General features: G+C 71.7%; 49 protein-coding genes (1 of these 49 only partly in view). 21 read left to right on the forward strand and 28 right to left on the reverse strand.

Translation table 11 applies throughout. The annotated features are described in order from the left end of the window. The 5 genes from ACIQJT_RS34360 to ACIQJT_RS34380 form a co-directional block, all read right to left on the reverse strand. A partial coding sequence (locus tag ACIQJT_RS34360; RefSeq protein WP_402649701.1) for a Gfo/Idh/MocA family protein occupies positions 1 to 1121 on the reverse strand: 1121 nt, incomplete at its 3' end. A 209-nt stretch (positions 1122 to 1330) separates the two neighbouring features. Further along, the gene (locus ACIQJT_RS34365; protein ID WP_402649702.1) at positions 1331 to 2371 is read right to left on the reverse strand and encodes a substrate-binding domain-containing protein; all 1041 of its coding nucleotides are present in this window, start codon (positions 2369 to 2371) and stop codon (positions 1331 to 1333) included. Between the two features lie 17 nt (positions 2372 to 2388). Then, positions 2389 to 3408 (reverse strand): ABC transporter permease, encoded by a 1020-nt coding sequence (locus ACIQJT_RS34370; RefSeq protein ID WP_053851281.1) that lies wholly within the window; start codon positions 3406 to 3408, stop codon positions 2389 to 2391. Further along, complete coding sequence (locus tag ACIQJT_RS34375) at positions 3405 to 4928, reverse strand: sugar ABC transporter ATP-binding protein (RefSeq protein WP_365458786.1); 1524 nt, start codon at positions 4926 to 4928, stop codon at positions 3405 to 3407. The genes ACIQJT_RS34370 and ACIQJT_RS34375 overlap by 4 nt, the downstream gene beginning before the upstream one ends. 84 nt (positions 4929 to 5012) lie before the next feature. Further along, on the reverse strand, positions 5013 to 6194 hold the full coding sequence (locus ACIQJT_RS34380; RefSeq protein ID WP_053851279.1) for an ROK family transcriptional regulator: 1182 nt from the start codon (positions 6192 to 6194) through the stop codon (positions 5013 to 5015). A gap of 197 nt (positions 6195 to 6391) precedes the next feature. Here ACIQJT_RS34380 and ACIQJT_RS34385 point away from each other — a divergent pair, with 197 nt between their 5' ends. Beyond that, positions 6392 to 7225 (forward strand): NAD(P)H-binding protein, encoded by an 834-nt coding sequence (locus tag ACIQJT_RS34385; RefSeq protein WP_402649703.1) that lies wholly within the window; start codon positions 6392 to 6394, stop codon positions 7223 to 7225. Between the two features lie 108 nt (positions 7226 to 7333). Here ACIQJT_RS34385 and ACIQJT_RS34390 read toward each other — a convergent pair whose 3' ends face one another. The 4 genes from ACIQJT_RS34390 to ACIQJT_RS34405 form a co-directional block, all read right to left on the reverse strand. Then, positions 7334 to 8011 (reverse strand): GntR family transcriptional regulator, encoded by a 678-nt coding sequence (locus ACIQJT_RS34390; RefSeq protein ID WP_402649704.1) that lies wholly within the window; start codon positions 8009 to 8011, stop codon positions 7334 to 7336. 160 nt (positions 8012 to 8171) lie between these two features. Beyond that, positions 8172 to 9110, reverse strand: coding sequence for a beta-ketoacyl-ACP synthase III (locus tag ACIQJT_RS34395; RefSeq protein ID WP_053852366.1), 939 nt, complete (start codon positions 9108 to 9110; stop codon positions 8172 to 8174). 148 nt (positions 9111 to 9258) lie between these two features. Further along, entirely contained in the window at positions 9259 to 9396 is a 138-nt protein-coding gene (locus tag ACIQJT_RS34400) for a hypothetical protein (protein ID WP_167364525.1), read from the reverse strand. Beyond that, positions 9362 to 10696, reverse strand: coding sequence for an OFA family MFS transporter (locus tag ACIQJT_RS34405; RefSeq protein WP_365458776.1), 1335 nt, complete (start codon positions 10694 to 10696; stop codon positions 9362 to 9364). The genes ACIQJT_RS34400 and ACIQJT_RS34405 overlap by 35 nt, the downstream gene beginning before the upstream one ends. A 177-nt stretch (positions 10697 to 10873) precedes the next feature. On the opposite strand from ACIQJT_RS34405, the gene ACIQJT_RS34410 reads away from it, so the two are divergent. Genes ACIQJT_RS34410 through fdhD form a run of 4 tightly spaced genes read left to right on the forward strand, consistent with a single transcriptional unit; the run spans position 10874 to position 16270 of the window. Next, complete coding sequence (locus tag ACIQJT_RS34410; protein ID WP_402649705.1) at positions 10874 to 12715, forward strand: molybdopterin oxidoreductase family protein; 1842 nt, start codon at positions 10874 to 10876, stop codon at positions 12713 to 12715. 33 nt (positions 12716 to 12748) lie between these two features. Further along, on the forward strand, positions 12749 to 14557 hold the full coding sequence (locus ACIQJT_RS34415) for an NADH-ubiquinone oxidoreductase-F iron-sulfur binding region domain-containing protein (protein WP_402649706.1): 1809 nt from the start codon (positions 12749 to 12751) through the stop codon (positions 14555 to 14557). Continuing rightward, on the forward strand, positions 14554 to 15414 hold the full coding sequence (locus ACIQJT_RS34420) for a 2Fe-2S iron-sulfur cluster-binding protein (protein ID WP_402649707.1): 861 nt from the start codon (positions 14554 to 14556) through the stop codon (positions 15412 to 15414). The genes ACIQJT_RS34415 and ACIQJT_RS34420 overlap by 4 nt, the downstream gene beginning before the upstream one ends. A gap of 7 nt (positions 15415 to 15421) precedes the next feature. After that, positions 15422 to 16270: a formate dehydrogenase accessory sulfurtransferase FdhD gene (gene fdhD / locus ACIQJT_RS34425; protein WP_365458764.1), complete on the forward strand. Its 849-nt coding sequence runs from the start codon at positions 15422 to 15424 to the stop codon at positions 16268 to 16270. A 168-nt stretch (positions 16271 to 16438) separates the two neighbouring features. On the opposite strand, the gene ACIQJT_RS34430 is transcribed toward fdhD, so the two are convergent. Next, positions 16439 to 16966: an isochorismatase family protein gene (locus ACIQJT_RS34430; RefSeq protein ID WP_402649708.1), complete on the reverse strand. Its 528-nt coding sequence runs from the start codon at positions 16964 to 16966 to the stop codon at positions 16439 to 16441. 19 nt (positions 16967 to 16985) lie between these two features. After that, positions 16986 to 17423, reverse strand: a complete 438-nt coding sequence (locus ACIQJT_RS34435; RefSeq protein ID WP_365458758.1) for a MarR family transcriptional regulator — start codon at positions 17421 to 17423, stop codon at positions 16986 to 16988. An 88-nt stretch (positions 17424 to 17511) separates the two neighbouring features. Here ACIQJT_RS34435 and ACIQJT_RS34440 point away from each other — a divergent pair, with 88 nt between their 5' ends. The 3 genes from ACIQJT_RS34440 to ACIQJT_RS34450 all read left to right on the forward strand — a co-directional run bounded on the left by ACIQJT_RS34440 (position 17512) and on the right by ACIQJT_RS34450 (position 21634). Beyond that, entirely contained in the window at positions 17512 to 18429 is a 918-nt protein-coding gene (locus ACIQJT_RS34440) for a zinc-binding alcohol dehydrogenase family protein (RefSeq protein WP_402649709.1), read from the forward strand. A 98-nt stretch (positions 18430 to 18527) separates the two neighbouring features. Next, positions 18528 to 20399, forward strand: a complete 1872-nt coding sequence (locus ACIQJT_RS34445; protein ID WP_402649911.1) for an exo-alpha-sialidase — start codon at positions 18528 to 18530, stop codon at positions 20397 to 20399. Between the two features lie 11 nt (positions 20400 to 20410). Next, a complete protein-coding gene (locus ACIQJT_RS34450; protein WP_402649710.1) occupies positions 20411 to 21634 on the forward strand; it encodes a DUF4185 domain-containing protein in 1224 nt (407 codons plus the stop codon). Here the strand turns inward: ACIQJT_RS34450 and ACIQJT_RS34455 are convergent. Continuing rightward, positions 21570 to 22595 carry a bile acid:sodium symporter family protein gene (locus ACIQJT_RS34455; RefSeq protein WP_402649912.1) on the reverse strand — a complete coding sequence of 342 codons (1026 nt, stop codon included), beginning with the start codon at positions 22593 to 22595 and terminating at the stop codon, positions 21570 to 21572. The genes ACIQJT_RS34450 and ACIQJT_RS34455 overlap by 65 nt on opposite strands. A 182-nt stretch (positions 22596 to 22777) precedes the next feature. Here ACIQJT_RS34455 and ACIQJT_RS34460 point away from each other — a divergent pair, with 182 nt between their 5' ends. Both ACIQJT_RS34460 and ACIQJT_RS34465 read left to right on the forward strand, forming a co-directional pair. Then, positions 22778 to 23641, forward strand: a complete 864-nt coding sequence (locus ACIQJT_RS34460) for a LysR substrate-binding domain-containing protein (RefSeq protein ID WP_365458749.1) — start codon at positions 22778 to 22780, stop codon at positions 23639 to 23641. A gap of 321 nt (positions 23642 to 23962) precedes the next feature. Next, positions 23963 to 25789: an AMP-dependent synthetase/ligase gene (locus ACIQJT_RS34465; RefSeq protein WP_365458746.1), complete on the forward strand. Its 1827-nt coding sequence runs from the start codon at positions 23963 to 23965 to the stop codon at positions 25787 to 25789. 6 nt (positions 25790 to 25795) lie between these two features. Here the strand turns inward: ACIQJT_RS34465 and ACIQJT_RS34470 are convergent, their stop codons facing one another. After that, positions 25796 to 26584 carry a heparin lyase I family protein gene (locus ACIQJT_RS34470; protein ID WP_402649711.1) on the reverse strand — a complete coding sequence of 263 codons (789 nt, stop codon included), beginning with the start codon at positions 26582 to 26584 and terminating at the stop codon, positions 25796 to 25798. Between the two features lie 203 nt (positions 26585 to 26787). Here ACIQJT_RS34470 and ACIQJT_RS34475 point away from each other — a divergent pair, with 203 nt between their 5' ends. After that, positions 26788 to 27624 carry an aldo/keto reductase gene (locus tag ACIQJT_RS34475; RefSeq protein ID WP_365458740.1) on the forward strand — a complete coding sequence of 279 codons (837 nt, stop codon included), beginning with the start codon at positions 26788 to 26790 and terminating at the stop codon, positions 27622 to 27624. A gap of 79 nt (positions 27625 to 27703) precedes the next feature. Here the strand turns inward: ACIQJT_RS34475 and ACIQJT_RS34480 are convergent, their stop codons facing one another. Together ACIQJT_RS34480 and ACIQJT_RS34485 are read right to left on the reverse strand one after the other, a co-directional pair. Continuing rightward, positions 27704 to 28405, reverse strand: a complete 702-nt coding sequence (locus ACIQJT_RS34480; protein ID WP_365458737.1) for an SDR family NAD(P)-dependent oxidoreductase — start codon at positions 28403 to 28405, stop codon at positions 27704 to 27706. Positions 28406 to 28521: 116 nt separating this feature from the next. Further along, positions 28522 to 29436 (reverse strand): class I SAM-dependent methyltransferase, encoded by a 915-nt coding sequence (locus tag ACIQJT_RS34485; protein ID WP_402649712.1) that lies wholly within the window; start codon positions 29434 to 29436, stop codon positions 28522 to 28524. A gap of 112 nt (positions 29437 to 29548) precedes the next feature. Here ACIQJT_RS34485 and ACIQJT_RS34490 point away from each other — a divergent pair, with 112 nt between their 5' ends. Continuing rightward, on the forward strand, positions 29549 to 30361 hold the full coding sequence (locus tag ACIQJT_RS34490) for a phytanoyl-CoA dioxygenase family protein (RefSeq protein WP_402649713.1): 813 nt from the start codon (positions 29549 to 29551) through the stop codon (positions 30359 to 30361). 40 nt (positions 30362 to 30401) lie between these two features. Here the strand turns inward: ACIQJT_RS34490 and ACIQJT_RS34495 are convergent, their stop codons facing one another. Beyond that, positions 30402 to 32117 (reverse strand): glycoside hydrolase family 6 protein, encoded by a 1716-nt coding sequence (locus ACIQJT_RS34495; RefSeq protein ID WP_402649714.1) that lies wholly within the window; start codon positions 32115 to 32117, stop codon positions 30402 to 30404. A gap of 103 nt (positions 32118 to 32220) precedes the next feature. Beyond that, the gene (locus tag ACIQJT_RS34500) at positions 32221 to 32376 is read right to left on the reverse strand and encodes a hypothetical protein (RefSeq protein WP_402649715.1); all 156 of its coding nucleotides are present in this window, start codon (positions 32374 to 32376) and stop codon (positions 32221 to 32223) included. A 666-nt stretch (positions 32377 to 33042) separates the two neighbouring features. Here ACIQJT_RS34500 and ACIQJT_RS34505 point away from each other — a divergent pair. Further along, entirely contained in the window at positions 33043 to 35958 is a 2916-nt protein-coding gene (locus tag ACIQJT_RS34505) for a glycoside hydrolase family 48 protein (RefSeq protein ID WP_402649716.1), read from the forward strand. Positions 35959 to 36229: 271 nt separating this feature from the next. Continuing rightward, a complete protein-coding gene (locus tag ACIQJT_RS34510) occupies positions 36230 to 38896 on the forward strand; it encodes a cellulose binding domain-containing protein (protein WP_402649717.1) in 2667 nt (888 codons plus the stop codon). Positions 38897 to 38957: 61 nt separating this feature from the next. Here the strand turns inward: ACIQJT_RS34510 and ACIQJT_RS34515 are convergent, their stop codons facing one another. Both ACIQJT_RS34515 and ACIQJT_RS34520 read right to left on the reverse strand, forming a co-directional pair. Next, positions 38958 to 40829, reverse strand: coding sequence for a rhamnogalacturonan lyase (locus ACIQJT_RS34515; RefSeq protein WP_402649718.1), 1872 nt, complete (start codon positions 40827 to 40829; stop codon positions 38958 to 38960). Between the two features lie 43 nt (positions 40830 to 40872). Then, positions 40873 to 41823: a YafY family protein gene (locus ACIQJT_RS34520; protein WP_365458722.1), complete on the reverse strand. Its 951-nt coding sequence runs from the start codon at positions 41821 to 41823 to the stop codon at positions 40873 to 40875. A 40-nt stretch (positions 41824 to 41863) separates the two neighbouring features. Between ACIQJT_RS34520 and ACIQJT_RS34525 the strand changes: the two genes are divergently transcribed. After that, positions 41864 to 42343 carry a hypothetical protein gene (locus tag ACIQJT_RS34525; protein ID WP_402649719.1) on the forward strand — a complete coding sequence of 160 codons (480 nt, stop codon included), beginning with the start codon at positions 41864 to 41866 and terminating at the stop codon, positions 42341 to 42343. After that, positions 42340 to 42816, forward strand: a complete 477-nt coding sequence (locus ACIQJT_RS34530) for a hypothetical protein (RefSeq protein ID WP_402649720.1) — start codon at positions 42340 to 42342, stop codon at positions 42814 to 42816. Before ACIQJT_RS34525 ends, ACIQJT_RS34530 begins: the two co-directional genes overlap by 4 nt. Here ACIQJT_RS34530 and ACIQJT_RS34535 read toward each other — a convergent pair. After that, positions 42785 to 43528 (reverse strand): class I SAM-dependent methyltransferase, encoded by a 744-nt coding sequence (locus ACIQJT_RS34535; RefSeq protein WP_402649721.1) that lies wholly within the window; start codon positions 43526 to 43528, stop codon positions 42785 to 42787. The two genes, ACIQJT_RS34530 and ACIQJT_RS34535, sit on opposite strands and share 32 nt — an antisense overlap. A gap of 4 nt (positions 43529 to 43532) precedes the next feature. Next, the gene (locus ACIQJT_RS34540) at positions 43533 to 43838 is read right to left on the reverse strand and encodes a 4a-hydroxytetrahydrobiopterin dehydratase (protein WP_365458710.1); all 306 of its coding nucleotides are present in this window, start codon (positions 43836 to 43838) and stop codon (positions 43533 to 43535) included. Positions 43839 to 44037: 199 nt separating this feature from the next. Between ACIQJT_RS34540 and ACIQJT_RS34545 the strand changes: the two genes are divergently transcribed. The 5 genes from ACIQJT_RS34545 (at position 44038) to narJ (ending at position 47567) form a co-directional block, all read left to right on the forward strand. Further along, on the forward strand, positions 44038 to 44862 hold the full coding sequence (locus ACIQJT_RS34545; RefSeq protein ID WP_365458707.1) for a helix-turn-helix transcriptional regulator: 825 nt from the start codon (positions 44038 to 44040) through the stop codon (positions 44860 to 44862). Positions 44863 to 44974: 112 nt separating this feature from the next. Further along, positions 44975 to 45838 carry a helix-turn-helix transcriptional regulator gene (locus tag ACIQJT_RS34550; protein ID WP_365458704.1) on the forward strand — a complete coding sequence of 288 codons (864 nt, stop codon included), beginning with the start codon at positions 44975 to 44977 and terminating at the stop codon, positions 45836 to 45838. A gap of 60 nt (positions 45839 to 45898) precedes the next feature. Next, positions 45899 to 46699 carry an SAM-dependent methyltransferase gene (locus ACIQJT_RS34555; protein ID WP_402649722.1) on the forward strand — a complete coding sequence of 267 codons (801 nt, stop codon included), beginning with the start codon at positions 45899 to 45901 and terminating at the stop codon, positions 46697 to 46699. Positions 46700 to 46781: 82 nt separating this feature from the next. Continuing rightward, entirely contained in the window at positions 46782 to 47000 is a 219-nt protein-coding gene (locus ACIQJT_RS34560; protein WP_402649723.1) for a hypothetical protein, read from the forward strand. Between the two features lie 81 nt (positions 47001 to 47081). Then, complete coding sequence (narJ, locus tag ACIQJT_RS34565) at positions 47082 to 47567, forward strand: nitrate reductase molybdenum cofactor assembly chaperone (RefSeq protein WP_402649724.1); 486 nt, start codon at positions 47082 to 47084, stop codon at positions 47565 to 47567. A 38-nt stretch (positions 47568 to 47605) separates the two neighbouring features. Here the strand turns inward: narJ and dnaK are convergent, their stop codons facing one another. The 7 genes from dnaK to ACIQJT_RS34600 form a co-directional block, all read right to left on the reverse strand. Continuing rightward, positions 47606 to 49465 carry a molecular chaperone DnaK gene (gene dnaK, locus ACIQJT_RS34570; RefSeq protein WP_402649725.1) on the reverse strand — a complete coding sequence of 620 codons (1860 nt, stop codon included), beginning with the start codon at positions 49463 to 49465 and terminating at the stop codon, positions 47606 to 47608. 97 nt (positions 49466 to 49562) lie between these two features. Further along, positions 49563 to 50321, reverse strand: a complete 759-nt coding sequence (locus tag ACIQJT_RS34575) for a glycerophosphodiester phosphodiesterase family protein (RefSeq protein ID WP_365458692.1) — start codon at positions 50319 to 50321, stop codon at positions 49563 to 49565. Between the two features lie 7 nt (positions 50322 to 50328). Then, positions 50329 to 51672: a hypothetical protein gene (locus tag ACIQJT_RS34580; RefSeq protein ID WP_402649726.1), complete on the reverse strand. Its 1344-nt coding sequence runs from the start codon at positions 51670 to 51672 to the stop codon at positions 50329 to 50331. An 87-nt stretch (positions 51673 to 51759) separates the two neighbouring features. Continuing rightward, positions 51760 to 52188 (reverse strand): OsmC family protein, encoded by a 429-nt coding sequence (locus tag ACIQJT_RS34585; RefSeq protein WP_365458686.1) that lies wholly within the window; start codon positions 52186 to 52188, stop codon positions 51760 to 51762. Positions 52189 to 52252: 64 nt separating this feature from the next. Beyond that, positions 52253 to 53983 (reverse strand): hypothetical protein, encoded by a 1731-nt coding sequence (locus ACIQJT_RS34590; protein ID WP_402649913.1) that lies wholly within the window; start codon positions 53981 to 53983, stop codon positions 52253 to 52255. Between the two features lie 56 nt (positions 53984 to 54039). Beyond that, positions 54040 to 55101 (reverse strand): ATP-binding protein, encoded by a 1062-nt coding sequence (locus ACIQJT_RS34595; RefSeq protein WP_402649727.1) that lies wholly within the window; start codon positions 55099 to 55101, stop codon positions 54040 to 54042. 151 nt (positions 55102 to 55252) lie between these two features. After that, on the reverse strand, positions 55253 to 57168 hold the 3' portion of the coding sequence (locus tag ACIQJT_RS34600) for a phage holin family protein (protein ID WP_402649728.1). It continues 169 nt past the right edge of the window; only the last 1916 of its 2085 coding nucleotides appear in the window; its start codon lies beyond the right edge, outside the window; the stop codon is at positions 55253 to 55255.

The following is a 57168-nucleotide window of genomic DNA, read 5'->3' on the forward strand; positions in this document are numbered from 1 at the left end:
TCGGCGAACGACGGCCTGGGAGCGGTGCCCGACGCGATCGCCTCGACCAGATCACGGGCCTGATGCACAAACGTGTGCTCGTAGCCCAGACCATGACCCGGCGGCCACCAGGCGTCCAGGTAGGGATGATCCGGCTCGGTGACCAGGATGCGGCGGAAGCCTGCGTGCGTTCCGGGTTCCGTGGCGTCGTGGTAGAAGAGTTCGTTCAGGCGCTCCAGGTCGAAGGCCAACGAGCCGCGGTCGCCGTTGAGTTCGATGCGCAGGGCGTTCTTCCGGCCGGTGGCGTACCGGGTGGCCTCGAAGGAGGCGAGGGCGCCGGAGGTGAAGCGGCCGGTGAACAGGGCCGCGTCGTCGACGGTGACCTGGCCGGTGCCGGCGGCGGTCTCGGCGGACAGGCCCTTGGCGGCGGTCCCGGCCAGCGGCCTTTCCCGTACGAAGGTCTCCGTCAGGGCGGACACCCCGGACAGCGGTTCTCCCGCCAGGTGCTGCGCGAGGTCGATGATGTGCGCCCCGAGGTCGCCGAGGGAGCCGGAGCCGGCCTGTTCCCGGCGCAGCCGCCAGGTCAGCGGGGCCTGCGGATCCACGAGCCAGTCCTGGAGGTAGGTCACCCGCACGTGCCGCAGTCTGCCGAGCCGGCCCTCGGCCACCATCCGGCGGGCCAGCGCGGTGGCGGGCACCCTGCGGTAGTTGAAGCCGACCATCGACAACTGGCCCCGCTGGAAAGCCTCTTCCGCGGCCCGGTTCATGGCCTGGGCCTCCTCGACGGTGTTGGCGAGGGGCTTCTCGCACAGCACGTGCTTGCCCGCGGCGAGCGCTGCCAGGGCGATCGCGGCGTGGCTGTCGCCCGGTGTGCAGATGTCGACGAGGTCCACGTCGTCCCGCTCGACCAGGGCCCGCCAGTCGGTCTCGGCGGCCGCCCAGCCGTGCCGGTGGGCGGCCCGGCGCACGGCGTCCGCGTCCCGTCCACAGATCGCGGCGAGCACCGGGCGGCGGGGCAGGTCGAAGACGCGCCCGACGGTCCGCCAGCCCTGGGAGTGGGCGGCGCCCATGAAGGCGTATCCGACCATGCCGATCCGGAGCGGCGGCGCCTCGGCCTCTTCTGACTGCTGCGGCTGTGCCATGCGCGATGTCCTCCTCGTCGTCGTGGCGCGGTGGGGGGTGCAGCCCGGTCCGTCGACGAACCGGGCTTCTGGGGCCCGCCCCTCGGACCGGCCCGGCCGGGGCCCACCGCCGCTCGCGGTCGGTCCGGCCCGCCGGTCGGACCGCGGGCCGGCCGATGGGGCGGGCGGCCCCGGACGGGGCCGTAAGGCAGGCCCCGGATCGGTACGCCTCACTTGAAGCCGGTGGACATGTACTGGTCGACGTTGGTCTTGTCGACGACGGCCGAGTAGAGGGTGAGCGAGGCCGGGATCTCGAACTCGGAGAGGCCGCCGATGCCCTTGGACTGGCCGAGGGCGCGGGCGAGGTCGATGGCCGAGGCGGCCATGGTGGGCGGGTAGAGGACGGTCGCCTTGAGGACTCCGTTGTCCTGCTTGATGGCCTGGAACGCGGACAGGGCGCCCGCGCCGCCGACCATGAGGAAGTCGTCGCGGCCGGCCTGGTCGATGGCGCGCAGCGCGCCTACGCCCTGGTCGTCGTCGTGGTTCCACAGCGCGTCGAAGTCCGACTGGGCCTGGAGGAGCTGGGCCATCTTGGCCTGCCCGGACTCGACCGTGAACTCGGCGGCCTGGCGGGCCACCTTGCGGATGTTGGGGTAGTTCTTCAGGGCGTCGTCGAAGCCCTTGGTGCGCTGCTGGGTGAGTTCCAGGTTGTCGAGTCCGGCCAGTTCGATGACCTTGGCGTTCGACTTCCCCTTGAGCTTCTCTCCGATGTAGTGCCCGGCGTTGAGGCCCATGCCGTAGTTGTCGCCGCCGATCCAGCAGCGGTACGCCTGCGGGGTGTTGAAGATGCGGTCCAGGTTGACGACCGGGATTCCGGCGCGCATCGCCTTGAGGCCGACCTGGGTGAGGGCCTTGCCGTCCGCGGGCAGGACGACCAGCACGTCGACCTTCTTGTTGATGAGGGTCTCGATCTGGCCGATCTGCTGGGCGGTGTCGTTGGAGCCCTCGGTGATCTCCAGGGTGACGTCCGAGTACTTCTTGGCCCGGTTCTTGGCGTTGTCGTTGATGGCGTTGAGCCAGCCGTGGTCGGCCTGCGGTCCGGCGAAGCCGATGGTGACCGGCTTGCCGGGCGAGTCGGCGGCGGCCGGCTGGTCGTTCGCGGCCGGTTCCTCGTCCTTGGGATCGTTGCTGGTGCAACCTGCGAGGAGGGCACCGGCGCCGACGGCGGCGGTTCCGAAGAGCAGTCCTCTGCGGCTCGTGAGCTCAGGCATATCCGTGGACCCTTTCCTCAGGTCGTGCTTGCGGTACGGCGCTGGACCAGCACGGCGGCGACGATGATCGCGCCCTTGGCGATCTGCTGGACGTCGCTCTGCAGGTTGTTCAGGGCGAAGATGTTGGTGATCGTGGTGAAGATCAGGACACCCAGGACGGAGCCGGTGATGGTGCCGCGGCCTCCGCTGAGCAGGGTGCCGCCGATGATCGCGGCGGCGATGGCGTCGAGCTCGTAGAGGTTGCCGTTGGTGTTCTGGCCGGAGCCGGACAGGATGATCAGCAGGAAGGCGGCGATGCCGCAGCACAGCCCGGACAGCAGGTACAGGTAGAGGCGCTGGCGGCGGACGTCGATGCCGGCCAGCCGGGCGGCCTCGGCGTTGCCGCCGACGGCGACGGTTCGGCGGCCGAAGGTGGTGCGGTTCAGCACCAGCCAGCCGATGATCGTCACGACCGCGAAGACCATGACGAGCGGCGGGACGCCGAGGACGTAGGCGTCGCGCTCCCCCAGGTCGAGGACGGAGGGCACGGTGACGATCTGCGTCCTGCCGTCGGTGATCTGGAGGGCGAGTCCGCGGGCCGAGGCGAGCATGGCGAGGGTGGCGATGAAGGGGACCATGGCGCCGTACGCGACGAGCAGCCCGTTGACCAGGCCGCAGCCGACCCCGACGAGCACCGCGGTGAAGAGGATGCCCGCGAAGCCGTACTCCTGGGTGGCGACGGTGGTGGCCCACACCGAGGCGAGGGCGACGATCGCGCCGACGGACAGGTCGATGCCGCCGGAGGTGATGACGAAGGTCATGCCGACGGTGACGACACCGATCACCGAGGCCTGGGTGAGGACGAGTTGGAGGTTGCGGGTGTCGAGGAACTCGTCGGGCTTGGTGATCCCGCCGATGAGGACCAGGACGGCGAGAACGCCGAGGAGGGAGAGGGTGCGGACGTCGGCGCGGGCGAACACCCCTCGCCAGGCGGACGATTCGCTCACCGAAGGCACTTTGTCGGCGCTTCCCCGGGGCGGGGACACATGCTGCGTCATGACGCCGGGCTTCCTTCCATGACGAGGTCGAGTACACGGTGTTCGTCGAGCTCGCGGGCGGGCGCCCGGTGCACGACACGGCCCTCGCGGAGCACCAGGACACGGTCGGCGAGGCCGAGCACCTCGGGGACCTCGCTGGAGACCAGCAGCACGGCCAGTCCTTCGTCGGCGAGGCGCCGGACGACCGCGTACAGCTCGGCGCGGGCGCCGACGTCGACGCCCCGGGTGGGTTCGTCGAGCAGCAGGACCCGGCAGCCGCGCAGCAGCCAGCGGGCCAGGACGGCCTTCTGCTGGTTGCCGCCGGACAGGGTGCGGATGGGCACGGAGGGGTTGTCGGGCCGCAGCGACAGTTCACGGGTGGCCGCCCGGGCGGCGGCGAGTTCGGCGCCCCGGTCGAGCCAGCCGGCCCGGGAGAAGCGGGACATGGAGGAGACGGACACATTGCGGGTGACCGACTCCAGCATCAGCAGGGCCTGCGCCTTGCGTTCCTCGGGGGCCAGTCCGATGCCGGCGCGGACGGCCGCACGGACACTGCCGGGCCGCAACGCCCGTCCGTCCACGCGGACTTGTCCGGCGGCGGGCTTGCGGGCGCCGTAGATCGTCTCCAGGATCTCGGAGCGTCCCGAGCCGACGAGTCCGGCGAGGCCGACGATCTCCCCGGGGTGGACCACCAGGTCCAGGGGCTCGAACTCACCGTGCCGGGTGAGCCCTTGGACCTCCAGCAGCGGCTTGCCCGCGCTCCTTGCTTCGGCGGGGGGCCGCTCCGGGAAGACGTACTCGACGTTGCGGCCCGTCATCAACGCCACGACCTCGCGCGTCGGCGTCGACTTGGCGGGCAGTCCGACGGCGACGGCCCGGCCGTCCTTGAGGACCGTGACCCGGTCGCCGATCCGCCGGATCTCCTCCAGACGGTGGGAGATGTAGACGACGGCGACGCCCTCGGCGGTCAGGTCGCCGACGATCCGGAAGAGGTTGTCGACCTCGTCGGGGTCGAGGGCAGCGGACGGCTCGTCCATCACGATGAGCCGTACGTCGTGGGAGAGGGCCCGCGCCATGGACACGATCTGCTGCTGCGCCGCCGACAACTCCCCCACCAGGCGCGCCGGATCGATCTCCGGGTGCCCGAGCCGCCGCAGCAGTGCGGCGGTCGACCGGCGGGCCGCCTTGCCCCGTACGACGAACCCCGCGGCGGTGGGTTCGTGGCCGAGGTGGACGTTCTCGGCCACGGACAGGTGCTCCACCAGGTCGAGTTCCTGGTAGATGGTGGCGATGCCGAGGCGCATGGCGGCGATCGGAGAGCGGAGGGTGACCTCCTCGCCGCGCCAGCGCAGCCGGCCGGTGTCGGGCTGGTGGGCGCCGGCCAGCACCTTGATCAGTGTGGACTTGCCTGCACCGTTCTGGCCGAGCAGACAGTGCACTTCGCCGGCCTGGACGTCGAGGTCGACGCCGTCGAGGGCCCGGACTCCGGGGAACGACTTGGTGATGCCGGACATGCTGAGCAGCGGTGGTTCTGGTGCCATGAGGTCCCCTTGGCGGGCGTGCGGCCGGTTTCAGGGCAGGGCGGAGCGGAGCGCTGTGCGGGTGGGCCGTGGGAAGGCGGGTGCCTACGCGGGTGAGAACAGGTGGTCGCTGATGAGCCGGGCCGCGCCGATGACTCCGGCGGTGGGGCCCAGCTCCCCGAGGACGATGGGAAGGTTGCCGGTCGCCAGGGGCAGCGACTGGCGGTAGACCTGGGTGCGGATCGCGGCGAGCAGGGTGTGGCCGAGACCGGTCACCCCACCGCCGATCACCACCAGGCCCGGGTTGAAGAAGGAGACCAGTCCGGCGATGACCTGGCCGGTCCGGTTGCCGCCCGCACGGATGAGGTCGAGTGCGGCGGCGTCACCGGCGGCCGCCGCGGCGGCCACGTCGACGGCCGTCAGCTGCCCGTTCGTCTCCAGCCGCGAGGCGAGTTCCTCGGAGCGCCCCTGCTCGACCGCCTCGACGGCGTCCCGGGCGAGGGCCGCCCCGCTGAAGTGGGCTTCCAGGCAGCCCCGGTTGCCGCAGGCGCACGGGCGGCCGTCGGGCACGGCCTGGATGTGCCCGATGTCGCCCGCGCTGCCCGTCACCCCGCGGTGGACCTCACCGCCGGCGACGATGCCGCAGCCGATGCCGGTGCCGATCTTGACGCAGAGGAAGTCGCCCACGGAACGTGCCACGCCCGCGTGCATCTCCCCCATCGCCATCAGGTTCACGTCGTTGTCGACCATGACCGGGCAGCCCAGCTCCTGACTGAGCGCCTCCCGTACCGGAAAGCCGTCCCAGCCCGGCATGATCGGCGGAGCCACCGGTACGCCCTCGGGGAAGCGGACCGGCCCCGGGACGCCGATGCCGGCGCCGTCGAAACCCTCCGCGAGCCCCGAGGCCCGCAACTTCGCCGCCATCGCCAGGACTTGCTCGAAGACCGCGACCGGGCCCTCGCGGACGTCCATGGGCTGGTTGAGATGTCCGAGGATCTCCAGTTCGGCGTTGGTGACGGCGACGTCGATCGAGGTCGCGCCGATGTCCACGCCGAGGAAACGCAGGTTGGGGGCGAGCCGGATGTTGTGGGAGCGGCGCCCGCCGCGGGAGGCGGCGAGTCCGTCGGCCACGATCAGGCCCGTTTCCAGCAGCCGGTCCACCTCCACGGCCAGCTTGGACCGTGACAGGTCGACCTGATCGCCCAGCTGCGCACGGGAGTTGGGGCCTCCGTCACGCAACAGCTTGAGCAGCCGGGCCTGATGCGCGTTCGCGGGTCGTGCCGTCATACGTCTCACGAGCCCCTCCCCGCCTCATTCGGCCACCAGTTGCCGGGCTTTCGAGGGGAACGTAGCAGCGGCTGCCGAACCTGGGAAGAAGCTGTGCACAGATTGCTGTCCACTTTTCCCACTCACAGGACAAAGACGTGCCGCCCTCTGGTGTCCTGGCGCCCCTCCCCGCAGGATGGCCGTACGGAGGGGATCACATGTTTCTGGTGACGGGTGCGACGGGGAACGTGGGGGCCGAGCTCGTGCGGGCGCTGGCCGCGTCGGGCGAGCGGGTGCGGGCGGTGAGCCGTGCCGGGCGGAGCGAGGGGTTACCGACGGGGGTGGCGGCCGTCGCGGGCGATCTGAACCGGCCCGGGACCGTGCGGGACGCGCTGGACGGCGTGCAGGGCTTGTTCCTGATGCCGGGTTACGGCGGGCAGGGGCAGATCCTGAAGGACGCGCGGGCCGCCGGTGTGCGCCGCGTGGTGCTGCTGTCCGGGCTGTCTGCGGCCACCGGTGACCGGGACAACGCGGTCGCCGGTTATCTGCTCGCCGCGGAGGACGCGGTGCGGGAGTCGGGCCTCGACTGGACGTTCGTGCGCCCGACGAGCTTCATGACCAACGCGTTCCGGCTCGCGGACCAGGTTCGGAAGGGGGACACGGTCCGGGTGCCGTTCCCGGATGTGCGGACCACCGACATCGACCCGTACGACATCGCGCAGGTCGCCCTGCGGGCCCTGGTGTCCGAGGAGTTGGCGGGGCGGGTTCTCGAAGTGACCGGCCCCGAGGCGCTGTTGCCCGCCGACCGCGTCCGGATCCTCGGCGAGGTCCTGGGCCGTGACCTGCGCGCTGTGGGCCTGGGTCACGAGGAGGCACGCGCCGAGATGGAGGCCTCGGGTGTGCCGAAGCCGTACGTGGACGCCTTCTTCGGCTTCTTCGCGGACGGCACGCTGGACGAGTCGGTGGTGCGCCCCACGGTGGAGGAGATCACGGGCCGCCCACCACGGACGTTCACCGAGTGGGCACGGGACCACCTGGAGGCGTTCCGGTGAGGTGACCGTGCTCCCGCCCCGGCTCGGTGGCCGCTCGCGGCCGGGACCGTCGATCACGACGACGAAGGGCGGCTCGCGCCGTACCGCCGCGCCTACCCCCGCTCTCGCCTACCCCCGCTGACGCGCGTGATAGGACGTCCGGGTGTGCTCGGTGTGCTCCCGCATCAGTTCCGTGGCCCGGCGCTGGTCGCGGTCGGCGATGGCGGCGATCAGTTCACGGTGCTCGATCCAGGACTGGCGGCCACGCTGACGGGCGATCGGCGTGTAATACCAGCGCACCCGACGATCCACCTGCGCCGCCAACTCAGCAAGGACCGCATTGCCCGCCAACTCCATCACCTTGGCATGCAGACGGGCATTGAGAGCCACCGCACCATCCACATCATCCGCGGCAACCGCACGCTCACCCTGCGCACACAGCTCCTCCAACGCGGCAACGCCCGCACTGCCCGCATTCGCAGCCGCGAGCCGCGCCGCCTCGGCCTCCAACAACGTACGCACCGTCAACAGCTGGTCCGCCTCCTCGTCCGTCGGCTCATGCACGAACGCACCCTGCGCCGGACGCAGATCCACCCACCCCTCGGTGTTCAACCGCTGCAACGCCTCACGCACCGGCTGCCGCGACACCCCCAGATGACCCGCCAGCTCACTCTCCACCAAATGCTGCCCCGGCTGCAGCGCACGCGTCGTGATCAACTCCAGCAACGCCCCGTACACACGGTCACGCAACGGACCAGGACGTTCCAGCTTCGGTACGGATCCCTGCGGCAGACCTGTCGACAACATCCCGGTCCCCTCCTCGGCGGCGGCACCCCCGGACACCCACTCGTCGCCTTTTGTCTACAGTCTACGGCGCACAGGGGCCAGGTAAAGCGGGCGTCGACCTCATCACACTGCACACGTCGGCGACGCGTCGGCGACGCGCAAGCCACACGTCAGGGCCGCCTCATGGACAGCGGACGACCTGACCGGCGTACGACAGGTTCCCTCCGAACCCGAACAGCAGCACCGCGTCCCCGGTCGAGACCGCACCCTGTTCCACCAGCTTGGAGAACGCGAGCGGAATGCTGGCCGCCGACGTGTTCCCGGACTCCGTGACATCGCGGGCCACTACGGCGTTGACCGCGCCGATCTTCTCCGCGAGCGGCTCGATGATCCGCAGGTTCGCCTGGTGCAGCACCACCGCGGCGAGGTCCGCCGGGGTGAGCCCGGCGCGTTCGCAGGCCTGCCGGGCCAGCGCCGGAAGCTTCGTGGTCGCCCAGCGGTAGACGCTCTGCCCCTCCTGCGCGAACCGTGCCGGCTCGCCCTCGATCCGCACGGCGTGCCCCATCTCCGGCACCGATCCCCACAGCACGGGCGAGATGCCGGGCACGTCGGCCCCCTCGACGACCGCCGCGCCGGCTCCGTCGCCGACGAGCACGCAGGTGGTGCGGTCGGTCCAGTCGGTGACCGCGGACATCTTGTCGGCGCCGATCACCAGCGCCCTGGTCGCCGCCCCGGCCCGGACGGTGTGGTCGGCGGTGGCCAGCGCGTGCGTGAAGCCGGCGCACACCACGTTGACGTCCATCGCGGCGGGCGAGGGGATGCCCAGCCGGGCGGCGACCCGGGCGGCCATGTTCGGGGAGCGGTCGACGGCGGTCGAGGTGGCGACCAGGACGAGGTCGATGTCGGCGGGGGTAAGCCCGGCCGCGGCCAGCGCCTTGGCGGCGGCGTGCGAGGCGAGCTCGTCGACCGGCTCGTCGGGGCCGGCGATGTGGCGGGTCCGGATGCCGACCCGGGACCTGATCCACTCGTCGCTGGTGTCGACCAGGCCCGCCAGGTCCTCGTTGGTGAGCACCTTCGCGGGCTGGTAGTGGCCGACTGCGGCGATCCGCGAGCCGTTCATGGAGGGTCCCCCTCGTTGCCTTGGGTAGCGGGATCCACCAGTCTGATCAGTGACTCGCGGGTACGAGGGCACGTAAGGCCACAGGAAACGGGCGCCCGAGTTGTCGGCTTCCCTCACCCTCTCGGACGCCCGAACACCTGCCGAACAGTTACTTGGTGAACAGCTGCGTCGCCTTCTGCACGAGCTCGTAGAGCCCGTAGGCGAGCGGTGCGCCCACCCACACCCAGGCCAGGGCGATGAGAGGGCGCCGGTCAGGCGGACTCTGACTGCTGTCGGGCTGTGACATCGGCGGCCTCCCTCGGTGCGGGGATGTGGTGGCGGGCACTGACGGGGCGGACCAGCTCGTTGGCGGCGAAACCGACGACGAGCAGTCCGATCATGATCACGAACGACGTCCCGTAGAGGGCGGAGCCGCTCTTGCCCGCCTCCTCCTGGCGGTCGGCGATCCAGTTCACGATCAGCGGGCCGAGGACTCCGGCCGTGGACCAGGCGGTGAGCAGCCGGCCGTGGATGGCGCCGACCTGGTAGGTCCCGAAGAGGTCCTTCAGGTAGGCGGGGATCGTAGCGAAACCGCCTCCGTAGAAGGACAGGATCACCAGCGCGCACAGGATGAACAGCGGCTTCGAGGAGTCGCCGAACAGGGCGATCAGGCCGTACATCACCGCTCCCACGCCCAGGTAGACGCGGTAGATGTTCTTGCGTCCGATGAGGTCGGACGTCGAGGACCAGCCGATGCGCCCGGCCATGTTGGCCGCCGACAGCAGCGCGACGAAGCCGGCCGCGGCCGACACCGAGACCGGGGTCGAGGTGTCCCTGAAGAAGTCCGTGATCATCGGGGCGGCCTTCTCCAGGATGCCGATGCCCGCGGTGACGTTCATGCAGAGCACGATCCACAGGCACCAGAACTGGGGCGTGCGCACCGCGTTGCGCGCCGAGACCTGCGGGCCGTCGAAGGCGCTGGGCGCGCTCTCGACCGGCTTCTCGCTGCGCGGCACCCGCACCAGCAGGACACCGAGGAGCATGAAGACGGCGTACGACAGCCCGTGCACGAGGAACGCGAGGGCGATCCCGGAACTGTCGGAGCCGAAGGACTCCAGCATCTGCGCCGACCAGGGCGAGGCGATGAGCGCGCCGCCGCCGAAGCCCATGATGGCGATGCCGGTGGCCATGCCGGGCCGGTCGGGGAACCACTTGATGAGGGTGGACACCGGTGAGATGTAGCCGATGCCGAGACCGATGCCGCCGACGAAGCCGTAGCCGAGGACGATCAGCCAGTACTGCTCGGTGGCCGCCCCCAGCGCGGACAGCAGGAAGCCGGACGAGAAGCAGACGAGCGCCACCGTCATCGCCCAGCGCGGCCCGTTGCGCTCCACCAGCGTGCCGCCGAACGCGGCGGACAGGCCGAGCATCACGATGCCGAGCTGGAAGGGCAGTGCGCTCTGGGTGCCGCTGAGTCCGAGCGCGGACTCCAGCGGCGGCTTGAACACGGACCAGGCGTACGCCTGCCCGATGGAGAGATGGACCGAGAGAGCGGCCGGGGGGACGAGCCAGCGGCTCCAGCCCGGGGGTGCGACAGGGGGACTCATGATCCCGAACGGTAGGAAGAATCAGGTTGGTTGAAAAGGCAGCACGTCGACCGTATGCGATGAGCGGTATCCCGGACGCGACGAACGGTCGAACCGGCCCGTTTCCAGGACGCGTTCTTGCCCGCCTCTCGAACATACTGTAGACAGTATTTCGTCGACATCGAGCGGGGAGGCTCCATGACGAACCCGCCGACCCGCCCCCGGCTCACCCACCCGATGATCCGGGACTCCCGCGACGAGCCGCTGCGGCAGGCGAGTTGGGCACGGGCACTGGACCACGCGACGCGGGGGCTGGAACGCAACCGCGGCGCCTACGGCATGCTCTCCTCCACCCGCCTGACCAACGAAGCGCTCTACCTGGCGCAGAAGTTCGCCCGGGCGGTCATGGGCACCCACGACATCGACGTGCCGGAGCGGGCCCGGCACGCCCCGAGCGTCGCGGGGCTCGCCGCGGCCTTCGGGCCGGGCAGCGCGACCTCGTCGTACGAGGAGATCGAGCACACCGACGTCATCGTGGTGTGGGGCTCCGACGCCCGTTCGACGCACCCGGCGTTCTTCCGGCACGTCCTGAAGGGCATCCGGGGCGGCGCCCGCCTGTACGTCGTCGACCCGCGCCGCACCGCGACCGCCGCGTGGGCGGACAGCTGGCTCGGCCTCGACATCGGCACCGACATCCCCCTGGCCCACGCGATCGGCCGCGAGATCGTCCGAACGGGCCTGGGCAACAGCCGGTTCGTCGAGCGGGCCACCTCCGGCTTCGAGGACTACAGGGCGCTGGTCGAGCCCTGGACGCTGTCCCTCGCCGAGCGGGTGACGGGCGTACCGGCCCGCGCCGTCCGGGAGTTGGCTCACGCTCTCGCCCGCGCCGAGCGCGTGCAGCTCTGCTGGGGCCCGGGTGTCACCGGGTACCGCGACGGCACCGCGGCCGTCCGCGCGCTCGTCAACCTGTCCCTGCTGACCGGTCAAGTGGGCCGGTACGGCTGCGGGTTGCTGCCCCTGTCCGGCCGGGACAACGTGCAGGGCGCGGTCGACATGGGGGTGCTCCCGCACCGGCTGCCCGGGTTCCGGGACGTTCTCGACTCCCGGGCCCGCCGGACGTTCGAGTCGGCCTGGGGTGTCGCCGTCGAGCCGCACTACGGGCTGGCCGCGGCAGAGATGTGCGCGGCGGCGGAGGAGGGCACGCTCACGGCGCTGCACTGTGTCGGCACGGACCCGGCCCGGTCGCGGGCGGAGGATCTCAAGGCGCAGGCACACGGCGGGCGGCCCGTACGGCGTCCGGACACGCTCGACTTCCTCGTCGTCCAGGACGCGTTCCTCACCAGGACCACCGAGTTGGCCGACGTCGTCCTGCCCGCGACCGCCGCCTGGGCCGAGACCGACGGCACGGCCACCGACGGGGAGCGGCGGGTTCGGCGGGTACGGCGTGCCCTGACGCCGCCGGGTGAGGCGCGCGAGCACTTCGTCATCCTCCGCGACCTGGCGGCGGGACTCGGTCACGAGTGGCGGTACGACGACGTGGAGGCCGTGTGGAACGAGGTGGGGTCGCTGTCGCCGGACCACGCCGGGATGACGTACGCGCGCCTGACGGGGCAGGCCGGGCTCCAGTGGCCCTGCCCGGACACCGGCCGCCCCCGACCGGCCTTCCTGCACGGCCGGTTGTGGGAGAAGGACCCTGCCGGGCGCGGCGGACGGGCGGTGTTCGGGATCGTGCAGCACGATCCCCCGGCCGACCCCGTCGACGAGCGGTACCCGATCCGGCTGGGCAGCGGGCGGCACGGGGGCCGGGGGCCACGGGGCATCGAGCTGTCCCCGGAGGACGCCGAACGCCTCGACGTCGTGCCGGGTGCACGGGTGCAGGTGTCCTCGCGGCGTGTCTCGGTCGTCGCGACCGTGCGGATCGACACCGCCCTCAGGCCCGGGCTCGCCTTCATGCACCCGCGTCTCCCCGACGAGGTGGACGCCGGGCGGCCGGCGGTCCGGATCGAGAAGCTGCCGATCACGACGATCGTCTTCGGCTGACCCAGCGGCCCGTCCGGAAGGAGGTGGGATCAGGTGGACCTGCACTTCGGCGACGGCGAGCCGACGGACGACGAACGGGACGCCGTGGACGCCCTGTTGGGCCCTTCGGAGTCGTACGGGCAGGGCACGGAGCGTTCCGCGGCCGATCCGCGGTGCGCCTCACGCCCGGTGGCCCGCCGGCACCTGCTGCTGCCCGGCCTGCACGCGGTCAACGACCGTGTCGGCTGGATCAGCGAGGGCGCCCTCACCTACCTGTGCCGCCGGCTGGCCGTCCCGCCGGCGGAGGCGTACGGCGTCGTCACCTCCTACCCCCTGTTCTCGGTCCGGTCCCGCCCCGCCACCGTGCTCCGCGTCTGCACGGACCTCGCCTGCGCCACCGCCGGGGCCGCCGCCCTGTGCGCCGGTGTCGAGCAACGGCTCGGCGACGGCGTCCACGTGGAGCGCAGCGCGTGCCTCGGTCTGTGCGAACGCGCCCCGGCCGCGCTCGTGACCAGGGCGGGCGACCCGGTGCGTACGGCGGTCTCGGCACCGGCGACCGTCGAAGGGGCCGTCCGCGCCGCGACCGCTCCGGGCTCGGCGCCCGAGGAACCGCCGGCGGCGACGGCCGTGCCGCAGGCGGGTCGGGGCGGACTGGTGCTGCTGAGCCGGGTCGGCGTCGTGGATCCGTCGTCCCTGGACGACTACCGCGCCCACGGCGGCTGGACCGCCCTGCGCCGGGCCTTCGCGCTCGGTCCCGCCGGAGTCGTCCGCGAGGTCGTCGGCTCCGGCCCGGTCGGGCGCGGTGGCGCCGCCTTCCCCGCCGGCCGTGACTGGCAGGCAGTGGCGTCCCGGCCCGGCCGCCCGCACCACCTCGTCTGTGCCGCGGGCGAGTCAGGACCGGGCGCCTTCCGGGACCGCGTGCTCATGGAGGGCGATCCCTTCGCGCTGGTCGAGGCGATGACGATCGCCGGGTTCGCGATCGGCGCCCACCGCGGTCACCTGTGTCTGCGCGGCGACAGTCCGCGGGCGGCCGGCCGGATGCGGCACGCCGTCGACCAGGCGCGGGCCCGCGGGCTGCTCGGTGACGACGTCCTGGGCCGGGGCTACGCCTTCGACATCGAGATCCGGCGCGGTGCGGGCGCACACCTGTGCGGCGAGGAGAGCGCACTGTTCCACTCCGTCGAGGGCCGCCGGGGCGAGCCGCGTTTCCAGCCGTCCCTCCCGGTGGGCCATGGCCTGTTCGGCGCGCCGACCCTGGTGCACGACGTCGAAACGCTGGTCGGCGTGCTCCCCGTCCTGTCCGCGACCGCACCGGCCCACCCGGCGACCGGCACCGGCACCGGCACCGGCACCGGGGAATGCGGCAGGCCGAAGCTGTTCTGCGTGTCGGGATCCGTTGACCGGCCCGGGGTCTACGAACCGCCGTCCGGCACGACACTGGGCGCGCTGCTGTCGGAGGCCGGAGTCCGGGAGAACCTGCGCGCGGTGCTGCTCGGCGGGGTCACCGGTGGTTTCGTACGGCCGGACGAACCGGACGTGCCCCTGCCCTCGGGGGGCGGGACCGGCTCGGGTGTGGTCCTGGCCTTCGACGACACGGTGCCCCTTCCCCGTCTTCTCCTCCGCGTCGCCGAGTTCTTCCGGGACGAGTCGTGCGGGGGGTGCGTGCCGTGCCGGGTCGGGACCGTGCGCCAGGAGGAGGCGCTGCGCCGGATCGTCGAGCGCGCGGGCACGGCCGCGGCGGACGACGTCGCCCTGCTCCGGGAGGTCGGCCGCGCGATGCGGGACGCCTCGGTGTGCGGACTCGGGCAGGGCGCGTGGAACGCCGTGGAGTCGGCCGTCGACCGTCTGGGGGCGTACGGATGACCGCCGTACCGCTGGGGATCCCGCGCCGCGCGGTGGAGTTCGCCCTCGACGGTGAGCCCGTGCGGGCACCGGAGGGTTCGACGGTCCTCGACGTCTGCCGGGCGGCCGGGAAGGACGTCCCGGCGCTGTGCGCGGGCGGCTCGCTCGCCCCGCGCGGTACCTGCCGGCTCTGTGTCGTCGAGGTGGAGGGGGCCGCGACCCTGGTCCCGGCCTGCTCCCACCGGGCCGAGTCCGGACTGGAGGTCAGGACCGACAGCGAGCGGGTCCGGCACAGCCGCAGAATCGTGCTGGAACTGCTCGCCTCCTCGGCCGACCTGTCGACGACCCCGGGAGCGGCCGAGTGGATCGAGGAGTACGGCGCGTCACCGGACCGTTTCGGCCCGGACGCGGCCCGGGCCGCGGAGCCGCCGAGGGTCGACAACGACCTGTACGTGCGGGACCGCGGCAAGTGCGTCCTGTGCCGCCGGTGCGTGGACGTCTGCGGTGACGAGGGGCGGAGCACCTTCGCCGTCGCCGTGTCCGGCCGCGGCCTCGGTGCCCGGATCGCCGTGGAGCACGACGGGCCGCTGACCGCGTCGGCCTGTGTGTACTGCGGGGACTGCGTCGACGTGTGTCCGACCGGGGCGCTGTCGTCCAGGTCGGAGTTCGACATGCGGGCGGCGGGTACCTGGGACGAGGGGTCGCAGACCCGTACCGGCACCGTGTGCGCGCACTGCGGAGCGGGCTGCGGGGTCACGCTCCACGTGCAGGACAATGAGATCGTGAAGGTCACCGCCCTGCCCGACGGGTCGGGGGCGCACGGCAGCCTCTGCAGCAAGGGCCGTTTCGGCTACCAGCTCGTACAGAACCGGGACTGAGAGACATATGGGACGAGTCACGGAACGACGCAAGGTGATCCGCATCCGCGACGGGGCCATCTCCACCCGCCCCGACACCCTCGTCACCGAGGAACCACTCGAGATCCGCCTCAACGGCAAACCCCTCGCCATCACCATGCGCACCCCCGGCGACGACTTCGCCCTCGCCACCGGCTTCCTCGTCAGTGAAGGCGTCCTCGCCCACCGAGACGACCTCCACAACATCGTCTACTGCGCCGGCGCCACCACCGACGGCACCAACACCTACAACGTCGTCGACGTCAGCACCCGCCCCGGCCTGCCCCTCCCCGACATCACCCTCCAACGCAACGTCTACACCACCTCGTCCTGCGGCCTGTGCGGCAAAGCCAGCCTCGACGCCGTCCGCACCACCACCCACCATCCCCTCACCGACACACCCCCCTTCCACATCGACCCCGACCTCCTCACCACCCTCCCCGACCGGCTCCGCGAAGCCCAACACGTCTTCAACCGCACCGGCGCACTCCACGCCGCCGCCCTCTTCACCCCCACCGGCGACCTCATCGACCTACGCGAAGACGTCGGCCGCCACAACGCCGTCGACAAACTCATCGGCCGCGCCCTCCAACACGGCGACCTCCCCCTGGACCGCACCATCCTCCTCGTCTCCGGCCGCGCCTCCTTCGAACTCGCCCAAAAAGCCGTCATGGCCGGCATCCCCGTCCTCGCCGCCGTCTCCGCGCCCTCCTCCCTCGCCGTCGACCTCGCCGCCGAAACCGGCCTCACCCTCATCGGCTTCCTCCGCGGCCCCTCCATGAACGTGTACGCGGGGGAACACCGGCTCGCGCTGGAGGCGTCGGCCACCCGGAGCTGACCAATTCGACGTCTCGCCACGTCGGCCGCTCGACGAGGGCTGCGCCGGGCGGTGGCCTGCGGTGCGCGGCTCGGCCCGGGATCGCCGGTCACTGGCGCGGGCCGGGACCAGCGGGTGACGCCCCCGGCGACGGGGTGACCGCCCGGGCCCGGGTCCGGGTCCGGGCGGTCACCCCGCCAGGAAGCGCACCTGATCCGCCGTCACCACCGTGCCGAGACGCGGGAAGTCGAGCCGGGTCGAGGCCTCGTGCTCGGCGGCGGTGAACGCGGCCATGGCGTCCGCCACGAAGACGAGGTCGTAGCCGAGGTCGAGGGCGGCGCGGGCGGTGGACTCGACGCCGAGGTTGGTGGCGACCCCGCCGAACACCAGTGTGGTGACGCCGAGTCGGCGCAGGCGCGCGTCCAGTTCCGTGCCCTGGAAGGCGCCGATGGTCCGCTTCACGATCTCGATGTCGCCTTGGCGGGCGAGCCCGGACGCCAGCCCGCTGCCGGGCGGCTGGTCGGCGACGCCGGGCCGTTCGACGCGCACCAGGACCACCGGCGCTCCGGCCTCACGGAAGGTGTTCGCCAATTCCTGGGCGGTGGTGAGGACTTCGGTGCCTTTGCGGGGTTCCAGGGGCAGCGCGAGGATCCGGTCCATCAGATCGACGAGTACGAGGGCGCTGCGTGCGGGATCGAGCGCGAGAGGTCCGGTCATGACGGAACGTTATCCGCCGTCAGCCCTCCGTGCCGGAGATCCGGATCAACAGGTCCATGAACCGGGCGCGTTCGGCCGGAGAGAGGGGGGCGAGCAGTTCGTCGTTGGCCCGGCGGGCGACCTTCTCGCAGCGCTCCAGCAGCCGCGCCCCCTCGTCCGTGAGGGACACCGCGTTCTTGCGGCGGTCGGCGGGGTCCGGCGCACGCAGGACGAGTGCGGCGGACTGGAGGTCGTTGAGGATGCCGACCAGGTCCTTGGGGTCGAGTCGCACCGCGCGGCCGAGGTCGGCCTGAGCGACGGGGGCGAGGTCGCGGACGGCGGAGAGCACCACGTGGTGCCACATCTTCATGCCCTCGGCGGCCAGCGCCTCGGCCACCAGGGCCCGTCCGCGGGCGGCGGCACGACCGAGGAGCCAACTGGGGAGGGAGCGGATCGCGGGCAGGGGTGCTTCGGCCATGCGGCCAGCCTAGCCACCATTCGTTGGACCTCCCAACGATCGACCGACTATCGTTGGGAACCCCAATGAATTCACGGGAGGTCGGTCGATGCGTCGTGTCCGTTACGGGTCCACGGGCGGCCCGCTGTTCCTGGAGGAGGCACCGGTCCCCGAGCCGGGTCCGGGCGAACTCCTCGTGCGCTGCGAGGCGGTCGGGGTCACGCTCCCCGTGGTGCGCAAGGTGGCCGAGGCAGCAGAGCCGGTCCCGCTCGGCGGCGAGCTCGCGGGCGAGGTGGTGTCCGTGGGCGCGGCGGCCACCCGCTTCCGTCCCGGCGAGCGGGTCACGGGGCTGTGCTTCGGCCACGGCTACGCCGACTTCGCACTGCTCCACGAGGCCATGGCCTCGCCGATTCCCGACGGCGCCTCACCGGTCGACGCGGTCGCCCTGGTCCGCAGCGGACTGGTCGCCCTGGGCGCCCTGGAGGCCGCACGCCCCGAGCCGGGGGAGACGGCACTGGTCACGGCGGCGGCGAGCGGGGTCGGCCACCTCGCCGTGCAGCTCGCACGGATCCGGGGTGCCTCCCGGGTGGTGGGCGCGGTCTCCGACCCGGCCAAGGCGGACTTCGTGCGCTCACTCGGCGCCGACGCCACCACCCTCTACGGGGACGGCAGTTGGGGAGATCCCGTCGACTACGTCCTCGACGCGGTCGGTGGCGAGCTGCTCACCCCGGCGCTCGCCGCCCTGGCGCCGGGCGGGCGGCTGGTGGCGTACAGCTCGGGCGGCGGGACGATCCAGGCGTACGACCTCCTCGTCGGCGCCAGGACCGTGACCGGCTTCCAGATGGCGCGGATCGCCCGTGAGCGCCCGGAGTTGTACGAGCGGTGGCGGCGGGAGCTGTGGCTGCTGTTCCTGGACGGCGCCCTTCGGACCGCCGTGCACGGGGAGTTCGCCCTGGAAGACGCCGCGAAGGCGCACGAGGTGATCGAGGGGCGCCGCAACCTGGGGAAGGTCGTACTCCATCCGTGACGGACACGCGCGGGGTTCTTGTGGGGCGCGGGGTGCACAACTACGGTCCGTGACCGGAATGTCGCATTTCCGGATGAACGGAAACTGAAAGGGTGCCCGTGCCGTCGAGCCGCGCACGTCTGAGATCCCCCCTGACCGCCGTCCCCGCCACCGGCGCCCTGCTCGCCCTCCTCGCCCTGCCGGGCACCGTCCACGCCCAACGCCCCACCGTCGCAACAGGGTTGGAGCAGCAGGTCCTCTTCAAGGCGGACCGGGACCCGGGGTACGCCTGCTTCCGCATCCCGGCGATCGTCCGGACCGCCGCGGGCACCCTCCTCGCGTTCGCCGAGGGACGCGTCCTCGACTGCGGGGACGCCGGCGACATCGACATCGTCCTCAAACGGTCCACCGACGGCGGCCGCACCTGGGGCCCCCTTCAGGTGGTCACCGAGGGGGACGGCGACACCCACGGCAACCCGGCCCCGGTCGTGGACCGTACGACAGGCCGCGTCCTGCTCGCCGAGACCTACAACACGGGCCGTGCGGACGGCGGCAACTGCCGGATGCCCTGCGACCGCACCCCGCACCTCCAGTACAGCGACGACGACGGCCGCACCTGGTCCGCGCCCCGCGGCCTGAGCGCCTCGATCCTGCCCCCACAGCCGGTCTCCTGGTACGCCACCGGCCCCGTGCACGGCATCCAGCTCAGCCGCGGCCCGCACGCCGGGCGGCTGGTGTTCGGGGTCAACTCCGAGACGTGGGACGGCGACCGGGTGAGCGTGAACCACGCGGCGCTGGTGGTGAGCGACGACGGCGGCGCGCACTGGCGGGTGGGCGCCACCGACTCCTGGCCGGTCGCCGCCGACGGCACCTTCCGGCAGAAGCCGTCCGAGGTCACGGTCGCCGAACGCGCCGACGGCTCGGTCCTCGTCAGCGGGCGCGAACAGGACGGCACCGACCTCGGCCACCGCACCCAGGCCGTCAGTGAGGACGGCGGTGACAGCTTCACCGCACCGTTCCGGACCCTCCCGGACCTCCCCGCACCCCAGGTCCAGTGCGCCGCCCTGGACTTCGGCGGGCGTCTGCTGCTGTCCTGCCCGGCGGACCCGGACCGCCGCCGCACGATGACGATCCGCTCCTCCTACGACGGCGGCCGCACCTGGGACACCCCCGACCGCGCCACCGTCGTCACCGAGGACTGGTCCGGCTACTCCGACCTGGCCCCGGCCGACGAGGGCACGGTGGGCCTGCTGTACGAGGCCGGGACCGCCGACGCGCGCGACGAGATCCGCTTCGCCCGCATCGCCGGGGACCGCCTGGCACCGCGCCGCGGCCCCGACCCGACCACCCCCGACCGCGCTCCCCTCGCGCCGCCCGCGGCCGTGCTGGGCGGCGCCCGGGAGACGGCCGGGGTCGTCGGCGGCGCCCTGGAGCTCGACGGCGCCGACGACGCCGTACGGCTGCCGTACCGCGAGGAACTCCCGCTCGGTTCCGGGGACTTCACCGCGTCCCTGTGGTTCAGGTACACGGCCAGGGCCGGGGAGCAGCCGCTGTTGTGGATGGGTGGCGTCGGCGACCGGCAGCCGCAGGTGTGGCTGCGCGGGGAGCCGGCAAGCGGACGGGTGCGCGGGCTGATCACCGTGCGGGAGGGCGCTACGGCCGTGCGGACGGCGTCGGTGAGCGCGAGCGGCGTGTTCGACGACGGGCGGTGGCACCACCTGGCCCTGCGCCGGGGCGGCGGCCGGCTCACGCTCTTCGCCGACGGCAGGGCGGTCGGCACACCGGACGTGCCGGGCTCGGTCAGCCGCAACGCTCCGTTCGGGGTGCACGTCGGGCAGCGCGTGGACGGCCGGGCCCGCCTCACCGGCGCGATCGACGAGGTCCGGGTGTGGCGCCGGGCTCTGACCGACGCCGAGATCACCGGCGGGAACGCCGGACCGGCGGACACCGTCCTGTGGCTGCCCATGGACCGGGTGGACGACAGCCGCTAACGTCGCGACCCGTGCCCGAGGACGCACGAGCACGACAGCGGACCGGCACCGGCGTCGGTCTGCTGCTGGCGCTGGTGCTCGGAGCCGTGCTGCTCACCGCCCTCCCGGACGGCGGCGGGCGGGACGGCGACTGCACACCGCTCACCGTCGGCTCCTGGTCGGCGGACGACCGGCTCACCGGCGAGTTCGCCCGCTACGGCGACGACGGCGCCCGCGGCGACGACTGGACCGGCGGCGACGGCACCCACTCGGTACGGCTGCCCGACGGGCGGCTGCTGTGGCTGTTCTCCGACACCTACCTCGGCCAGGTGTACGCCCCGCCCGGCCCGCTCGGCGAGTCGCACCCCTGGCGCGACACCACCGCCCCTCTGGTGCGCAACTCGGCGGTGCTGATGCGCGACGGCCGGCTGGAGAGCACCCTCCCGGCACCCCTGTTCCCGGACCCGGGCCCGAACCAGTGGCGCTGGCCGGTCGCGGCCCGCGTGGAACCCCGCAGCCCCGGCTCGGACGAACAGGTCGTCCGGGTGCTGCTGTGGGTGCGGACGGCGGGACCGTACCCCTGGATCTACGGTGTGCCGACCGCCACCGAGGTCGCCACGCTCTCGCTGCCCGGCCTGCGTGTCGAGTCGATCACGAAGATCCTCGACGAGCAGCGGGTGGCGGACCCGTCCCGGCGGGTGCTGTTCGGGACCACGCTGGTCGGGGACGGCGGGTGGACGTACGTCTTCGGCGGCGACGACGGCCGGGCCGCGTCCCGGGCCGTGTCCTCGGCGTACGTGGCCCGGGTGCCGGAGGGCGGGCTCGCCGCGCCGGGCGCCTGGGAGTACTGGGACGGCTCGCGGTGGACGACCGGCACCCGTCCGCACCCGGTGCTCGGGGACGGGCGGCGCACCGGCGTGGGCAGCGCCTTCTCCGTCGTGCGGCGGGAGGGGACGTACGTGCTGTTCACCATGGCCGCGGGGGCGAAGGGGCTCGCGGCCGTGACCTCGTACTGGTCCTGCTCCCCCACCGGGCCCTGGCACGGTCCGGACAAGGACTTCACCCCGTCCCTGCCCTCCGGTCAGGTCGCCGCCTACAACCCGCAGGCGCACCCCGAACTCAGCGGCGGGGGGCGGCTGGTGCTCAGTTACGACGTCAACCGGCTGGAGACGGACCTCGCTTCGGCCCAGCTCAACCGGAACGTCGCGCTGTACCGACCGCGGTTCGTGACGCTGCGGCTGACTCCCGCGCACTGACCTCCCGGGACTCCTCCGCGACGGGGTCGTGCGAGCGGCGCTTGGCGATCACCGCGCAGACCATCAACTGCATCTGGTGGAAGAGCATCAGCGGCAGCACGGCGAGCGAGGCGTGCGCGCCGAACAGGACGCTGGCCATGGGGAGTCCGGAGGCGAGGGACTTCTTCGAGCCGGCGAACTGGATGGCGATGCGGTCCTCGCGGTCGAAGCGCAGCGCCTTGGCGCCGTACCAGGTCAGGGCGAGCATCAGGGCGAGCAGGACGGCCTCGACGATCAGGAGCCCGCCGAGCCTGAGCGGGCTCACCTGGTGCCAGATGCCCTGGACCATGCCCTCGCTGAACGCGGTGTAGACGACCAGCAGGATCGACCCGCGGTCGACCAGGCCGAGGATCTTCTTGTGGCGGGTGATGAAGCCGCCGATCCAGCGGCGCGTCAACTGGCCCGCCAGGAACGGCACCAGCAGCTGGAGCACGATCTCCAGGAGCGAGTCCGCCGAGAACCCGCCGCCGCTGCTGCCGAGCAGGGCGGCCGCGAGGAGCGGGGTGATGACGATGCCGACCAGGGAGGAGAAGGAGCCGGCGCAGATCGCGGCGGGCACGTTGCCGCGGGCGATCGAGGTGAAGGCGATCGAGGACTGGATGGTGGAGGGGACCAGGGTGAGGAAGAGCAGGCCCTGGTAGAGGGGGTCGGTCAGGAAGACCGGGACGAGGCCGCGGGCGGCCAGGCCCAGCAGCGGGAAGATCACGAACGTGCAGGCGAGGACCGTGACGTGCAGGCGCCAGTGCTTGAGGCCGTCCAGGGCCTCACGGGTGGACAGACGGGCGCCGTACAGGAAGAAGAGGAAGGCGATCGCCGCCGTGGAGGCTCCGGAGGCCACGTCCGCGGTGGTCCCGCGCGCCGGTACGAGGGCGGCGAGGCCCACCGTGCCGAGCAGCAGCAGGATGTACGGGTCGACCGGCATCCAGGCCGGCCACTTGAGGCGCTTCACGGTGCTCCACTTGCTCGTGTTCGACGACGGTACGGGGTCATGGCGGACACCTCCCTCAGGCCGGAGGGTCCCCCTCCATCGTCCTCCCTCACCCCTTGATCGGGAATCCCGCATACCACTCTGACTGTCATCATGTTCCGCGATAACCTGGGGCCGTGTACGACCCGTCGCAGTTGCGCACCTTCCTGGCGGTGGCGCAGACCCTGAGCTTCACCCAGGCCGCCCGGCGGCTGGGGCTGCGCCAGTCGACGGTGAGCCAGCACGTACGGCGCCTGGAGGAGGCCGCGGGGCGTCAGCTCTTCACCCGGGACACCCACTCCGTGGAGCTGACGGAGGACGGCGAGGCGATGCTGGGGTTCGCCCGGCGGATCCTGGAGGTGCACGACCAGGCGACGGCGTTCTTCACCGGCACCCGTCTGCGCGGGCGGCTGCGGTTCGGGGCGTCGGAGGACTTCGTGCTCACCCGGCTGCCGGAGATCCTCGAGGGCTTCCGGTACGACCACCCCGAGGTGGACCTGGAGCTGACGGTCGAGCTGTCGGGCACGCTGCACGAACGACTGGCGGCCGGGAAGCTCGACCTCGTGCTCGCCAAGCGGCGGCCCGAGGACCCCCGCGGTGAGCTGGTGTGGCACGACCGGCTGGTGTGGATCGGCGCGGAGCGGCTCCGCCCGGACGCGGACCGTCCGGTGCCGCTGATCGTCTACCCGCCGCCGGGGATCACCCGGACGCTGGCTCTCGAGGCCCTGGAGCGGCAGGGGCGGGAGTGGCGGATCGTGTGCACCAGCGGAAGCCTGAACGGCCTGATCGCCGCGGCGCGGGCGGGGCTGGGGGTGATGGCGCACTCCCGGGGGCTGGTGCCGCCGGGGCTGGTGGAGGTGCCCGACCGGTTCGGGCTGCCGGAGCTGGGGCGGGTGGACTTCGTGCTGGTGCACGGCCGCCGGCGGACGGCCGCGCAGGGGGCGGCCGAGGCGCTCGCCGCCGCGATCCTGGCGGGCGGGGACCGGCTGCACCGGGGGTGAGGGCTTCGGCCGAGTGACGCATCGCGGGTCGGTGGCGCTGAGGGAAGAGAAGGCGGCACCTCGTCGTGGGCAACCGTTTCACCAGCGCGGCGAGCCGTAACCGGGACGTACAGATTCCGTGGAGATTACGGCACCGAAACTTACTCAACCGTCAGTTTTCTGTCCGACCCTTCCCCATGTGAGGGCATTTTCCGGTACTGACCTGGCCATACGTGAGCACCCCTCGGCTTCGACCCCCCTCCCGCCCGCTGTCGGGGTGGGGTAGCTTTCACGGCGCTGTGCGGAGCTTCACTGAGCGCCAGGGAGAGCGGGGAGCGGGGTTTGCGCGAGTTCACCAACCCTCCGTTGGCGTTGGCACCCCCCGTGGGCGGACTGGCCGACGTCGTCTTCGAGCATGCCCAGAACGACCCCGTGCACATCGCCCTCGGCCGCAAGGACGAGAACGGCCGGTGGCGAGACGTGACCTCGGCGGAGTTCCGCGACGAGGTCATGGCCCTCGCCAAGGGATTGCTTGCCCAAGGCATCCGCTTCGGTGACCGGGTCGCGATCATGTCCCGCACCCGCTACGAGTGGACGCTCTTCGACTTCGCGCTGTGGACGATCGGCGCGCAGGTGGTGCCGGTCTACCCCACCTCCTCCGCCGAGCAGTGCTTCTGGGCGCTGTACGACGCCGAGTGCACGGCCGCGATCGTGGAGCACGAGGACCACGCGATGACCATCGCCACGGTCATCGACCGGCTCCCGCGACTGCACCGGCTCTGGCAGCTCGACTCCGGCGCCGTGCAGGAGCTGTACGACGCCGGCGCCGCCATCGAGGACGAGGTGGTGCACCGCCACCGCCAGGCGGTCACCCCGGACTCGGTCGCGACGATCATCTACACCTCGGGCACCACCGGCCGTCCCAAGGGCTGTGTCATCACCCACGGCAACTTCATGTACGAGGCGGACACCGTCATCGAGCGCTGGGAGCCGGTGTTCCACTCCAAGAAGGGCGACGAGGCGGCGACCCTGCTGTTCCTGCCGCTCGCGCACGTCTTCGGCCGGATGGTCCAGGTCGCGGCGATCCGCGGCGGGGTCCGCTTCGGCCACCAGCCGCAGATGAACGCGGCCGCCCTGCTGCCGGACCTCGCCGCGTTCAAGCCGACCTTCTTCCTCGGGGTGCCGTACATCTTCGAGAAGGTGTTCAACGCCTCCCGCCGCAAGGCCGAGAAGGAAGGGAAGGCCGGCCCCTTCGAGAAGGCCGTCGACGTGGCGGTGAAGTACGCGGACGCCATGGAGGCCAAGGCCTGGGGCGTCGGTCCCGGCCCCTCGGCGGGGCTGCGGATGCAGCACCAGCTCTTCGACAAGCTCGTCTACTCCAAGATGCGGGCGGCCATGGGCGGCCGCATCAGACACGCCATGACCGGCGGTTCGGCCATGGACCGCAAGCTGGGCCTGTTCTTCGCCGGCGCGGGCGTGCACATCTACGAGGGGTACGGCCTCACCGAGTCCACGGCGGCCGCCACCGCCAACCCGCCCGAGCGCACCCGCTACGGCACGGTCGGCCAGCCCATCCCGGGCATGACCGTGCACATCGCGGACGACGGCGAGGTCTGGCTGCACGGCGCCAACGTCTTCCAGGGCTACCTCAACAACGAGAAGGCCACCGACGAGGCCCTGCACGACGGCTGGCTCGCCACCGGCGACCTCGGCTTCCTCGACGAGGACGGCTACCTCACCATCACCGGCCGCAAGAAGGAGATCCTCGTCACCTCCGGCGGCAAGAGCGTCTCCCCCGGCGTGCTGGAGGAGCGGGTCCGCGACCATCCGCTGGTCTCGCAGTGCATCGTCGTGGGCAACGACCGGCCCTACGTCGCCGCCCTCGTCACCCTCGACCAGGAGGCGGTCGAGCACTGGCTGGGGATGCGCGACAAGCCCCGGATGTCCCCGGCCGAGCTCGTGCGCGACGCCGACCTGGAGACCGAGGTGCGGCGCGCGGTGGTGGCCGCCAACACCCTGGTCTCGCAGGCCGAGTCGATCCGCACCTTCCGCATCCTGGCGCAGCCCTTCACCGAGGAGCACGGGCTGCTGACGCCGTCGCTGAAGCTGAAGCGCAAGGCGATCGAGACGGCGTACGCGAACGAGGTCGAGGCGCTGTACCGGGCCTGAGCCGTCTCACACGAGCTGGTAGCCGCGCAGGTCGGTCAGCAGCAGATAGGTGTCCTGGAGGGACCCCGAGGTGTCACCCAGGGAGCGGTAGATGCCCCACTTCGGGCGCACCCGGTCCGCCAGGAAGGTGTCGACCCCGGTCTTCGACGCGTCGACCACCGTGGCGCCGCCCGACCTGAGGATCCAACGGACCGAGCCCGCCGAGCCGTTGCCCACCTTGATCTGGAAGTCGACGTCGGTCCACCTGTCGTGCAGCGGGTCGAGGCTGGTGCGGCCCACCAGGGTGTCGCTGTCGAACAGCTTCAGTTCGATGGTCTGCGCCCCGTTCACCCGCCGCAGGGACTGCACGACGATCGGCGAGGTGCCGGTGCCCGGCTGCTTCATCTGCATGATGTGGGTGAAGCTGGTGGTCGCCTTCAGGGAGCTCGGGATGTACATCGAGTAGGTGACCCGCCAGGTCTGGCCCTCGGTCCACCGCAGGTAGCTGCTGCCGCTGGTGCGCAGCCCGGTGACCTCCTGGCGCTGGCGGTCGGTCGAGGTGTCGCGGTCGGCCATGTGGATGTTGAAGCGCCAGTTGTTGCCGGTGGCGTAGATGTGGGGCTGTCCGCCGGGGTGCGAGTCGGCCCGGTCGTCCTCGACCGTCTCGAAGGCGCCGAGGCCGTCACCGCTCGCGGTCGGCGCCCACTTCTGCTGCCAGGAGGCGGCGTGCGCGGCCGTGGCGGCGGGCAGGCCGGCCGCCGCTCCCGCGGCCCCGGCGAGGGCGGCGCCCAGCAGTGCCCTTCTGGATGTGCTCATGACATACATCACCTCACAGATCGGCGGTGTTCACATTCATGTACGGCGTTCAGTGACACAATCCAGAGTCGCCGCAGGGCCGTTGGCGGTCAATGGTCCGGACCAAAGTGACCGGACGGATTCTCCCGTCAGGAATGCATCACGGCTTGTGATCGTTGACGATGGGAGAACCATCTGACGACAACCGTAAGGATCAAGAGCTCGTGAGCAGCAAGGTCCCCCCGATCATCCTCAACAACGGCGTCGAGATGCCCCAGCTCGGTTTCGGCGTCTGGCAGGTGCCGGACGACGAGGCCGAACGCGCCGTCGCCACCGCGCTCGAGGCCGGGTACCGCAGCATCGACACAGCGGCGATCTACGGCAACGAAACGGGCACCGGAAAGGCCATCGCGGCCTCCGGAGTGGCCCGTGAGGACATCTTCGTCACGACCAAGCTCTGGAACAGCGACCAGGGCTACGACTCGACCCTGCGCGCTTTCGACACCTCGCTGGACAAGCTCGGCCTGGACTACGTCGACCTGTACCTGATCCACTGGCCCACGCCCGCACGCGACCTGTACGTCGACAGCTACAAGGCGTTCGAGAAGCTGTACGCGGACGGCCGGATCAAGGCCATCGGCGTCTCCAACTTCGAACCCGAGCACCTGAAGCGGCTGATCGCCGAGACGTCCGTCGTCCCGGCCGTCGACCAGATCGAGCTGCACCCGCACCTCCAGCAGCACGCCGCACGCGAGTACCACGCGGAGCAGGGCATCGCGACCGAGGCCTGGTCGCCGCTCGGCTCCGGCAAGGGCCTCCTGGAGGTCCCGGCCGTCGTGGCCATCGCCCAGAAGCACGGCCGCACCCCGGCCCAGATCGTGCTGCGCTGGCACCTCCAGCTGGGCAACGTGGTCATCCCCAAGTCCGTGACCCCGTCCCGGATCAAGGAGAACATCGAGGTCTTCGACTTCAGCCTGGACGACGAGGACCTGGCGGCGATCAGGGCGCTCAACGAGGACAGGCGCCTCGGCCCGGACCCGGCGACGTTCAACGCCGCCTGACGGCACAGCGGTTCGGCCGGCGGCGGGCCCCTGGATCAGGGTCCCGCCGCCGGCCGTCGTGCGTCCGGTGCCCCGCGGCTCAGACGGGCTGCCCGACCGGCCGGACGACCACGGTGTTGATGTCGACGCCCTCCGGCTGCCGTACGGCCCACACGACCGAGGCGGCGATCTGGTCCGCGGTGAGCAGGTGCCCCGGCGGCAGGCTGCCGTAACTGTCCCAGAACGGCGTCTCCGTCCGGCCGGGGGCGATCAGGGTGACGCCGACACCGAACTCGGTGACCTCACGGCGGGTGTTCTCGGCGAGCCCGGTCACCGCCCACTTCGTCGCCCCGTAGATGTTGCCGGGCGTGTGCACGAACCCGGCGACGCTGCCGACCAGGACGATCCGGCCGCGGCTCTCCTTGAGCGCGTCGATGGAGGCGCGGATCAGGAGGGCGGGGCCGAGCACGTTGGTCAGCACCATCTCGGACCAGCCGGCCGGGTCTCCCGCGGCCACGGTGTCATGGGTGGCGAAGCCCGCGTTGGCCACGACCGTGTCCAGCCGGCCGAACTCCTTGAGCGTGCCGTCCACGGCGGCCCTGACGTCGCCGTACTCGGCCGCGTTGCCGACGAACGTCAACAGCCCCTCCGGGTTGCCCAGTTCCTCGGCGAAGGCCCGCAGCCGCGGCTCCCCACGACCGGTGACGGCCACCCGGTGCCCCGCGTCGAGCAGTTGCCGCGCGACCGCGGCCCCGATACCGCTGCCACCGCCGGTGATGAGCGCGACCGGTGATTCGGACATGGCTTCCCCCTGTGTGTCTGCTGTGCGTCTGCGTCAACTCGTGGACGCCGGGGAGTACATCAGTTGAAGCGCTCTCGAAGTCAAGTGCCGCAGCGCACGCCTGCGGTGTCCCCTCCTCAGCCGGTCCGCACCGCCGTGTGCACCGTGTGCGCCGCCAGCAGGAACACGTCCGCCCGGCGGTGCACGCTCGCCGTGTCCTCGGGGTCGAGCAGCCGGTCGAGGGTGGTGCGGTCGTCCGCGTCCAGGTGGTCCGCGAAGACGTCCCGCAACCGGCCCAGCGACGCGGCGACGTACGCACGGGCCCGGTCGGTCGTCGGTGCCGGAAGGTCCAGCATGAAGCTGCGCGTCCCGGTGTGCCGCAGCCCGGCGGAGGCCATCAGCGCGGGCCAGTCCTCGACCTCCGGGACGGAGTCGGGCAGGTCCGCGCGCATCTGCGCGAACCACTCCTCCTCCAGCGCGTCCAGCCGCGCCTGGAGCCCGGGCCGTCCGATCCCGATGTCCCGGGGCAGGAAGCGTGCCGGCAGTCCGCCCTCCATCAACGCCAGGGTGCCGCCCCGCGCCAGCCGGGAGGCGAACGCGGCGATGCCGGCCCGCTGGTCGCCCAGGTGGTGCAGGCTCCGGCTGGCCCAGAGCAGGTCGACGGGGTAGTCCAAGTCGTCGAGGATGCCCGGCAGTTCACCGGTGAGGGTGCCGAAGCGGTCGGCGACCCCGAGCCGCTCGGCCCGGGCCCGGGCCCGCTGAAGCAGCGGCTCGGCACCGTCGACGGCGACCACCCGGGCCGCCGGGAACGCCTCGGCGAGCAGACAGGACAGCACCCCGGGCCCGCTGCCCGCGTCGACGACCAGCCCCGGCTCGGTCTGCTTGTGCCCGAGCCAGGCCAGCGCCCGCTCGTAGAGGGGGGTGAAGAGTTCGGCCTGGGTCTCCAGGTGTTCGGCCATCCTGGACCAGTCGATGTCGGTGTGGTCGTGGTGGTGACCACCGTGGACGTGACCGTGCTCGTCGTGACCGTGCTCGTCGTGATCGTGCGCCATGGTGCCAGCCTCTCCTCGGGATGCGGCCAGCGTGCGCCGACGCACCGCGATGACACCAGCGATGTTGCCACGACAGCAAAAAGCACGGCAAAGCGGACGCAAAGAAAAGGGGATGCGCCCGCCCCCGCCGGTCCCCCACGATGACCCCATGGACGACGAACTGGTGGAGCGCTTCCTCGACGACGGCTTCGTACGGATCGAGGGCGCCTTCCCGCCCCGCGTCGCCCAGCACTGCGCGTCGCTGCTGTGGCGGGAGACGGGCTACGACCGTGAGGACCGGGCCACCTGGAAGGACCCGGTGGTCTGGGTGGCCGACATGGCGCAGGGCCCGTTCGCGGCGGCCGCCAACACTCCGGTCCTGCACGAGGCGTTCGACCTGCTGGTGGGCGAGGACCGCTGGCAGTCCCGCTACTCACTGGGCAGCTTCCCGTTGCGGTTTCCGCACGCGGAGGAACCCGACGACGCGGGCTGGCACATCGAGGGCAGCTACCTCCCCGAGGGCGCCCCGGCCGGGATGTACCACACCAATCTGCGGTCCCGGGACCGCGCCCTGCTGATGCTGTTCCTGTTCAGCGAGGTCACCGAGGCGGACGCCCCGACCCGCATCAGGGTGGGCTCCCATCTCGACGTCCCCGCGGTCCTGGAGCCGTACGGCGAACAGGGCGCGTCCTTCCTGGAGTCGGGCCCCGCGGTCGCCGAGGCCTCGGCCCACCGCCCGCTCGCCCACGCCACCGGCAGCCCCGGCGACGTCTACCTCTGCCATCCCTTCCTCGTGCACGCGGCCCAGCCCCACCACGGCACGAACCCCCGTTTCATGGCACAGCCGCCACTGCTCACGGCGCGGCCGCACGTGCTGGACCGGCCGGACGGCGACTACTCGGCGGTGGAGTACGCGATCCGCCGGGGCCTGGCCAAGGAGCACTGACCGGACCCCGGCGGGGGTGTCGCGTCCCGTGGTCGGCGGACTACAGCGCCGGGTACGCGTTCTTCATGAGCTCCTGGAACTGCGCGGAGAACCAGTGCCCCGACAGCGGGGCGTTCGGCAGCGCACCGGACATGTTGTTGTTGTTCCGCGGGTTGCCGGTGTACGTCGGGTCGCACATCCGGTCGAAGCCCTTGCCCTCGTCGTTCGGGACGGCCGAGCTGGCCCCGTCGGACTCACCCGGAGGCTTGATCCACACGTAGGCGTCGATCCCGGCGGCCGGGCTGGCCTTCGGACGCTCACCGAGACCGGCACCCGCCTGGTTGCACCAGTTGCCGACGTGGATGCGCCGGTCGATCTTGCCGCCGTTGACGTAGGTGTCCACGTCGGTCATGGCACCGGGGCCGGTGGGCCGGGCGGAGCCGCCCCAGCCGTTGCGGGAGGTGTCGATCAGCATGCCGACGCCCGCCGGGAAGCCCTGGTTCACGGCCTCCTGCCGGAACGCCTGGGCGTAGGAGAGCTCGTCGACGTACCGGTTCCAGTCGACCCACTTCGACTCGCGCACGGACTTGCCGTTCACGGAGTCGTTGATGGTGAAGTTCGGCTCCTTCAGCGCGCTGTAGTTGGCGGTGTTGGTGATGAAGCCCTGCACGTCGTTGATCGTGGCGCCCTCGGCGGTGGCGGCCTGCTTGATCTGCTGGACGGTCGCGGAGAAGTTGTCGTCCCAGCCGAGCCAGCCGTGGTGCCCGGCGTCCACGTAGTTGTAGACGTTGGGGGCGTCACCGAGCTTGTTGAGCGCGTAGCCGACGCCCTTGACGTAGTTGCCGTTGGCCTTCATCGTGTCGCAGTTCGCGGTGGCCGTGGCCCGCGGCGTGACGTTGGTGACGAGGCTCGGCAGCGAGTCGATCTCGACCGTGTTGACGATCCGCAGCGAGGCGTACTTGGGGTCGGCGAGGATCGCGGCGATCGGGTCGATGTACTGCGTCTTGTACTTGTCGATCTCCGTCGGGCCCAGTTCGCCGTTGGAGGCGAGGGCCGAGCAGTCGCGTCCGGGCAGGTCGTAGATGACCAGCTGGACGACGAGCTCTCCCGAGCCCTTCTGCTTCAGCGCCTCGTCGAGATGGGCGCGCAGTCCCATCTTGCCGCCGGTGCCGTTGATCGCGGCGATCCGGTCCAGCCACACGCCGGTGGGCTGGTTGGAGATGCGGCTGCCCCCCGGTTCCGCGGCGGCGTTGGCGGACCACTCGGGATTCACGTACACCTTGGCGCCCGCGTACGGGTTGTCGACCCGGGTGCCCGGGGTGCCGGGGTCGGTCGGGCCCGGGTCGGTGGGGCCGCCGCCGTCGACGTTGCAGGTCACCCCGTCGAGGGTGAACGTGGCCGGCACGGCGTTGGTGCCGCTGTAGGAGCCCTGGAAGCCGAAGCTGGCCGAACCACCGGTGGGGAGCGTGCCGTTGTAGCTCTCGTTGGCGGCGGTGACGGCCGTTCCGCTCTGACTGATCTTGGCGTTCCAGCCGCTGGTGACCTTCTGGTTCCCGGCGTACGACCACTTCAGCGACCAACTCGACTTGGCGGCGCTGTTGTTGGTGATCGTGACGGCGGCGGTGAATCCGGTGTCCCACTGGTTCTGCACCTTGTAGTCCACGGTGCAGGGGACGGCGGCGATACCTGCGTCCCCGGGGGTCACGGCGAGCGCGGTCCCGGAGGCCCCGGCGACGAGCGCCAGGGCAGCGAGGAGCGCTGTTCTCGTACGACTCATGAGTGCGGGTTTCCTTCTCGTTCGCGGGAGTTGTCCGTCGAGCGGGTGGTGGAGCGGGTGCGGTCCGGTGACCGGGTGCGGTCCGTTCAGGGCGCGCAGACGGTCACGCAGCCCGGTGCCGAACGCTGTGGATGTGCAGTCGCTGCTGATCAGGGACGGCCCCGAGGGGCAGTCCCAGGTGTTCCGGGCGGGCGACACCGCCGGCCGGGATCAGGTCGGCGGCGCCGGTGCCCCGGACGCTGTCGACGAGGTCCCGCATGCCGGCGGCCCGGTACCCGATGTCCGGGCAGGTGGCGCGGTCCGGCAGGGCTCGTCGAACAGGTCGGCACTGCGCGTCGAGGCGGGGTGCGTCGAATCCGAGCGGGCGCGGGTTCGACGCCCGGGCAACTGCGCACGCCGCCCGTGTTGTTGGTGACGAGCACGGACCCCTGGAAGCCGCTGTCCCGCTGACCGGTGACGAAATGCTCCACCGAGCAGGCGGGGGCGGCACCGGACGCCGTGACCACCGGAACCGGCACGGACCCGAGGAGGGCGACCGCGTCGGCCACGGCTACTGCCGTGCCCGGGGGGATGAGCCCCGGACCCCCGGCGGACGAACGGGCCGACCAGCGTGACCGGCGCGATCTCCGCGGGGCGGACCCGAGTAAAAGTGCTGAACGCGGGGGGTGTCGCATGAGCGACTCCTTGCAGATCAGCGCGCCGTCACGGACGCGTCGACTGATGGAATCGCTCCCACTGGTGTTGAGGAAGGTAGCGCCAAGTGACGGCAAAGAACAGGGGGTTACTTGACTTTTCCCAGGCCCCGTTCGTCGAATCTTTTCGACTCTTCAAGCACCTTGACCCCTTGAACGCACGTCTCCACTATGGGAGCGCTCCCACTGGTTCAAGCCTTGACTTCTCCGAGCCGCACAAGGAGGAACCAGCAATGCCCCCCACCAGGAGACGCCGGACCGCCCGGCGATTGTGGACCGCTGTCGTGGCGGCCCTGGCACTGCCGTTCGCGATGCTGAGTGCGGCTTCGACTCCCGCACAAGCAGCCGCAGTTCAGTGCAGTGTCGACTACAAGACCAACGACTGGGGCTCCGGTTTCACCGCGGATCTGACGATCACCAACCGCGGCACGGACGCCATCAACGGCTGGACCCTGACGTACGGCTACACGGGCAACCAGAAGCTGAGCAACGGCTGGAACGGCACCTGGAGCCAGTCCGGCCAGACGGTCACGGTCAAGAACGCCACGTACAACGCGAACATCGCCGCGGGTGCCGCCGTCACCACCGGGGCGCAGTTCACCTACAGCGGCACCAACGCGGCGCCCACCGACTTCGCCGTCAACGGGACCAGTTGCACCGGTGCCCACCAACCGCCCATCACCGTGCTGACCAGCCCGGCGGCCGGCGCGGTCTACACCCAGGGCACCGCGGTCCCGCTCGCCGCGACGGCCGCCGCGGCGGACAACGCGACCATCAGCAAGGTGGAGTTCTACGACAACACCACGCTGCTCGGCACCGACACGACCTCGCCGTACTCGCTCTCGGTTTCAAGCTTGACCGTGGGCAGTCATTCACTGCTCGCGAAGGCGTACGACAGCCTGGGCGCGTCCGCGGAGTCCACGCCGGTCGGCATCACGGTCGCCTCGGGGCCCGCGGTCGTCGCCTCGGCCACCCAACTGGCCGTGCAGCAGGGCAGGACGGGCACGTACACCGTGAAGCTGTCGACCCAGCCCTCGGCCAACGTGACGGTCACGACCACCAGGACCGGCGGCAACTCGGGTCTGTCGGTGACCGGCGGGGCCTCGCTGACCTTCACCCCGTCGAACTGGAACACCGCGCAGACGGTGACCATCACCGCCGACTCCTCCGGCACCGGCGCGGCGACCTTCGAGTCGACGGCGACCGGCCACGCGAAGGCCTCGGTGAACGTCACCCAGATCGCGGCGACGGGCACGTACAACGCCCGGTTCCTGGATCTGTACGGCAAGATCACCAACCCGGCGAACGGCTACTTCTCCCCCGAGGGCATCCCCTACCACTCGGTGGAGACGCTGATCGTCGAGGCGCCGGACCACGGCCACGAGACCACCTCGGAGGCATACAGCTACCTCCTGTGGCTCCAGGCCATGTACGGCAAGGTGACGGGCGACTGGTCCAAGTTCAACGGCGCCTGGGAAATCATGGAGAAGTACATGATCCCCACGCACGCCGACCAGCCGACCAACTCCTTCTACAACGCCTCCAAGCCGGCCACCTACGCGCCCGAGCTGGACACCCCGAACGAGTACCCGGCGAAGCTGGACTCCTCGGTCTCGGTGGGTTCGGACCCGATCGCCGGTGAGCTGAAGAGCGCGTACGGCACGGACGACATCTACGGCATGCACTGGCTCCAGGACGTCGACAACGTCTACGGCTACGGCAACTCGCCCGGCAAGTGCGAGGCCGGGCCGACGGACACCGGACCGTCGTACATCAACACCTTCCAGCGCGGCGCGCAGGAGTCGGTGTGGGAGACGGTGCCGCAGCCGACCTGCGACCAGTTCAAGTACGGTGGCAAGAACGGGTACTTGGACCTGTTCACCGGTGACTCGTCGTACGCCAGGCAGTGGAAGTTCACCAACGCCCCGGACGCCGACGCGCGTGCCGTGCAGGCCGCGTACTGGGCCGCCAAGTGGGCGAAGGAGCAGGGCAAGGGCTCCGACGTCTCGGCGACCGTGGGCAAGGCCGCGAAGATGGGCGACTACCTGCGCTACGCCATGTACGACAAGTACTTCAAGAAGATCGGCAACTGTGTCGGTCCGTCCACCTGCGCGGCCGGTACCGGCAAGGACGCCTCGATGTACCTGCTGTCCTGGTACTACGCCTGGGGCGGCGCCACCGACACCTCGGCGGGCTGGGCCTGGCGCATCGGATCCAGCCACGCGCACGGCGGCTACCAGAACCCGATGGCCGCGTACGCGCTGAGCTCGTACGCCGACCTGAAGCCCAAGTCGGCCACGGGCGCGACGGACTGGAACACCTCGCTCACCCGCCAGATCGAGTTCTACCGCTGGCTCCAGTCCGACGAGGGTGCCATCGCGGGCGGTGCGACGAACAGCTGGGCGGGCCGCTACGCGCCTCCCCCGGCCGGGAAGTCGACGTTCTACGGCATGTACTACGACCAGCAGCCCGTCTACCACGACCCGCCGTCCAACCAGTGGTTCGGCTTCCAGGCGTGGTCGATGGAGCGGGTCGCCGAGTACTACCAGCAGACGGGGAACGCGCAGGCCAAGGCGGTCCTGGACAAGTGGGTCAAGTGGGCGCTGTCCAAGACCACGATCAACCCGGACGGCACCTACCAGATCCCGTCGACGTTGCAGTGGTCGGGCCAGCCCGACACCTGGAACGCGTCGAGCCCCGGTGCCAACAGCGGGCTGCACGTCACCGTCGCCGACTACACCAACGACGTCGGTGTGGCCGCCGCGTACGCCAAGACCCTGACGTACTACGCGGACCGCAGCGGTGACACCGCCGCCGCCGGCACGGCGAAGGCCCTGCTGGACGGCATGTGGACCAACTACCAGGACAGCCTCGGCATCGCGGTACCGGAGAACCGGGCGGACTACAACCGCTTCGACGACCCGGTGTACGTGCCGAGCGGCTGGACCGGGACCATGCCCAACGGCGACGCCGTCAACTCCTCGTCCACCTTCGAGTCGATCCGGTCGTTCTACGAGGACGATCCGGCCTGGTCGAAGATCGAGGCGTATCTGAAGGGCGGCGCGGTGCCGTCGTTCACGTACCACCGGTTCTGGGCCCAAGCGGACATCGCCCTGGCCATGGGTTCGTACGCGGAGCTTCTGGAATAGCCCCCGCCAAGCGCTCCGCGAAAAGGTCGGCTGTCGTCTGCGGGTCCGTTGTGGCTGGTCGCGCAGTTCCCCGCGCCCCTGAAAGCGCTACAGGCACCGCTCCTTCTCCGGAACCGCTTGAAAGGCTCCGCGTATGAGGCCCCGTCACCTGACGACGGGGCCGACCAGCCGGGCGGCCCCCTCCCGCACTGGGGGTCGCCCGGCACCTCTCGCACCGTTCGGAAAGCGCTTTCCCTCCCGCTCTCCCCCCTTTCCGGAAAGGACTCCCCCCGTGCGAAGAACCCGCATCCTCACGGCCGTGCTCGCGCTCGCGGCCGGGCTGCTCGCCGGCACCCCGCCCGCACTGGCGGCCGACAGCACCGCGAAGGTCCCGCTCGCCGCCGACACGTACACCTGGAGGAACGCCCGGATCGACGGCGGCGGTTTCGTGCCGGGCATCGTCTTCAACCGCAAGGAGAGGAACCTGGCGTACGCCCGCACGGACATCGGCGGCGCCTACCGCTGGCAGGAGTCCTCGAAGACCTGGACACCGCTGCTCGACTCGGTCGGCTGGGACGACTGGGGTCACACGGGCGTGGTCAGCCTGGCCTCCGATCCCGTGGACCCGGACAAGGTGTACGCGGCCGTGGGGACGTACACCAACGACTGGGACCCGAAGAACGGCGCGGTCATGCGGTCCTCGAACCGGGGCGCGAGCTGGCAGAAGACCGTCCTGCCGTTCAAGCTCGGCGGGAACATGCCGGGGCGGGGCATGGGCGAACGGCTGGCGGTCGACCCGCACCGGAACAGCGTCCTGTACCTCGGAGCACCCAGCGGCAAGGGGCTGTGGCGGTCGACGGACTCGGGCGTGAGCTGGTCGCAGGTGGCGAACTTCCCCAACGTCGGCAACTACCGGCAGGATCCGGGCGACACCAGCGGTTACGCCAGTGACAACCAGGGCGTCGTGTGGGTCACCTTCGACGAGCGGACAGGCACGTCCGGGAGCGCGACACAGACGATCTACGTCGGGGTCGCCGACGTCCAGAACTCGGTGTACCGGTCGACGGACGGCGGTGCGACCTGGAGCCGGCTCGCCGGGCAGCCGACCGGCTACCTGGCCCACAAGGGCGTCCTGGACGCGGCGAACGGCTACCTGTACCTCGCCTACAGCGACAAGGGCGGCCCGTACGACGGCGGCAAGGGCCAGGTGTGGCGGTACGCGACGGCGACCGGCGCCTGGACGGACATCAGCCCGGTGGCGGAGGCCGACACCTACTACGGCTTCAGCGGACTGACCGTGGACCGGCAGAGACCCGGCACGGTCATGGCCACCGCCTACAGCTCCTGGTGGCCGGACACCCAGATCTTCCGCTCCACGGACAGCGGGGCGACCTGGACGAAGGCGTGGGACTACACGTCGTACCCCAACCGCGCGAACCGCTACACCATGGACGTGTCGTCGTCCCCGTGGCTGACGTGGGGCGCGAACCCGTCGCCACCCGAGCAGACGCCCAAACTCGGCTGGATGACCGAGTCGTTGGAGATCGACCCGTTCAACTCCGACCGAATGATGTACGGGACGGGGGCGACGGTCTACGGCACGGAGAACCTCACGAACTGGGACTCCGGCGGCCAGTTCACCATCAGGCCGATGGTGCAGGGCCTGGAGGAGACGGCGGTCAACGACCTGGCGTCACCGCCTTCGGGTGCCCCGCTGCTGAGCGCGCTGGGTGACGTGGGCGGCTTCCGGCACACGGACCTCACCAAGGTCCCGTCGATGATGTTCACCTCCCCGAACTTCACCACGACCACGAGTCTGGACTTCGCCGAGACGAACCCGAACACGGTGGTGCGGGTCGGCAATCTCGACTCGGGGCCGCACATCGCGTTCTCGACGGACAACGGGGCCAACTGGTTCGCGGGCAGCGACCCTTCGGGCGTGAGCGGGGGCGGAACGGTGGCCGCCGCCCCGGACGGCAGCCGGTTCGTGTGGAGCCCTGCCGGCACAGGTGTGCAGTACACGACGGGCTTCGGTTCCTCCTGGTCGGCGTCGAGCGGCATCCCGGCCGGGGCGATCGTGGAGTCGGACCGGGTGGACGCGAAGACCTTCTACGGCTTCAAGTCCGGGAAGTTCTACGTGAGTACGGACGGCGGAGCGACGTTCACGGCGTCCGCGGCGACCGGCCTGCCCGCCGGGGACAGCGTGCGCTTCAAGGCGGTGCCGGGGGTGAAGGGCGACGTCTGGCTGGCCGGCGGGGCGGCCGACGGGGCGTACGGGCTGTGGCACTCGACGAACTCGGGCACGAGCTGGACGAAGCTCGCGAACGTCGACCAGGCCGACGCGATCGGCTTCGGGAAGGCGGCACCGGGGGCGTCGTACCAGACGCTCTACACCAGCGCGAAGATCGGTGGCGTCCGGGGCATCTTCCGCTCCACGGACAAGGGCGCGAGCTGGACCCGGGTCAACGACGACGCCCACCAGTGGGGCTGGACCGGCGCGGCGATCACCGGTGACCCGCGGGTGTACGGGCGGGTGTACGTGTCGACCAACGGCCGGGGCGTGATCTACGGCGACACGTCCGACACGGGCGGGGGCGGCGGCACCGATCCGACCGACCCGCCGGATCCGACTCCGTCGGGCGCCTGCGCGGTGACCTACAAGATCACCAACCAGTGGTCGGGCGGCTTCCAGGCGGACGTCCAGCTGACGAACACGGGCTCCAGTGCCTGGTCCGGCTGGTCACTCGGCTGGACCTTCGCCGACGGCCAGACGGTCTCCCAGGCATGGAACGCCACGGTCACCCAGTCCGGTGCGACGGTCACCGCCAAGAACGTCGGCTGGAACGCGGGCGTGGCGGCGGGCTCTTCCGTGAGCTTCGGCTTCACGGGGAGCTGGTCGGGAACGAACGCGAAACCGGCCGCCTTCGAGGTGGGCGACCAGAACTGCACCGTGCTCTGAACCGGCCCGCGCGAAGAGACCCCGCCCGGCGGTGCCGGGCGGGGTCTGCGAGCGTCCGGGGTCAGGGGGTGTAGACCGTCGGCCTGGGCGCCGTCGGCATGCCGTTGCCGAGGAAGAAGCTCGGGTGCGGGGGCTGGTTGTAGGCCGTGTTCTGCCAGGCCAGGCCCGTGCGGTACATCGTGTCGTGGAGCAGGGTCGTGATCTTCGTCGACGTCTCGATCGGGGTCGAGTAGATCCGCAGGGCCTTGTTGTCCGACGTCGGCCAGACGACCTCCTCGCGCCAGTCGCCGAGGATGTCGCCGGACAGGGACGGGGTGGCCTTGGTGCCGTTGTTGGAGTGGACCGACGCCCCGGTCAGCAAGCGGGTGTCCGACGAGGTGCCGTACTTGTCGATGTGGGTGCCGTCGAGGAGTTCGCGGACCGTGTCGCCGTCCCACCAGGACAGGAAGTTCACCGAGGACGGCTCGCGGCCCTTCGTGGCACCGGCCTCGTCACGGATCGAGGTGTCGGAGGCCGACCAGACCTCGGCACCGTCGTTGCCCGCCCAGATGTCCCCGGCCACGCCACGGCCGTTGTCGCAGCAGGCGGCCAGTTTCCAGTTCACCGTGCCGTTCGCCGGGTTGACGTACAGCGCGGCCGGCTGGGACGTCGACTCGGAGACCTTGAAGTACTCCAGGCCCGCGTGCGAGGGGTCGAGGTCGCCGAGGTGCTGGGCGTCGCCGTGGCCCGTCCTCGTGGTCCACAGCCCGTTGCCGTTGTCGTCCACCGCCATCGCCCCGTAGACGATCTCGTCCTTGCCGTCGTTGTCGACGTCCCCGACGGACAGACTGTGCGAGCCCTGACCGTCGTAGCCCTTGCCGCTGTTGGTCGAGGAGTTGGTGTCGAAGGTCCAGCGGCGGGTGAAGGCGCCGCCCCGCCAGTCCCAGGCCGCGATCACGGTGCGGGTGTAGTAGCCGCGGGCCATGATCAGGGAGGGACGCGCCCCGTCCAGGTAGGCGGTTCCGGCCAGGAAGCGGTCCACCCGGTTGCCGTACGAGTCGCCCCACGACGACACCGTCCCGCGCGCCGGGACGTAGTCGACGCTCTGCATCGCCTTGCCGGTACGGCCGTTGAACATCGTCAGGTACTCGGGGCCCGACAGGACGTAGCCGCTGGAGTTGCGGTGGTCGGCCGACGCGCTGCCGATCACCGCACCCGTGCCGTCGACCGTGCCGTCCGACGTCTTCATCGCGATCTCGGCGGTACCGTCGCCGTCGTAGTCGTAGACCTGGAACTGCGTGTAGTGCGCGCCGGAGCGGATGTTGCGGCCCAGGTCGATGCGCCACAGCCGGGTGCCGTCGAGCCTGACCCCGTCGAGGATCGTGTTGCCGGTGTAGCCGGACTGGGAGTTGTCCTTGGCGTTGGTGGGCTGCCACTTGAGGACGAGGTCCAGGGCGCCGTCGCCGTCGAGGTCGGCCACGGACGCGTCGTTGGCCTCGTAGGTGTAGGCGACGCCGTCGGGGGTCGTGCCGCCGGCCGGCGGGCTGATCGGCACGTCCTTGTAGCCGGCGCGGAACTGGACCGCGTGGACCGAGTCGGACTGCTCGACACCGCCGACGACCGCGCGGACCGTGTAGTCGGCCTCGGCGGGCGCGCCGGAGTGGAACCAGTTCGTGGAGCCGGTGACCGGCGTGGAGTTGACCTTGGTGCCGGCCCGGTAGACGTTGAAGGACACGTCGTTCGGGTCGGTGCCGAGCCAGCGCCAGCTCACCAGGTTGCCGCCGGCGGTGTGCACGCTGACCACGCCCCGGTCGAGCTTCTCGACCTGGCGGGCGGTGGCGGCCTCGGCGGAGCCGGGGTTCAGGACGGTGAGTCCCGCGGCCACGAGGGCGGTCGCGCCGGTGACCGCCGAGAGGAGGACGCGGCGTCTGCGGTGCGGGTGGGGGTGCTGCACGGGTGAACCTCCGAAGCAGTGGGGGACGGACGGGTTCCGTCCCTCAGTCGCCGCACGGAGGGGCCGGGTTGCCGTATCTTCCGGCCAGTTCGGCGATCGTTCGTGCCATGCGCTCGCGCAGTTCGGGGGGTTCCAGGACCTCGATGCCGGTGCCCAGGCGCAGGAACTCGCCCTCAGCGTGACCGAGGGACTCGACGGCGACCCGGGCGACGGTCCAGCCGTCGGGGTCGACGCGGTCGTGGACCGCCCTGGGCAGCCGTACGCCCGGTGCCATCCGCACGACCGCCTCCTGCCGGTACAGCCGGTCGTGGAAGTCCCGCTGGTAGGACGTCCAGTGGGCGGCCAGATCGAAGCCCTCGGGGCGGCTGAACTCCTCCTGTGTGCAGTCCAGTTCGAGGATCTGGTCCACACGGAAGGTGCGCGGGCCCGGCCCCGCGACGACGTACCAGCGCCCCGCCTTCAGCACCAGCCCGTACGGCTCCAACCGCCGTTCCACGTCCGTCGGTTCGGCCCAGCGGCGGTACACCACCCGCAGCACCCTGCTGTTCCACACCGCCTCCGCCACCTGCGGCAGGTACGGGGCCTCCTCGGCCTGCGCGTACCAGCCGGGCGCGTCGAGGTGGAAGCGGCCGCTGATCCGGTCCGCGTGGGCCCGCAGTTCCGCCGGCAGCGCGGCCCGCACCTTGGTCTGGGCGGCGGCGAGGACCGGGCCGAGGCCGAGTTCGGCGGCCGGTCCGGGGGCGCCGGCCAGGAACAGGGCCTCCGCCTCGTCCCGGGTGAGCCCGGTCAAACGCGTGCGGTAGCCGTCGAGCAGACGGTAGCCGCCGGCGTGTCCCGCGTCGCCGTAGACCGGGACGCCGGCCGCGCCGAGCGCCTCGACGTCCCGGTAGACGGTGCGCACGGAGACCTCCAGCTCCTCGGCGAGCTGGGCGGCGGTCATCCGGCCCCGGGTCTGGAGCAGGAGGAGGATCGAGACGAGTCGGCCGGCCTTCACTGACACAGGATGTCAGTGGAGCGGGTCTAGCGTCCCGGACATGGCTTTCACCGAGAAGCTGCTGACCGTGCCACCGCCGATCGAGGTCGCCGGCCGGCACGTCAAGCGCTACCACGTCACCGACGATCCGGCCGGCATCGCGCCCGACGTCGAGAAGGCGGCGTACGAGATCCTCCCGGAGCTGCTGCCGGAGCCGGACGGCACCCCGCCAGCGAGCTTCGTCGTGCTGCACCGGGGCGGGGACACCGGCGCCTATCTCAACGCCTACAGCTGGGTGTGGGACAACGTGCTGCACTTCCGGGGCGCCGCCGCAGGGCAGCCGGCGCTCCGCTGCCCGGACGTCGATCCCACCCACTTCGTCGTGCCGGACCTGCCCTGGATCGGCTGCGTCTGGGAGCTGCCGCCGATCCTGCACGAACGGGACGCCTGGGTGCGGCATCTGCTCGCACCCGAAGTCCCGGACCTCCAGGCCTACCTGGCCGACTCGCTGCCCGAAGGAACCACGGGGGACCGCTCATGAGCAGCCCGCACGACTTCGACTTCTTCCACGGCGACTGGGAGGTCCGCAACCGCCGCCGGGCCGACTTCCTCGACCCGGACAGCGCCTGGGAGGAGTTCCCCGCCACCAGCCGCTGCCGGCCGCTGTTCGACGGGGCCGCGAACATCGACGAGATCGACCTGCCGCACCTGGACGCGAAGGGAGCGACCCTGCGGCTCTACGACCGGGAGAGCGGGCAGTGGTCGCTGTACTGGGCCACGAGCCGCAGCGGAACGCTGTTCCCGCCGGTCGTGGGAGGGTTCGAGGACGGTCGCGGCGTGTTCCACGGCGACGACACCTACGGCGGAAGAGACGTGCGGGTGCGGTTCGTGTGGGCCGGCGTGTCCCCGGCCGCGGCCCACTGGGAGCAGGCCTTCTCCGTCGACGGCGGGGAGAGCTGGGTGACCAACTGGACCATGGACTTCAGCCGGCCTTCCGGAACGCCCGGACACTGAACACCGGGTCGGGGCGCGGGAGTTCCTGGTCGGGCAGTGCCTCCACGCGGGCGGCGAAGGCTTCCGTGCGCGGGTCGCCGGGCGGCAGCAGGGTGAACCAGCCGCGCCGCAGGTCGGCGGCGGTCCGCCGGGGGCTGCGGCCCTGGCCGCGGCCCTGGAAACGGGCCCGGCCGGCCGGGTGCAGGAGGTGGCCGGCGGCGTACGACTCGACGAGCGGCGACGCGTCCGGGGCCGGGCGGCGCGGGCGCGGGGCGAGGACGGCGTCGATGTCGCTGCCGACGTCGTGGGCGGCCGCCTTGTCGACGGTGGTGACCCACACCCCGCCCGGTCTCAGCACCCGGGCGCACTCGGCGACCACGGCCCGCACGTCCTCCGGCCGGTCGAGGAGGTGCAGCAGCCACACACTGGTGACGGCGTCGAACACGCCGTCCGGGAACGGCAGCGCCCGGCTGTCGGCGAGCACGACCGCGCCGGGCAGCCGTGCGGCGGCCATGCGGGCCATGCCGTACGTCAGGTCGGCGCCGGTGACCCGGGTCGCGGGCCGGGCTGCGGCGAGCCTGCGGGTGACGATCCCGGTGCCGCAGGCCACGTCGAGCAGGCGGCGGGTGTCCGGCGGGATCAGGCCGAGCACGGCGTCGGCGGCCGCGGCGGCCCTGGGTTCGCCGCCGCGGGTGGCGTCGTAGGCGTCGGCCTCCTTGTCGTAGTCGAGCACCGGCTCACTGGGCCCCGTGACCGGCGGCGAGCGCCTCCACGCGCTGGGCGAGCCCGAAGTCCTTCTCGGTGAGGGCGCCGCCCGCGCTGTGCGTGTGCACGGACAGCGCGACCGTGTCGTAGCCGAGGGTGAGGTCGGAGTGGTGGTCGAGCTCCTCCTGGACCTGGGCGATGTGCACGACCATCGCCGTGGCCGCGAAGTGGGTGCCGAGGCGGTACGAGCGGGTGAGGCGGCCGTCGTCGACGGACCAGCCCGGCAGCTCCGCGAGCCGGTCCTCGATCTCCTTCTGCGACAGGGGTTCGACGGGCATGGCCACGCTCCTTCCTGGGGGGGGTCGGTGTCCTCAGCGTCCCACACCTGTGCCGCCGCGGCCCTGGTCAGGAGGGTGCCCGGTGGCCGGCCGGGAATACCGCCGGCGGCCGGGCCGTCGGGGAGCGCGGTGATCCGGCCTGCCGGGGCCACCGGTCGCGGGCCCGCTCGTCCCCCCGCTTCTCGACTACCGTCGCGGTATGACCACGCTCCCCTCCCCCGCTGCCACCCCTTCCGGCCACGGCGTCGGTCCGCTGCTGCGCGCCTGGCGGGAACAACGGCGGGTCAGCCAGCTGGAGTTGGCGCTGCGGGCGGACTCCAGCGCCCGGCACATCAGTTTCGTCGAGACGGGCCGCTCCCGCCCGAGCGAGGAGATGGTGCTCCGGCTCGCCGAGCACCTGGAGGTTCCGGTGCGGGAGCGCAACGCCCTGCTGCTCGCGGCCGGTTACGCCCCGCGCTTCCCCGAGACCCCGCTGGACGATCCGGCGCTGGGCGCCGTGCGGGAGGGGATCGAGCGGCTCATCCAGGGCTACGAGCCCTACCCGGCGCTGGTGTTCGACGCCGGGTACCACGTCGTGGCCGCGAACCGGGGCATCATGATGCTCCTCGACGGCGTCCCGGAGTCCCTGCTCCGGCCCCCGCTCAACACCATGCGTCTCACCCTGCACCCGCAGGGCCTCGCCCCGCGCATCCGCAACCTGCGGGAGTGGCGCGGCCATCTGCTGGAACAGATGCGGCGGCAGATCGCGCTGCGCCGCTCGGAGTCGCTGCGGGACCTGTACGAGGAGGTGGCCGCGTACCCCGTGCCCGAGACCGGGTCCGTGGACGGTTCCGAACAGGCGGAGCCGGTGCCGTACTTCGCGCTGCCGATGCGGATCGAGCACGAGGGGCGGACGCTGTCGTTCGTGTCGTCCACGTCCACCTTCAACACGCCCATGGACGTGACCGTCGCCGAGCTGGCCATCGAGACGTTCCTCCCGGCCGACCCGGCGACGGTCAAGCACCTGCACTCGCTGCTGCCGTGAAGGGGCGGGTCCCGGGCCGGAGCGGTGAGGAGGGAAACGGCCGTGACCGGTGAGACCGGCAGCGGAACATGGCACACTGCACGCAAGCTTCGACGCGTAGGGGAGGCGTGGCGTGAGTGAGCGGCGACCTGCGCCGACCGTGGGCCAGGTGGTGCTCGGCAGACGGCTCCAGGAACTGCGGGAGGCGGCCGGCCTCAAGCGTGAGGAGGCCGCGCAGGTACTGCGGGTGGCCCCCGCCACCGTGCGCCGGATGGAGATGGCCGAGGTCGCCCTGAAGATCCCCTACGTCCAGGTGCTCCTGGAGACGTACGGGGTGCCCGGGGACCAGGTCGAGGCCTTCGTCCAGTTGGCCGAGGAGGCGAACAGGCCGGGGTGGTGGCAGCGGTTCCACGACGTGCTGCCCGAGTGGTTCAGCCTGTACGTGAGCCTGGAGGGCGCGGCCGGCATCATCCGCTCCTACGAGCCGCACTTCGTGCCCGGGCTCCTCCAGACCGAGGCGTACGCGCGTGCCGTGATGGAGGCGGGCACGATCGGGCAGGCGGGTTCCGAGGCGCTGGAGCGGCACGTGTCGCTGCGGATGGCCCGGCAGCAGCTCCTGGAGCGGCCGAACGCCCCCCACCTGTGGGCGATCATGGACGAGACGGTGCTGCGCCGCCCGGTCAGCATCCGCTCCGAGGTGATGCGCGAACAGCTCGACAAACTGCTGGAGTTCGCCGAGCGGGACCGGGTCACGCTCCAGGTGTGCGAGTTCGAGGACGGGCCGCACCCGGGGACGTACGCGCCCTTCTCGCTGTTCCGCTTCACCGAGCCGGAGCTGCCCGACCTGGTCTTCACCGAGTACCTGACCGGTGCGCTGTACCTCGACTCCCGCCAGGAGGTCGCCACGCACCTGGAGGTCCTGGACCACATGTCGGCGCGGGCCGCGTCGGCCGAGCGCACGAAGAAGCTGCTGCGGGAGCGCCGCGAGGACTTCTGAGCGGGCCGCACGACGACCCGCCAGGGCACCACGACCACGTCACAGGGGAGATGACACCGCATGACCGGATCCGACGCGGCGGCCCCCGCCGTCGACACCAGCCGGCCCCACCCCGCCCGGGTGTACGACTGGTGGCTGGGCGGCAAGGACAACTATCCGGTGGACGAGGAGCTGGCCCGCCGGATCCTCGCCGTGGACGGCACGGTGGTGCGCGGGGCGCGCGCCAACCGGCGCTTCATGCACCGGGCGGTGCGGACGACCGCCGAGGCCGGCATCCGACAATTCCTCGACATCGGCACCGGCATCCCCACCGAGCCCAACCTGCACCAGGTGGCGCAGGAGGTGGCCCCCGAGTCGAAGGTCGTGTACGCGGACAACGACCCGATCGTCCTCAGGCACGCGCAGGCCCTGCTGCACAGCACCCCCGAGGGCGCCACGAACTACGTCCACGCCGATGTCCGCGACCCGGACACCATCCTGCGGCTGGCCGCCGAGACCCTGGACTTCTCGCAGCCGATCGCGCTGTCCCTGGTGGCGCTCACCCACTACCTGGACGACGACGTGTACGCGCTGCTCCAGCGGTACCTCGCCGAGCTCGCCCCGGGCAGTTACCTGATCCTCTCCCAGGTCACACCCGATCTGAGCCCCACGGCCATCGAGAAGGCCGCGGAGCAGTTCCGCCGCAGCGGCACGCCCTTCTTCCCCCGTTCGCTCGCCGAGTTCTCCCGCTTCTTCGACGGTCTGGAGCTGCTCGGCCCCGGGGTGATCCCGGTGTCGGGCTGGCGTCCGGGTCCCGAGGACGTGGCGGCCCAGGCCGAGGGCATCGTGCCGGTGTACTCCGGGGTCGCACGCAAGGTCTGACCCGTACGGGCGCCGTGAACGGGTGCGCTCCCGCGCCCCGCCCTAGGTTCGAAGCGAGCCGCGGGCAAGCAAGGGAGCGCACGTGACCGACACGGAGACACCGCAGGGCAAGCCGGGCGCGGCGCCGCCGCCGGCCGGGCGGTTCTTCCGGCCCGGCCCGGCCTCCCCCGACGTACGCGGCCCCGGGCCGGCCGGCGACCGCGAGGCGGACGCCTTCCACCGCGACCGCCGCAGGCACGACCCGTCAGCGGCGGGGACGCACCGGCCCCGGCGGTCGCCGGGGACGAGGACCGGTACGTGACCCGACTGCTGCCGGAGTGCCGGTGGACGCCTTCCACGTGCCGCGCCACCGGCAGACCACGGACGACGCGGAGGAGGCCCGATGCCCTCGGACGCAGTGCTCTACCAGGCGGCGGCGCTCTGCCTGACCTATCCCGACGACGACTTCCGGGCCCGGCTGCCGCTGCTGCGGGAGGCGGCCCCGCAGTTGCGCGAGTTCGTCGACCACGCGGCGGTGACGCCCGCGCAGGAGCTGGCGGCCCACTACGTGCGGGTCTTCGACGGCACGGACCGGCACAGCCTGCACCTGAGCCGGTGGCAGGGCGAGGGCACCCGGCGGCGCGGGATGTCGCTGGTGCGGTTCGAGGAGGTCTACCGGGCCGCCGGGCTGGAGCTCACCGGTGAGGAGCCGCCGGACTTCCTGCCCGCGGTACTGGAGTGCGCGGCCCGCACCGGTGACCTCGGCCTGCTCACCGAGCACCGCGAGGGCCTTGAGCGGCTGCGCTCCCGGCTCACCGACTTCGGCACGCCGTACGCGACGGTCCTCGACGCCGTGTGCGCCACGCTGCCGACCGCCCACCTGTTCTAGCCGGGGCCGCGGCCGCGGGACGAAGATCTGACGTTTTCTCAGGCGGCGCCGCCCTTCTGGTCCTTCTCGTCGTCCACGATCTCCGCGTCGACCACGCCCTCCTCCTCCTGCGGCGGGGAGGACGGTTCGTCCTGCGGCGGCTGCTGCTGTGCCTGGGCGTACATCGCCTGGCCCATCCTCTGGCTGACGGAGGCGAGTTTCTCGACGCCGCCGCGCAGGGTGCCGGTGTCGGCGTTCTCCTCCAGGAGCCGCTTCAGCTCGGTGACCGCCGACTCGACCTCCGCCTTGGTGTCGGTGGGCACCTTGTCGCCGTTCTCGCGGACGAACTTCTCGGTCTGGTAGACGAGTTGCTCGGCCTGGTTGCGGGTCTCGGCGGCCTCGCGGCGATTGCGGTCCTCCTCGGCGTACTGCTCGGCCTCCCGCATCATGCGGTCGATGTCCTCCTTGGGAAGCGCCGATCCGCCCGTCACCGTCATCTTCTGCTCGCGCCCGGTCGCGAGGTCCTTCGCCGAGACGTGCATGATCCCGTTGGCGTCGATGTCGAAGGCCACCTCGATCTGGGGGACGCCCCGGGGCGCCGGCGGGAGCCCGGTCAGGTCGAAGACGCCGAGCTTCTTGTTGTACGCGGCGATCTCGCGTTCGCCCTGGTAGACCTGGATGCCCACCGAGGGCTGGTTGTCGGTGGCCGTCGTGAAGATCTCCGAACGGCGGGTGGGGATCGTGGTGTTGCGCTCGATCAGCTTGGTCATGATGCCGCCCTTGGTCTCGATCCCCAGGGACAGCGGGGTCACGTCGAGCAGCAGCACGTCCTTCACGTCACCGCGGATGACACCCGCCTGGAGCGCGGCCCCGACCGCCACCACCTCGTCGGGGTTGACCCCCTTGTGCGGGTCCTTGCCGGTGAGCTCCTTGACCAGGTCGGTCACCGCGGGCATCCGTGTCGAACCGCCGACGAGGATCACGTGGTCGACCGCGGACAGCTTGATGCCCGCGTCCTTGACCGCCTGGTGGAAGGGCGTCCTGCAACGGTCCAGCAGATCCGCGGTGAGTTCCTGGAACTGCGCGCGGGTCAGTTTCTCGTCGAGGTGCAGGGGGCCCTCGGCGGAGGCGGTGATGTAGGGCAGGTTGATCGTGGTCTCGGAGGACGACGACAGTTCGATCTTCGCCTTCTCGGCCCCCTCGCGCAGCCGCTGGAGCGCCATCTTGTCGTTGCCCAGGTCGACGCCGTACTGCCCCTTGAAGCGTTTGACCAGGTGCTCCACGATCCGGTGGTCCCAGTCGTCGCCGCCCAGATGCGTGTCGCCGTTGGTCGCCTTGACCTCGATCACGCCGTCGCCGATCTCCAGCAGGGAGACGTCGAAGGTGCCGCCGCCGAGGTCGAAGACCAGGACCGTCTGCTCCTCGCCCCGGTCGAGTCCGTACGCCAGCGCCGCCGCCGTGGGCTCGTTGATGATCCTGAGCACGTTCAGGCCGGCGATCTCCCCGGCCTCCTTGGTGGCCTGCCGCTGGGTGTCGTCGAAGTAGGCGGGCACCGTGATCACGGCGTCGGTGACGTCCTCGCCGAGATAGGACTCGGCGTCCCGCTTCAGCTTCTGGAGGACCCGCGCGGACAGCTCCTGCGCCCGGTACCGGGTGCCGTCGATCGAGCCCTGGTCCGGGAAGCGCCAGCTCCCGTCGCCCATGTGCCGTTTCACCGAGCGCGCGGTGCGCTCGACGTTGGTGACGGCCTGCCGCTTGGCGACCTCGCCCACGAGCACCTCGCCGTTCTTGGCGAAGGCCACGACCGACGGTGTGGTCCTGGCCCCCTCCGCGTTGGCGACAACCGTGGGTTCACCGCCCTCCAGCACGGCCACCACCGAGTTCGTGGTCCCGAGATCGATCCCGACCGCACGTCCCATCGCCGTCCCCTTCCGCCAGGGATGTCCACCGGAGAGCCTTCCCGCACTCCAGCACAAAACTTGAGTGCGCTCTTGTCAATGGGGCGGGTGGCCCTGCTCAGTGGGACGGGTATCCCGGGGCGCGCTCCTCGTACGGTTCCCCGCGCAGGGCGACCGCCCGCCGGGGCCGGTCGGTGATCAGGACGTCGACGCGCGGATGGTCCAGGAACGACCGCATCAGGGGGTCGTCGTTGACCGTCCAGACCATGGTGAACAGGTCGTGCCGGACCGCCTGGCGCAGCACGGTGGCCCGGGCGAGCCGCTGGTGCACGGCCACCCCGCTCGCGCCGCAGGCGCGCACCCGGCGCATCGGCAGGAGCTCGCTGAGCCGGGTGCCGGCGAGGCGGGCCCGGGCGATCTCCTTGCGGTCGCGCCCCAGGGACAGCGCGGTGCGCACCCGGGGGAAGGCCCGCGCTACGGCCGCGACGGAACGGTCCTCCAGGGTCGTGGCGACGAAGCCGTCCGTGCCGAGCAGGGCCACCGCCCGGTCGATCAGCTCCCGCTCGTAGCCGCTCTCCTTCAGGTCCAGGTGACCGACCAGCTTCCCCGCGATCAGCGCCATCACGTCGTCGACGACCGGCACGGCGTGCCCGGCCCGGGCGCTGAGCTCGGCGTGGGTGATCTCGTGGAGGAACGGCCCGGTGCCGCCGGCCCGGGCGTCGTGGTGGACGACGAAGACCCCGTCGGCCGTGCGCCGGACGTCGAACTCAACGTACTCCGCGCCCGACCCGATCGCGTCCTCGTAGGCCTCCCAGGTCGCGGCGCCGGCACGCTCGGAGCCGCCCCGGTGGGCGGAGACGGCGGGACGTCGTGGCATACGGCGGTCAGCTTCCGGACGGCGGGCGCCGGGCGGGGACCGGGGCGGCCGGGCTCAGCAGGGCGCCGGAGCGTCGGCCGGCGCGGATGATCCGGACGTATCCGATCACGGCGAGCACCAGGAAGGGAACCCAGGCCAGGACGTACGCCGGGAGGTAGCGCGGATCGAAGACGGAGCGGTGCGGGTCCACGGTCGAGGCGTTGGCGCCGAAGAACGCGAGCAGCAGCGTCGGCGGGAGGGCGATCAGCGTGGCGATCGCCACCAGGACGGACACCGTGCGGTCACGGCGGTCGTCGCGTTCCGCGAGCTCCGCGTCGAGGGCCGCCGAGCGGGCACTGATCACCGAGGTCAGCCGCTCCACCATGCGGGCGGAGTTGTCCAGGCTGTCCCGGATGCCGAACGCGTCCCGCAGGGAGGACTGGAAGGCCTCCATGACCGTTTCCGGGATCAGCAGACTGTCGACGTACGCCTCCACCCCGAAGGCCAGGTCCAGTTGGAGTTCGTTGACGCCCGCGGACAGCTGCGAGATCAGCGAGCGGATCTCGTACGGGGAGCTCGCCGAGGCCTGTTCGTTCGCCCGCATGGTCGCGAAGGCGGCCAGCCGGGTGCGCTGGAGCACGGCGAGCGCGGAGACCATGCCGACGGCGACCAGCGTCAGACCGTTCTCCACGTGCTCGGCCCAGCCGGCGTGGACGGAGACGCCGCGGCCGTGCGCGGAGAGGGTGCTGCCGTGGCTCCTGAGGTGGGGCGGCTCCGCTGTGGCCCTTCGCCCGCGGTACACCAGCTCGTTGAGCACGACCGCTTGCCGGGCCGGGTCGGCGCCGAGCAGTTCCTCACGCAACTCGCCTCCGGGAAAGACGAGTTGGTGGACGTTCTGGCCGAAGGCGAGCGGCTCCCGGGGGGCCAGCCGCTCGCGCACCACGTCGAGCAGCGGCCGGCCGCCGAGCGTGATGCGGTCCCGGTCGAAGCAGGAGTCGGCGAGCCAGGCGGCGAGGGCGCCCGCGGGGGTGCGGCCGGCGAACTCGCAGTCCAGGACGAGGGTGACGTCACCGCGCGGGGTGGTGAGCACGACGAGCTCGGCCGAGGCCGGGGCGAGTCCGTGGTGGCCGTGGGGCAGCCGCAGCTCCCCGGGCGGCGCGTCCGCCACGAGCACCGGCGCGGGCAGCACCGCCTCGCTGGACTTCAGGTGCAGGGCGAAGCGGCCGAAGTCGAAACGGTCGACGAGACTGCCGAGCGAGGGCGACCGCGGGTCCAGTGTGCCGCTGAGACTGAACAGCACCAGGACACGGGTGAGTCGACGGGTGCCGGAGTCGAGTCCCGCCGTGCCGCCGGACGTTGTTCCCGTGATCATCGCGTCCCTTCCCGCCCTGGCCCTCCCGAGTGCGGCAGCGCGCAGACCGCCCCGGACGAGCGGTCTGCGCGGCTGGTGCCCCGGGGTTCAGGCGAGCTTCGCGTCCAGCGTGATCGGCACGGCCTTCAGGGCCTGGCTGACGGGGCAGTTGGCCTTCGCGTCGGTGGCGGCGGCGACGAAGCCGTCCTCGTCGAGACCCGGCACGGTGCCCTCGACGGTGAGGTGGATGCCGGTGATGCCCTCTCCCGGCTGGAAGGAGACGTCGGCCGACGTGACGAGCTTGGTGGGCGGGGTGCCCGCGCCGTTCAGGGCGTGCGACAGCGCCATCGAGAAGCAGCTCGAGTGCGCGGCGGCGATCAGCTCCTCGGGGCTGGTCTTGCCGTTGGCGTCCTGGGAGCGCGAGGCCCACGTGACCGGCTGTGCCTCGATGGCACCGGAGGAGTCGAAGTTGACGACACCGCTCCCCTCGAGGAGGCTGCCTTCCCAGACGGTGTGTGCGGAGCGCGTGGTAGCCACGATCAGTCCTTTCCTGTGGTCCCGCGGACGGGAGTGCGGGATCCATCCGATCACACACTACGGCTCAGCTCACCCGGAAGACGGGCCCCCGTGCGGTGAACGGCAGCCTGGCTCCCTGCGGGATCAGATAGGCGTGCTCGCGCCGCACCCGCAGCACATCGCACCAGCCGTCGGTGATCACCAGCACGGGGGCGCTCGCGGGGAAGTCGTCGGCGCGGTGCAGCAGGTCGACGCCGGGTTGCAGGACGGTGCCGCCGCGGCCGTGCACCCGGACCCGCTCGGCGATGTCGGTCACGGGCAGATAGCCGGCGTCGTGCGGTGCCGCGTCGCAGAACACCACCCGGGCGGCCGGTACGTCACGGGCCTCGGCGTACGAGGCGATCGCGCCGAGCGCCTTGCCGAGCAGGGTGCGGCTCATCGAGCCGGAGGTGTCCAGGACCACGCCGAAGGTGCAGCGGGCGGTCTCCTCGGGCGGGAAGTACCGGCCCGCGCGCGGGATGTCGGGGGTGGCGGACTGACGGCGCGCGGGACGGGCGTAGGACCGCACGGGCTGCGGGCTCGGCACGAACTCGTCGAACCAGCGGGCGAGTTGTGCGTCCCAGGGCAGCGGCGGGTGGCTGAGCGCACGGATCTCCTCGACCAGGCCGCCGGGCAGGAAGCCGCGCTCCTGCCGCTGGTGCAGGTCGAGGCCCTGGGCGAGGCCCCGGCGGTAGAACTCGTCGAGGTCGACGTAGTCGCGGGGCGAGCCGAGCGGACCGCCGAGGATGTCACCGGTGCCCTTGCCGCGGAGGGTGGACAGCCGGCGCATGCGGCGCAGGTCGCCGGCGATGCGGTCGTAGACCTCCTCGGCGGAGAGGCCGGTGAGGCCGGGGTCGTGGAGCAGGCCCTCGGGCATGGTGCCCACCTGCATCTCGCTCAGCCAGCCGTTGATGACGTAGTCGCAGGCGACGTTGAAGAGGTAGGGGTCGCGGGTGCCGCAGCGGTCGCCGTGGCGCAGGGCGGCGTGCAGCATCTCGTGGGCGAGGACGAACCGCCATTCCTCGTCGTCGAGGCGGCGCAGCGGGTTGATGTAGATCTCGGCGGCCTCCGTGTCGACGGCGGCGACGGCGATGCCGTGGGCGCGGGCGATCTCGGCGTCGGCGACCAGGGTGACGCCGGCCGCGATGCCGCCGAGCAGCGGGTAGGAGGAGATGAACCAGCTCAGGGCCCGCTGCCAGGGGCGCTGCCGGGGCGGCTCGCCGTCGAGGGAGTCGCGGCGGCCGCCCGCCATGTCCATCGCCGCCGACACGGTCCGGGTCAGGGCCGTGGCGAAGGCGAGCTGCCAGTCGGGCGGCTGGGACCAGCCGACCCACCGCAGCAGCAGCTGGTCGGGGTCGGGGCCCGCGGTACCGCAGTGCTCGTAGACGGCGGGGATGCCGTCGCGCCGCCAGCGGGCCGCGAGCTGCTCCTCGTCCCCGTCGGGGTAGGAGGCGGGCAGGTGCTCGGGGGTCTCGCCGACGGTGAAGCCGAGCAGGAAGCGGTTGACGACGACACAGCGGGCGGCGAGGTCGAAGCGGTCGGGCTGGGTGCGTTCGCCCTTCACGGCGGGGACGTGCCCGAAGCCGAGGTGCAGGACGGCGTGGGCGAGCGCCCAGGCCCAGGCGGCGGGTTCGGCGAGGCGGTGGGGGTGGACGTGCAGGTCTCCGTCGGAGTCGGCCACCACGAGCCCGTCGCGGGGCGCGAACCGGCAGTCCTCCTTGCGGCAGACGTCGAACTCGACGGCCGCGAGCGCCGGGTTGGCCTTGAGCAGCCGCATGCCCTCGGCGAACGCCTCACCGGCGAGGTCCCGCTTCTTCTTCTCCGGGCGGCGGCTCACCGCCGCGCCTCCACGAGCCGGGGCATGTCCCGGGCGGCCTCGACGAGGAACCAGGACGGCAGGACGGGGTTGCCGTCGGCGTCGGAGGCGATGACGGTCTGGGCGACCTCGACGGAGATCTCGGCGAGCTGGACCAGCAGCGACTTGGCGCGGTACGCGGTCTGGCGGCCGTTCGCCGACATGTGCTCCTTGCTGACCGGGAGTTCCTTGAGCAGGCGGCCGCGGAAGGACTCGGCGAGGTAGTAGAGCAGGTCGCGGTCCTCCAGGCGGTTCGGCCAGCGGGCGTCGCCCTTGATGATCGCCTCGATGCCGAACCGGCTGCGCACGATCTTGACGTAGCCGCAGAACGCGGTCGCGTGCCGGGGCGTCAGCGTGCCGTGCGCGAGGACCTTCAGGGTCTCCTCGTCGAGGTCCCGGCCGAAGGAGTGCAGCGCGTCGGAGAGCATGTGCCAGGAGCGGGGCGTGGAGAAGGGCTCCTCGGTCTTCGGCGGCTTGGACCACAGGTGGTCGGGCCGGTCGGTGAGGTGGTCGACGATCCAGGGGTGGATGCCGTTCTCACCGGCCCACACCAGCCAGTCCTTCGCGGACGCCTCCAGGTGGACGTGGGTGAGGCGGTTGACGAGGGCGGAGGCGATGGGCCGGGCGAGGGCGTTGTCGGTGGCGCGGTTTCCGGCGCCGATGACGATGGAGCCCTTGGGGAGTTCGTAGTCGCCGATCCGGCGGTCCAGGATCAGCGAGTAGAACGCCTTCTGCACGTCCGGGCCGGCCGCGTTCAGCTCGTCGAGGAACAGACAGTACGGCTCGTCGCGCGCGATGGACTCCGGCGGGCAGAACACCGACCGGCCGTCCCGGATCTGCGGCACCCCGATCAGGTCCTCGGGAGCGAGCTGGGTACCGATCAGGCTCACGCACTCCAGGCCCAGCGAGGCGGCGAACTCCCTGACGAGGGAGGACTTTCCGATGCCGGGGGCGCCCCAGACGAATACGGGCCGCACGGTGGCGAGGCCAAGGAGGAGGTCGGGGATCTTGGAGGGCGAAACGGTGACGGCAGCCTGCAAAGCGGTGGCTCCAGAGGGTGTTCGAGAGGACGACTCGAACAGTGTGGGCGCCCGGCCGAACGACCGCAGCTGAATTATCGCAGGGTGACTCGGCCCACCGAAGGGCGCGGGGAACTGCGCGCCCAACCCCCACCGCCCCGCGGCCAAACCACTACGCGGCCTTCTCCTCGGCCTTCTCCAACGGCACTTGAGGACCCCCCGCTTCGTCGAGCCACCGCCGCAGCACCCGATGAACGCCCTCCGCCCCGACCAGCCCCTCGGGCGGCGCGGACAGGGCGAGCGGCGACAACAGGAAAGGTTTCCCCTGCGCACCCCCCAGCCCCCCGTGCGACCCGATCTGCTCCTCGAAGGCCAGCACCTCGCCCTCCGCCGGGTCGTACCAGGAGTTGACCATGATGTCGGCGGTGTGCGGAAAGGAGTGCGTCCGCCGCACCGCCTCGACCGCGCCGGGCCCGAAGTCGGCCAACGGCCCCGGATCCTCGTCCAGCCGGTCCAGCGGGATCTCCGTGCCGAACGGTCCCAGCACCACCCCGCCGTGCTCCTCGCTGCGCACCAGGAGGAACCCGATGCCGGGATGGTTGGCGAGGGTGGTCAGCAGGGCCGGGTGCCGCGCGTCGATCTCCTCCTTGCTCATCCGGTGGCGCACGTCCGGGAAGGAGACCAGCCCGAGGTTGCCGGAGGCCAGCACGATCGGCTCCGAGCCGCGGGCGGGCCGGTACTTCTCGCGCCCCTCCTTGCCGGGCCGGCGCAGCGCGGCCCGGACGGCGGCGCGGGCCTCGGCCCCGCTGTGGGTGCGCTCGGCCCTGCGCGGCACGGGCAGCCCGCAGCCGGCCCGGACCAGGTCGCCGAGGGTGAGCCCGTAGCGGGCGCGGAAGGTCTCGCCGGGGCTCTGGCCGTGGTCGGACAGGACGACGATCCGGTACGGGCGCGGGGCGTGCTCGGCGACGTTCTCGATCAGCGCGAGCGAGCGGTCCAGGCGTTGCAGGACCTTCGCCGCGTCGCGGCCGGCCGGCCCGGAGTGGTGGGCGACCTCGTCGTAGGCGACGAGGTCGGCGTAGACGGCGGTACGGCCCGCGAGCATGTCGCCCATGACGGCGGCGACCACGACGTCGCGCTCGACGACGGTCGCGAAGGCGCGGACGAGCGGGTACAGGCCCCCGCGGCTCACCCGCGGGCGCTCCTTGCGGACCCGGGCGCGGGTCGACTGGCCGATCTCGCGGCCGACCTCGGCGACGAAGGACAGGGCGGTGCGCACGGCGTTGGCGGGGTCGGAGAAGTAGGCGAAGTAACCGGCCCGGGAGCGGGTCTCGCGGCTGCGGCGGCGGGTGGCGATGGACAGCACCAGGGCCTGTTCCTCGGCGCCGCCGGAGAAGAGGTTGCCGCGGCTGGCGCCGTCGACGGTGAGCAGTCCGCCGTGGCCCGCCTGTTCCACGGCCCGGTGCTGGAGTTCGACGGCGCTGGTGGGGCGGTTGCAGACCATCACCTCGCCGCGGTCCTTCTCGTACCAGCGGAAGGCGGGGACGTCGTGGTTGCTGCCGTGCAGGATGCCGAGCTGGCTGGCGCCGGTCTGGCTGGACCAGTCGGTGCGCCAGGAGGTGAGGCGGTGGGTGGGGCGGACGGCACGGCCCGGGGTGTCGCTGTGGCCCATCCAGCGGGCGATCGTGGGCATCAGGCCCTCGCCGACCGCGGCCAGCAGGATGTCGTGGCCGACGCCGTCGAGCTGGAGGAAGACCGTGCCGGGGGTGGCCGGGCCGACGGGGCCGCGTCTGCGGCGGCGGTCGGCGAGCCGGTACAGGCGGCGCCGGTAGGCGTCGTCGTCGCGCACCGCGAGGGCACCGCCGGTGGCGGAGGCGACCGCGGACATGACGGCGGCGACCACCACGGCGGTCTCCGGGGCGGCGTCGCCGCGCTCGGCGGGGTTGAGGCGCAGGGCGAGCAGCAGCAGCGCCCCGTTGAGGAAGAAGACGAGGAGCCCGAGGACCAGTGTCGGCACGAGCAGGAGGAGCCGTACGAGCAGCGGCCACACGACGGCCGACAGCACACCGAAGGCGCCGGCGCCGAACGCCG

This window comes from Streptomyces sp. NPDC091972, assembly GCF_044756385.1.
GTDB lineage: Bacteria > Actinomycetota > Actinomycetes > Streptomycetales > Streptomycetaceae > Streptomyces.

Coding starts and splice junctions, on each gene's coding strand:
- ACIQJT_RS34365 (WP_402649702.1), bottom strand. CDS start 2,371: ATGCCTGAGCTCACGAGCCGCAGAGGACTGCTCTTCGGAACCGCCGCC.
- ACIQJT_RS34370 (WP_053851281.1), bottom strand. CDS start 3,408: ATGACGCAGCATGTGTCCCCGCCCCGGGGAAGCGCCGACAAAGTGCCT.
- ACIQJT_RS34375 (WP_365458786.1), bottom strand. CDS start 4,928: ATGGCACCAGAACCACCGCTGCTCAGCATGTCCGGCATCACCAAGTCG.
- ACIQJT_RS34380 (WP_053851279.1), bottom strand. CDS start 6,194: ATGACGGCACGACCCGCGAACGCGCATCAGGCCCGGCTGCTCAAGCTG.
- ACIQJT_RS34385 (WP_402649703.1), top strand. CDS start 6,392: ATGTTTCTGGTGACGGGTGCGACGGGGAACGTGGGGGCCGAGCTCGTG.
- ACIQJT_RS34390 (WP_402649704.1), bottom strand. CDS start 8,011: ATGTTGTCGACAGGTCTGCCGCAGGGATCCGTACCGAAGCTGGAACGT.
- ACIQJT_RS34395 (WP_053852366.1), bottom strand. CDS start 9,110: ATGAACGGCTCGCGGATCGCCGCAGTCGGCCACTACCAGCCCGCGAAG.
- ACIQJT_RS34400 (WP_167364525.1), bottom strand. CDS start 9,396: ATGTCACAGCCCGACAGCAGTCAGAGTCCGCCTGACCGGCGCCCTCTC.
- ACIQJT_RS34405 (WP_365458776.1), bottom strand. CDS start 10,696: ATGAGTCCCCCTGTCGCACCCCCGGGCTGGAGCCGCTGGCTCGTCCCC.
- ACIQJT_RS34410 (WP_402649705.1), top strand. CDS start 10,874: ATGACGAACCCGCCGACCCGCCCCCGGCTCACCCACCCGATGATCCGG.
- ACIQJT_RS34420 (WP_402649707.1), top strand. CDS start 14,554: ATGACCGCCGTACCGCTGGGGATCCCGCGCCGCGCGGTGGAGTTCGCC.
- fdhD (WP_365458764.1), top strand. CDS start 15,422: ATGGGACGAGTCACGGAACGACGCAAGGTGATCCGCATCCGCGACGGG.
- ACIQJT_RS34430 (WP_402649708.1), bottom strand. CDS start 16,966: ATGACCGGACCTCTCGCGCTCGATCCCGCACGCAGCGCCCTCGTACTC.
- ACIQJT_RS34435 (WP_365458758.1), bottom strand. CDS start 17,423: ATGGCCGAAGCACCCCTGCCCGCGATCCGCTCCCTCCCCAGTTGGCTC.
- ACIQJT_RS34440 (WP_402649709.1), top strand. CDS start 17,512: ATGCGTCGTGTCCGTTACGGGTCCACGGGCGGCCCGCTGTTCCTGGAG.
- ACIQJT_RS34455 (WP_402649912.1), bottom strand. CDS start 22,595: ATGCCGGTCGACCCGTACATCCTGCTGCTGCTCGGCACGGTGGGCCTC.
- ACIQJT_RS34470 (WP_402649711.1), bottom strand. CDS start 26,584: ATGAGCACATCCAGAAGGGCACTGCTGGGCGCCGCCCTCGCCGGGGCC.
- ACIQJT_RS34480 (WP_365458737.1), bottom strand. CDS start 28,405: ATGTCCGAATCACCGGTCGCGCTCATCACCGGCGGTGGCAGCGGTATC.
- ACIQJT_RS34485 (WP_402649712.1), bottom strand. CDS start 29,436: ATGGCGCACGATCACGACGAGCACGGTCACGACGAGCACGGTCACGTC.
- ACIQJT_RS34490 (WP_402649713.1), top strand. CDS start 29,549: ATGCGCCCGCCCCCGCCGGTCCCCCACGATGACCCCATGGACGACGAA.
- ACIQJT_RS34495 (WP_402649714.1), bottom strand. CDS start 32,117: ATGAGTCGTACGAGAACAGCGCTCCTCGCTGCCCTGGCGCTCGTCGCC.
- ACIQJT_RS34500 (WP_402649715.1), bottom strand. CDS start 32,376: ATGCGGGACCTCGTCGACAGCGTCCGGGGCACCGGCGCCGCCGACCTG.
- ACIQJT_RS34505 (WP_402649716.1), top strand. CDS start 33,043: ATGCCCCCCACCAGGAGACGCCGGACCGCCCGGCGATTGTGGACCGCT.
- ACIQJT_RS34525 (WP_402649719.1), top strand. CDS start 41,864: ATGGCTTTCACCGAGAAGCTGCTGACCGTGCCACCGCCGATCGAGGTC.
- ACIQJT_RS34530 (WP_402649720.1), top strand. CDS start 42,340: ATGAGCAGCCCGCACGACTTCGACTTCTTCCACGGCGACTGGGAGGTC.
- ACIQJT_RS34540 (WP_365458710.1), bottom strand. CDS start 43,838: ATGCCCGTCGAACCCCTGTCGCAGAAGGAGATCGAGGACCGGCTCGCG.
- ACIQJT_RS34545 (WP_365458707.1), top strand. CDS start 44,038: ATGACCACGCTCCCCTCCCCCGCTGCCACCCCTTCCGGCCACGGCGTC.
- ACIQJT_RS34555 (WP_402649722.1), top strand. CDS start 45,899: ATGACCGGATCCGACGCGGCGGCCCCCGCCGTCGACACCAGCCGGCCC.
- narJ (WP_402649724.1), top strand. CDS start 47,082: ATGCCCTCGGACGCAGTGCTCTACCAGGCGGCGGCGCTCTGCCTGACC.
- dnaK (WP_402649725.1), bottom strand. CDS start 49,465: ATGGGACGTGCGGTCGGGATCGATCTCGGGACCACGAACTCGGTGGTG.
- ACIQJT_RS34575 (WP_365458692.1), bottom strand. CDS start 50,321: ATGCCACGACGTCCCGCCGTCTCCGCCCACCGGGGCGGCTCCGAGCGT.
- ACIQJT_RS34580 (WP_402649726.1), bottom strand. CDS start 51,672: ATGATCACGGGAACAACGTCCGGCGGCACGGCGGGACTCGACTCCGGC.
- ACIQJT_RS34590 (WP_402649913.1), bottom strand. CDS start 53,983: ATGCGGCTGCTCAAGGCCAACCCGGCGCTCGCGGCCGTCGAGTTCGAC.